This window comes from Mesoterricola sp. JemC181, assembly GCF_055384585.1.
Genome location: NZ_AP045076.1, coordinates 1732079 through 1789102, shown reverse-complemented (window position 1 = coordinate 1789102; position 57024 = coordinate 1732079). Strand labels below are relative to the sequence as shown.

At 69.4% G+C, this 57024-nt stretch carries 47 protein-coding genes and 1 pseudogene (2 of these 48 only partly in view); 20 read left to right on the top strand and 28 right to left on the bottom strand.

The features are described 5' to 3' along the window. Both ACZ5MC_RS07790 and ACZ5MC_RS07785 read left to right on the top strand, forming a co-directional pair. Positions 1–294, top strand: partial view of an APC family permease gene (locus ACZ5MC_RS07790; protein WP_464517441.1) — the 3' end only. It extends 1053 nt beyond the left edge of the window; 294 of the gene's 1347 nt are visible here — the last part of the coding sequence; the start codon falls outside the window, past its left edge; the stop codon is at positions 292–294. Between the two features lie 92 nt (positions 295–386). Next, complete coding sequence (locus ACZ5MC_RS07785; RefSeq protein WP_464517440.1) at positions 387–1532, top strand: PDDEXK-like family protein; 1146 nt, start codon at positions 387–389, stop codon at positions 1530–1532. Here the strand turns inward: ACZ5MC_RS07785 and recD are convergent. The 4 genes from recD to ACZ5MC_RS07765 all read right to left on the bottom strand — a co-directional run bounded on the left by recD (position 1529) and on the right by ACZ5MC_RS07765 (position 10738). Further along, positions 1529–3421, bottom strand: coding sequence for an exodeoxyribonuclease V subunit alpha (recD, locus tag ACZ5MC_RS07780; protein WP_464517439.1), 1893 nt, complete (start codon positions 3419–3421; stop codon positions 1529–1531). The two genes, ACZ5MC_RS07785 and recD, sit on opposite strands and share 4 nt — an antisense overlap. After that, positions 3411–6761 carry a UvrD-helicase domain-containing protein gene (locus ACZ5MC_RS07775; protein ID WP_464517438.1) on the bottom strand — a complete coding sequence of 1117 codons (3351 nt, stop codon included), beginning with the start codon at positions 6759–6761 and terminating at the stop codon, positions 3411–3413. The genes recD and ACZ5MC_RS07775 overlap by 11 nt, the downstream gene beginning before the upstream one ends. Then, positions 6761–10255, bottom strand: coding sequence for an exodeoxyribonuclease V subunit gamma (locus ACZ5MC_RS07770; RefSeq protein ID WP_464517437.1), 3495 nt, complete (start codon positions 10253–10255; stop codon positions 6761–6763). The genes ACZ5MC_RS07775 and ACZ5MC_RS07770 overlap by 1 nt, the downstream gene beginning before the upstream one ends. Positions 10256–10333: 78 nt before the next feature. After that, positions 10334–10738 (bottom strand): (deoxy)nucleoside triphosphate pyrophosphohydrolase, encoded by a 405-nt coding sequence (locus ACZ5MC_RS07765; protein WP_306599745.1) that lies wholly within the window; start codon positions 10736–10738, stop codon positions 10334–10336. Between the two features lie 93 nt (positions 10739–10831). Here ACZ5MC_RS07765 and ACZ5MC_RS07760 point away from each other — a divergent pair, with 93 nt between their 5' ends. Further along, positions 10832–11608, top strand: coding sequence for an SDR family oxidoreductase (locus tag ACZ5MC_RS07760; protein ID WP_306599744.1), 777 nt, complete (start codon positions 10832–10834; stop codon positions 11606–11608). Positions 11609–11783: 175 nt separating this feature from the next. Here the strand turns inward: ACZ5MC_RS07760 and ACZ5MC_RS07755 are convergent, their stop codons facing one another. Further along, positions 11784–13766, bottom strand: coding sequence for a SagB/ThcOx family dehydrogenase (locus ACZ5MC_RS07755; RefSeq protein WP_464517436.1), 1983 nt, complete (start codon positions 13764–13766; stop codon positions 11784–11786). Between the two features lie 147 nt (positions 13767–13913). Further along, entirely contained in the window at positions 13914–14339 is a 426-nt protein-coding gene (locus ACZ5MC_RS07750) for a hotdog fold thioesterase (RefSeq protein ID WP_464517435.1), read from the bottom strand. A gap of 159 nt (positions 14340–14498) precedes the next feature. Here ACZ5MC_RS07750 and ACZ5MC_RS07745 point away from each other — a divergent pair, with 159 nt between their 5' ends. Next, entirely contained in the window at positions 14499–14768 is a 270-nt protein-coding gene (locus ACZ5MC_RS07745; protein ID WP_464517434.1) for a hypothetical protein, read from the top strand. On the opposite strand, the gene ACZ5MC_RS07740 is transcribed toward ACZ5MC_RS07745, so the two are convergent. Together ACZ5MC_RS07740 and ACZ5MC_RS07735 are read right to left on the bottom strand one after the other, a co-directional pair. Next, positions 14749–16854, bottom strand: coding sequence for an alpha-amylase family protein (locus ACZ5MC_RS07740; RefSeq protein ID WP_306599740.1), 2106 nt, complete (start codon positions 16852–16854; stop codon positions 14749–14751). The genes ACZ5MC_RS07745 and ACZ5MC_RS07740 overlap by 20 nt on opposite strands. 46 nt (positions 16855–16900) lie before the next feature. Next, the gene (locus ACZ5MC_RS07735; protein WP_464517433.1) at positions 16901–19000 is read right to left on the bottom strand and encodes a hybrid sensor histidine kinase/response regulator; all 2100 of its coding nucleotides are present in this window, start codon (positions 18998–19000) and stop codon (positions 16901–16903) included. 92 nt (positions 19001–19092) lie between these two features. Here ACZ5MC_RS07735 and ACZ5MC_RS07730 point away from each other — a divergent pair, with 92 nt between their 5' ends. Then, positions 19093–19671, top strand: a complete 579-nt coding sequence (locus ACZ5MC_RS07730; RefSeq protein WP_464517432.1) for a hypothetical protein — start codon at positions 19093–19095, stop codon at positions 19669–19671. A gap of 105 nt (positions 19672–19776) precedes the next feature. Here ACZ5MC_RS07730 and ACZ5MC_RS07725 read toward each other — a convergent pair whose 3' ends face one another. From ACZ5MC_RS07725 to ACZ5MC_RS07710, 4 genes are read right to left on the bottom strand one after another with little or no spacing between them, the layout of a single operon-like run. Beyond that, the gene (locus ACZ5MC_RS07725) at positions 19777–20493 is read right to left on the bottom strand and encodes an ABC transporter ATP-binding protein (protein ID WP_373432591.1); all 717 of its coding nucleotides are present in this window, start codon (positions 20491–20493) and stop codon (positions 19777–19779) included. An 8-nt stretch (positions 20494–20501) separates the two neighbouring features. Then, on the bottom strand, positions 20502–22430 hold the full coding sequence (locus ACZ5MC_RS07720; RefSeq protein WP_306599736.1) for a branched-chain amino acid ABC transporter ATP-binding protein/permease: 1929 nt from the start codon (positions 22428–22430) through the stop codon (positions 20502–20504). Then, positions 22430–23284 carry a branched-chain amino acid ABC transporter permease gene (locus ACZ5MC_RS07715; RefSeq protein ID WP_373432590.1) on the bottom strand — a complete coding sequence of 285 codons (855 nt, stop codon included), beginning with the start codon at positions 23282–23284 and terminating at the stop codon, positions 22430–22432. The genes ACZ5MC_RS07720 and ACZ5MC_RS07715 overlap by 1 nt, the downstream gene beginning before the upstream one ends. A gap of 37 nt (positions 23285–23321) precedes the next feature. Beyond that, a complete protein-coding gene (locus tag ACZ5MC_RS07710; protein WP_464517431.1) occupies positions 23322–24614 on the bottom strand; it encodes an ABC transporter substrate-binding protein in 1293 nt (430 codons plus the stop codon). A 685-nt stretch (positions 24615–25299) separates the two neighbouring features. Here ACZ5MC_RS07710 and ACZ5MC_RS07705 point away from each other — a divergent pair. Continuing rightward, entirely contained in the window at positions 25300–27672 is a 2373-nt protein-coding gene (locus ACZ5MC_RS07705; protein WP_464517430.1) for a PKD domain-containing protein, read from the top strand. Positions 27673–27738: 66 nt separating this feature from the next. On the opposite strand, the gene ACZ5MC_RS07700 is transcribed toward ACZ5MC_RS07705, so the two are convergent. The 10 genes from ACZ5MC_RS07700 to ACZ5MC_RS07655 all read right to left on the bottom strand — a co-directional run bounded on the left by ACZ5MC_RS07700 (position 27739) and on the right by ACZ5MC_RS07655 (position 39269). Then, a complete protein-coding gene (locus tag ACZ5MC_RS07700) occupies positions 27739–28296 on the bottom strand; it encodes a DUF4136 domain-containing protein (RefSeq protein WP_464517429.1) in 558 nt (185 codons plus the stop codon). Positions 28297–28335: 39 nt separating this feature from the next. Continuing rightward, a complete protein-coding gene (locus ACZ5MC_RS07695) occupies positions 28336–28626 on the bottom strand; it encodes a DUF2164 domain-containing protein (RefSeq protein WP_306599732.1) in 291 nt (96 codons plus the stop codon). A gap of 11 nt (positions 28627–28637) precedes the next feature. Beyond that, the gene (locus ACZ5MC_RS07690) at positions 28638–29354 is read right to left on the bottom strand and encodes an aminotransferase class IV (RefSeq protein ID WP_464517428.1); all 717 of its coding nucleotides are present in this window, start codon (positions 29352–29354) and stop codon (positions 28638–28640) included. After that, positions 29339–30595 (bottom strand): chorismate-binding protein, encoded by a 1257-nt coding sequence (locus ACZ5MC_RS07685; protein WP_464517427.1) that lies wholly within the window; start codon positions 30593–30595, stop codon positions 29339–29341. The genes ACZ5MC_RS07690 and ACZ5MC_RS07685 overlap by 16 nt, the downstream gene beginning before the upstream one ends. Next, the gene (locus ACZ5MC_RS07680; RefSeq protein ID WP_464517426.1) at positions 30573–31136 is read right to left on the bottom strand and encodes an anthranilate synthase component II; all 564 of its coding nucleotides are present in this window, start codon (positions 31134–31136) and stop codon (positions 30573–30575) included. Before ACZ5MC_RS07680 ends, ACZ5MC_RS07685 begins: the two co-directional genes overlap by 23 nt. A gap of 9 nt (positions 31137–31145) precedes the next feature. Beyond that, positions 31146–34835 (bottom strand): ATP-binding protein, encoded by a 3690-nt coding sequence (locus tag ACZ5MC_RS07675; protein WP_464517425.1) that lies wholly within the window; start codon positions 34833–34835, stop codon positions 31146–31148. A gap of 126 nt (positions 34836–34961) precedes the next feature. Next, positions 34962–36194, bottom strand: a complete 1233-nt coding sequence (locus ACZ5MC_RS07670) for an SEL1-like repeat protein (protein WP_306599727.1) — start codon at positions 36192–36194, stop codon at positions 34962–34964. A gap of 48 nt (positions 36195–36242) precedes the next feature. Beyond that, complete coding sequence (locus ACZ5MC_RS07665; RefSeq protein ID WP_464517424.1) at positions 36243–37958, bottom strand: DUF885 domain-containing protein; 1716 nt, start codon at positions 37956–37958, stop codon at positions 36243–36245. A gap of 184 nt (positions 37959–38142) precedes the next feature. Next, a complete protein-coding gene (locus tag ACZ5MC_RS07660; protein ID WP_464517423.1) occupies positions 38143–38772 on the bottom strand; it encodes a class I SAM-dependent methyltransferase in 630 nt (209 codons plus the stop codon). Between the two features lie 35 nt (positions 38773–38807). Continuing rightward, complete coding sequence (locus ACZ5MC_RS07655) at positions 38808–39269, bottom strand: Rrf2 family transcriptional regulator (RefSeq protein WP_464517422.1); 462 nt, start codon at positions 39267–39269, stop codon at positions 38808–38810. 400 nt (positions 39270–39669) lie between these two features. On the opposite strand from ACZ5MC_RS07655, the gene ACZ5MC_RS07650 reads away from it, so the two are divergent. The 4 genes and pseudogenes from ACZ5MC_RS07650 (at position 39670) to ACZ5MC_RS07635 (ending at position 43056) form a co-directional block, all read left to right on the top strand. Then, positions 39670–41214, top strand: coding sequence for an aldehyde dehydrogenase family protein (locus tag ACZ5MC_RS07650; RefSeq protein ID WP_306599723.1), 1545 nt, complete (start codon positions 39670–39672; stop codon positions 41212–41214). A gap of 18 nt (positions 41215–41232) precedes the next feature. Continuing rightward, a pseudogene (locus ACZ5MC_RS07645) lies at positions 41233–41400 on the top strand (PDZ domain-containing protein); the annotation flags it as partial. Between the two features lie 57 nt (positions 41401–41457). Further along, entirely contained in the window at positions 41458–42726 is a 1269-nt protein-coding gene (locus tag ACZ5MC_RS07640) for a DUF512 domain-containing protein (RefSeq protein WP_373432589.1), read from the top strand. Between the two features lie 114 nt (positions 42727–42840). Next, positions 42841–43056, top strand: coding sequence for a hypothetical protein (locus ACZ5MC_RS07635; RefSeq protein ID WP_306599722.1), 216 nt, complete (start codon positions 42841–42843; stop codon positions 43054–43056). A 48-nt stretch (positions 43057–43104) separates the two neighbouring features. Here ACZ5MC_RS07635 and ACZ5MC_RS07630 read toward each other — a convergent pair whose 3' ends face one another. The 4 genes from ACZ5MC_RS07630 to ACZ5MC_RS07615 form a co-directional block, all read right to left on the bottom strand. Continuing rightward, positions 43105–43599 carry an ExbD/TolR family protein gene (locus tag ACZ5MC_RS07630; RefSeq protein WP_306599721.1) on the bottom strand — a complete coding sequence of 165 codons (495 nt, stop codon included), beginning with the start codon at positions 43597–43599 and terminating at the stop codon, positions 43105–43107. Continuing rightward, entirely contained in the window at positions 43599–44030 is a 432-nt protein-coding gene (locus ACZ5MC_RS07625; RefSeq protein ID WP_373432538.1) for an ExbD/TolR family protein, read from the bottom strand. Before ACZ5MC_RS07625 ends, ACZ5MC_RS07630 begins: the two co-directional genes overlap by 1 nt. Before the next feature lie 137 nt (positions 44031–44167). After that, positions 44168–44899, bottom strand: coding sequence for a MotA/TolQ/ExbB proton channel family protein (locus ACZ5MC_RS07620; RefSeq protein ID WP_306599719.1), 732 nt, complete (start codon positions 44897–44899; stop codon positions 44168–44170). A 237-nt stretch (positions 44900–45136) separates the two neighbouring features. Beyond that, positions 45137–45946, bottom strand: coding sequence for an energy transducer TonB (locus tag ACZ5MC_RS07615; RefSeq protein ID WP_306599718.1), 810 nt, complete (start codon positions 45944–45946; stop codon positions 45137–45139). A gap of 268 nt (positions 45947–46214) precedes the next feature. Here ACZ5MC_RS07615 and tgt point away from each other — a divergent pair, with 268 nt between their 5' ends. The 4 genes from tgt to secF all read left to right on the top strand — a co-directional run bounded on the left by tgt (position 46215) and on the right by secF (position 50572). Next, the gene (gene tgt, locus ACZ5MC_RS07610; protein WP_306599717.1) at positions 46215–47348 is read left to right on the top strand and encodes a tRNA guanosine(34) transglycosylase Tgt; all 1134 of its coding nucleotides are present in this window, start codon (positions 46215–46217) and stop codon (positions 47346–47348) included. Further along, on the top strand, positions 47349–47657 hold the full coding sequence (gene yajC / locus ACZ5MC_RS07605; protein ID WP_306599716.1) for a preprotein translocase subunit YajC: 309 nt from the start codon (positions 47349–47351) through the stop codon (positions 47655–47657). It begins immediately after the preceding gene. Between the two features lie 67 nt (positions 47658–47724). Further along, positions 47725–49356 carry a protein translocase subunit SecD gene (gene secD, locus ACZ5MC_RS07600; protein ID WP_306599715.1) on the top strand — a complete coding sequence of 544 codons (1632 nt, stop codon included), beginning with the start codon at positions 47725–47727 and terminating at the stop codon, positions 49354–49356. A 49-nt stretch (positions 49357–49405) separates the two neighbouring features. Next, the gene (gene secF, locus ACZ5MC_RS07595; RefSeq protein WP_306599714.1) at positions 49406–50572 is read left to right on the top strand and encodes a protein translocase subunit SecF; all 1167 of its coding nucleotides are present in this window, start codon (positions 49406–49408) and stop codon (positions 50570–50572) included. An 80-nt stretch (positions 50573–50652) separates the two neighbouring features. On the opposite strand, the gene ACZ5MC_RS07590 is transcribed toward secF, so the two are convergent. Together ACZ5MC_RS07590 and ACZ5MC_RS07585 are read right to left on the bottom strand one after the other, a co-directional pair. Continuing rightward, complete coding sequence (locus tag ACZ5MC_RS07590) at positions 50653–51147, bottom strand: DUF421 domain-containing protein (protein ID WP_464517421.1); 495 nt, start codon at positions 51145–51147, stop codon at positions 50653–50655. A 3-nt stretch (positions 51148–51150) separates the two neighbouring features. Beyond that, positions 51151–51606 (bottom strand): hypothetical protein, encoded by a 456-nt coding sequence (locus ACZ5MC_RS07585; protein ID WP_306599712.1) that lies wholly within the window; start codon positions 51604–51606, stop codon positions 51151–51153. Between the two features lie 214 nt (positions 51607–51820). On the opposite strand from ACZ5MC_RS07585, the gene ACZ5MC_RS07580 reads away from it, so the two are divergent. From ACZ5MC_RS07580 to ACZ5MC_RS07555, 6 genes are all read left to right on the top strand, one after another. Continuing rightward, positions 51821–52330, top strand: coding sequence for a Fur family transcriptional regulator (locus ACZ5MC_RS07580; protein ID WP_306599711.1), 510 nt, complete (start codon positions 51821–51823; stop codon positions 52328–52330). A gap of 63 nt (positions 52331–52393) precedes the next feature. Next, a complete protein-coding gene (locus tag ACZ5MC_RS07575; protein ID WP_306599710.1) occupies positions 52394–53629 on the top strand; it encodes a methyl-accepting chemotaxis protein in 1236 nt (411 codons plus the stop codon). Further along, the gene (locus ACZ5MC_RS07570) at positions 53629–55317 is read left to right on the top strand and encodes a response regulator (protein ID WP_306599709.1); all 1689 of its coding nucleotides are present in this window, start codon (positions 53629–53631) and stop codon (positions 55315–55317) included. The genes ACZ5MC_RS07575 and ACZ5MC_RS07570 overlap by 1 nt, the downstream gene beginning before the upstream one ends. Before the next feature lie 4 nt (positions 55318–55321). Then, the gene (locus tag ACZ5MC_RS07565; protein WP_306599708.1) at positions 55322–55618 is read left to right on the top strand and encodes a hypothetical protein; all 297 of its coding nucleotides are present in this window, start codon (positions 55322–55324) and stop codon (positions 55616–55618) included. A 31-nt stretch (positions 55619–55649) separates the two neighbouring features. After that, positions 55650–56717, top strand: a complete 1068-nt coding sequence (gene add / locus ACZ5MC_RS07560) for an adenosine deaminase (protein WP_306599707.1) — start codon at positions 55650–55652, stop codon at positions 56715–56717. A gap of 31 nt (positions 56718–56748) precedes the next feature. Then, positions 56749–57024, top strand: partial view of a DHH family phosphoesterase gene (locus ACZ5MC_RS07555; RefSeq protein WP_306599706.1) — the 5' portion only. The gene runs 720 nt beyond the window's last position; only the first 276 of its 996 coding nucleotides appear in the window; it begins with the start codon at positions 56749–56751; its stop codon lies off the right edge, out of view.

Here is a 57024-nt window from a genome sequence, read left to right as displayed (position 1 = left end):
AGCCTGCTGTTCACCCTGAGCCAGGTGATCAACGCGATCCTGGCCATGCGGATCCTGGTGCAGTTCATCGGGGGCGCGGTCGGGGTGATGCTGCTCCGGAACCGCCTGGGCAAGGCCCACCTGCCCTTCCGCATGTGGCTCTACCCCATGCCCGCGCTGGTGGCCATCGTGCTCTGGGCCTCGATCCTGGCTTCCACGGGCTGGCGGTTCGCCCTGGCGGGCCTGGGGATGACCCTGCTGGGCGTGGCCGTGTTCGGGGTGGTCTACGGCTTCCCCCGGCGCACGGGCCCGTAGGTGCCGGAAGTGCGGGTGCGAACGAGGCCGGACCGCGCGCCCCGTTTCACGGCTATGCTTGGGGTTCATCTTTCCAACGTGTGGAGCCCCCCGTGGACGACCTGGATTCTGCGCTATTCGACCCCCTGGTGGGCCACCCGGACTTCCTCCAGCTTCAGCGGGAACGCCCGGCCGTGAATCCCATGAAGATCCTGGGCCTCCACGACGACGAAGCCAGCCATTCCAGGCTCCTGGCCCGGATCCTGTCGCACGGGGGTCCCTTGGCGTTCGGCCAGGCGATCTGGCCTGCCCTCCTGCCCTCCCTCCCGGCCGGCCCCCTCGGCGCCGACCTGCACGAAGCCCGGTTCAAGGGGCGCGCGGAGTACCGGGACATCGACGTCCTGCTCCTGGACGAGGAGCGCAAGCTCCTCATCGCCATCCAGACCAACATCTGGGCCCGGGAACGGCCCGGCCAGATCTCCGACGACCAGAAGGTCCTCGAGGAACGCTTTCCCCAGTGGCGCGGTCTGTTCATCTTCCTCACCCCGGGCGGCCGCCTGCCCAGGACGCACAACCCCGAGTCCCGGTTCCCCTGCCTTCCGTTGGCCTGGGCCGCGATCCGCGAAGCCGTCGCACCCCTGCGGGAACAGGACGAATCGGGAATCCTGAGACTGCTGGCCGCAAACATCAAGGAGAATTTCATGAACGGTGAAGAGCAGAACGCCCGGGCGCGGGCCCTGTGGGCCAACCCTGACGTCGCCAGGGCCCTGGACGTGCTCATGAAGAACCGCCCCAACCTGGGCGAGATCGGGGCCCGCCTCGTGGAGGGCGTCAACCGGTTCACCGGGAAGAACCTGACGCATACGGTCTACCCGTCCCGGGGCGAGATCGTGGAGATCAAGATCTTCGACACCGCGTGGGAGGAGCTGGGCCTGCCGGTCACGTACCTGTTCCACCACTACAAGGGCTCCATGCCCGCCGCCCGGATCTTCATCGAGGCCGAGTCCCGCAAGGAATTCAAGTCGCAGCTGGCGACCATCGCCCTGCTGGGGAAGGGGGTCATCGATCCGGACTACACGCCCATCGGGGACTGGAAGCAGTGGTGCCGGGTCTTCGACGAGGAGGAATACCCCGAGCGGCACGGCATCACCGAGCTGGCCTTCGACGAGAGCACGGTTCAGGCGCTGCTGAAGAAGTTCCAGGTCCAGTACATCAAGCTGGACAACATCATGGGCAAGTACAAGTCCCTGCTCCGCTAGAGCCTCTCCGCCAGCCCCGACTCCCGCACCGACGGATTCCCCGCCGCGAACGGCACCCGCTCCTTCTCGGCCAGCAGCACGACCCCCTTGCTCGCCCGCGTCAGCCCGGTGTACAGCAGCTCCCGCGTCAGCGCCCGGTGGTTGGTCTTCGGCAGCACGATGGCGATGCGCTTGTACTCCGATCCCTGCGATTTGTGCACCGTCATGGCGAACGCGTGCTCCAGCTGGTGCCTGAGCGGGTCCAGCGGGAAGGGCACGAAGCCGCCGGGCCTCGGGAAGACGGCGGCCTGGCGCAGGACGCCGTCGAACAGGACCTTCAGCACCAGCCCCTGGTCGCCGTTGTAGATGCCGCGCCGGTAGTCGTTGGCGGTCATCATCACGGGCTCGCCGGCGCAGAAGGGCACGGGATTGCGCAGGCCTTCGCCCGTCAGGGCCAGCATGCGTTTGTGGAAGTGCCTGTTGAGGTCCTGGACGCCGCGCAGGCCGGGGGCCTCCCGCAGGGCGCAGAGGATGCGGAACTGGTTGAAGTGGTGGAAGAGGGCGGCCAGGGGAACGAGGTCGGCCGCGGACCAGGCGCCGCCGGTGAAGGTGTAGGTGCGGGTGACCTTGGGGAGGAAGCCTTCGAGGCTGGTCACTTCCTTGTGGAGCCAGCGTTCCAGGAAGGCCTCCATGACGCCGGGGGCGGGGTCCAGGAGCTCGACCTGCCGGAAGGTGAGGTCGTCCACGGTGGCGCGGACGTGGATGGGTTCCGCGGCTTCCCACAGGTCGGTCTGGGTGCGGATGGCGGCGGCCACGGACAGGATGTTGCGGCCTTCGGGGTCGCCGGCGTCCATGCGGTAGCTGGTGCGCAGGGTCACGCACTGGGGCGCCAGGCTCTTGACCATGTCGCTGAAGGCGCAGCCTTCCTCGACGCTGGGGAGCTGGTCGGCGTCGCCCAGGAGGACGAGACGGGCGCCGGGGGCCAGGGCGCCCAGGAGGCGGCACAGGTGCTCCTGGCTGATCATGGAGGCTTCGTCGGCGATGACGATGCGGGCGGAGAGGGGGTTGCCGGGGCCGTGGCGGAAGCGCTCCTCGGCGGGGTGCCAGGCCAGGAGGCGATGGAGGGTGGCGGGGTCCAGGGCGGCCTTCTGGAGCTCGCGGTCGATGGCCTCGGGGTTCTCCAGCTGGGCCAGGGATTCCATGATGGATTCCCCCATGCGCTGCGCGGCCTTGCCGGTGGGGGCGGCCAGGGCGATGTCCTCCAGCCGGATGCCGGGCTGGCGCAGGAGGGCGCGGAGGATGGTGACGACGATGGAGGTCTTGCCGGTGCCGGGGCCGCCGGTGATGAGGGTGAGGCCGCCCCGCAGGGCCATGGCCACGGCCTGGCGCTGCTCGGGGTTCAGGGCGCGGCCGGAGCGCAGGTGGAAGATGGCTTCGGGGGGGTCCACGACGGGGGCGGCGGTCACCGTCTTCAGGGCGCCGGCCAGCGCGGCCAGGTCCAGCTCGTGGCCCAGGAGGCGCTGGGAGTAGAGCCAGCCGTGCTCCAGGATCAGGGGTTTGGCCTCCCCGGGGTCCCCGGCCAGGGACGGGGCCGACCTGCGCAGGAAGGCTTCCAGGTCGAAGGACTCCAGGTTGAAGGCCTGGAACAGGAGGTCGGTGGGGCCGCCGGGCTCGGGGACCAGGGGCATGCGGGTGTGGCCCTGGGCCTGGGCGGACAGGAGGGCCAGGACTATGGCGAACAGGCGCTTGCGCCGGTCGGCGTCCAGGCCGGGGGCGAGGCCGCTCAGCTCCCACGCGAAGATGAGCGCGGAGGGTTCCTGGTTCAGGGTCTTCAGGTGCTCGACCACGCGCCGGGGGAAGGACGCCCGGTCCCGGTGGAGGTCGAGGGTCTGCAGGAAGTCATCGGTCACGGGGCTCGCCTCCGGCGTGGGGGGGGACCATCTGGTCGACGGGGAGGGCCTTGAGCTCGGCCTCCCAGGCCTGGAGTTCGGCCCAGGACGGACGGCAGGTCCAGAGGCCGCCCTCGGGGAGGCCGCGCAGGAACACGTACACCACGCCGCCGAAGGCGTCGTATTGCGCCTCGTCCGTGATGCCCAGGAAGCGGCAGGCGGTGCTGGCGTAGATCTGCACCTGCAGCCAGTAGTGGTCCCGGACGGTCTGGTCCAGGGACGCGGGGTCGTAGCCGGGCAGGCGGTTGGTCTTCCAGTCCAGCACATAGGCCTTTCCCCCGGTCCGGAAGAGCACGTCCATGGAGCCGTGCAGGAAATCCGGACGATCGGCGTAGGGCGTGAGGAAGTCCAGCTCCCGGAGCAGCTCGTCGGCCTCGTGGAGCACGGCGGTGCCGCCGTCGGGCAGCGGACAGGGCATCGTCATGGCGTGGTGGATCCAGCGCAGGGCCTCCCTGCGGCCCTCCTCGGGGAGCCACGCGGCGGCCAGGGCCTTGGTGGACGGCAGCGCGAGCCACGTGTCCGGGTCCACGCCGGCGAAGGAGGCCAGGTCCACGTGCTCCAGCGCGGCGTGGACCTTCGTGCCGAGCTTCTTGCCGCCGCGGGGGCCGTCGGCGGGCGTGAACTCCTTCACCTCCTCCAGGTGGGCCCCTTCCCCCCAGCCGGGCTTGAGGCCCTTCTGGAGGCTGGAATAGCTGAACATCCACAGGGGGCGCCCGAGTTTGCGCAGGGACGGGAAGGCGGGCAAGTCCAGGGGTGCGGGGAGCTCCAGGGTCCAGGGGCCGGGGTTGGGGGTCCGGGTGGGCGGGACCGCCACGCTGGCCGGAAGGCGCTCGAAGTCCTCGCGGGGCGCCGGGCCCAGCAGGGTCTTCAGGCGGCGGTTCACGTTGCGGTAGAGGCCCTTCTTCGGGTCGCCGGCGGGGTCGAAGCTGCCGCCGGGGGCGGGAGGCTCGTCTCCCGGCACGTAGCAGGGGAGGATGAGCTGGGCCTCGGCCCGGGTGAGGGCCACGTAGGCCAGGCGCTCGCCCTCCTCGGACTCCTCCGTCTCGATGAGGGCCTGGACGGCGGCGGTGGCGGCCTTGGTGGAGCCCACCCAGGCGTGGCGCTCCCCGTGGAGGTGGTAGCGGTGGAGGTTGGCCTTGGTGCTGCCCTGGGACAGGCCGCCGAACAGGACCACCACGGGGGCCTGGAGGCCCTTGGCCTTGTGCATGGTGAGCACCTGCACGGCGCCGCCGTCGCGCTCCAGGCGCTGGGTCTCCCCCTCCTCGACCGCCGGGCGGTCCTCGCCGTCGATCCAGCGCTGCACCTGCACGGCCAGGCCCGCCAGGGTGCAGTGGCCGCCCAGGGCCTGCTGCTGGAGGAGCTCCAGGATGTGCAGGAGGTTGGTGAGGGCGCGCTGGCTCTCGTCCAGGAAGAGGAGCCGCTGGCTCAGGCCGCTTTCGGACACCACGCGGTTGAACATTTCGCCATAACGGCCGCGGGCGGCCAGCTCCCGCCAGGCGAAGAGCCGGGTGAGGATGGGGTGGCCTTCCGGCAGGTTGCGGGCCTTCTCCGCCTCCGCGAAGTTCAGCCCGAAGAAGGGCCCCAGCAGGACCTTGGCGCGGCGGCACTCGTCGAAGGGCGCTTCGATGGCCAGCATCAGGTCGCGGCAGGCTTCGGCCTCGGGACCGTCGAAGAGCCCGTCCTGGCGGTAGAGCGCGGCGGGGATGCCCCGGGCGCGCAGGGCGTCGGCCATGATCCGGCCCTCGCCGAGGGTGCGGGTCAGCACGTAGACATCCCCCGGCCCCAGCGGCTCGCCGTTGAACCGGCCCTCCCCGAGGGTCGCCTCCAGGGCCCGGGCCAGGGCCGCCGCGGCCTGGAGCTTGGTGGTGCGGGCGTCGGCCACCTTCACGTCCACCACCTTGATGGACGGGGCCCCGGTCAGGGCCAGCGCGGGCTTGCCGCAGTCCACGGGGTGCTCGTAGTGGCCCTCGTTGCCGCCGGTGAAGAAGGGGACGCCCCCGGTATTCCGGAAGATGGCGTTGTAGCCGCCGATGACGCCCCCGGTGGAGCGGTAGTTGGTGGCCAGGTGCAGGACCTGGGCGCCCTTTCGCCCGAGCTCGGCCAGGGCCTCCACGTAGGTGGGCAGGTCCCCGCCCCGGAAGCCGTAGATGGCCTGCTTGGGATCCCCCACGAGGAAGAGGCGGTGCCCGGGCGACGCCAGGAAGACGCGGCTGAAGATCTTCCACTGCCGGGCGTCGGTGTCCTGGAACTCGTCGATGAGGGCGATGTGGAAGCGCTCCCGCAGGCGGCCAGCGAGGGCCTCCCCCTGGGGGCCTTCCAGGGCGCCGGCCACCTGGCTGATCATGTCGTCGAAGTCGAACAGCCCCTCCTCGGCCTTGAAGCGGCGGAGCTCGGCGCGCAGGGGAGGCAGGAAGGCGGCGACCAGGATCGCCTTGAAGTTGGCCAGCTCGCGCACCGCCCGGGCCAGGTCGGCGGCCTCGCCGTCGAGGCCGTCCACGGAGAAGGGACCCAGCTTGTCCAGGAGCTGGACCTTGATCCAGTCTGCGTCCAGCCAGAACTCCTCGGGAGTGCCCTGCAGGAACAGCTCCAGGCGCGGGAGGATCAGGTTCAGGCGGTTCTTGATGGCGGTGGCGCCTTCGGGGAAGCCGAACGGTTTGGGGTCGGCCAGGAACGCCTGGGCCAGGGCCACTGGGAAGGCGCTCAGGAAACTGCGGGCGTCCGCGAATGCGGGCAGGTCGAGCTGGTCCTCCCTGAGGGCCTCCTTGAGCAGGTCCCGCAGGTCCGCGGGGGTGCCCAGGAACCGCAGGGCGACCCGGAGGAGGTTCGCCTGCCGGGTGGCGAAGTCCGTGCGCAGCATGGTCGTGAAGGCCCGGTCGTAGGCCTCGTCGCTGGCGATGGTCTCCTGCTGGAAGAGCTGGCCGCCTTCGAAGGCGCTGTCCTTGAGGACCTGCTGGCAGAAGCCGTGGATGGTGGAGATGGTCGCCCGGTCGAAGGCCATGAGGGCGGCAACGAGGCGGGCCTTCAGCTCCGGCGTGAGTTCGCAGGGGACTTCGCCCGGCTGGACCTGGTCCGTGTCCAGGGCCACCAGCCCGGCCAGCTTGTCGCGCACCCGGGCCTTCAGCTCCAGGGTGGCCTTCTTCGTGAAGGTCACCACCAGGATGTTCTCCAGGGCGGTGCCCTCCAGGATGAGCTGGACGATGAGGTGTTCCAGGGTGTAGGTCTTGCCGGTGCCGGCGCTGGCCTCGATGGCGCAGGAGCCTGCGATGCCTTCCAGAAGGGCGGGTTTGCCGAACGTGACCATCAGGCCCCCTCCCCTGCCACACCGCACACGAGGTCCAGGTAGTCCTTGAGCCGGAGGTCCATGATGGCCTTGGGATCGGCGGGCGGGGGGTAGCTGGCGGGATCGGGGACGGGCCCGCGCACGGTGCTGAACGGCGTCACCACAGGGCCGTTGAGGCTCTCGTCCACGAAGGCCAGGATGCTTTCCCGGCTGAGCTTCTCCGGCCACCCCTTGAGGACCGCCTCGATGGGCAGGAGCACCGCGTGGTCGCCGTCGAGGAGGTCCTCCAGCCAGGCCCGCAGGCGTTCCCGGGCCTGCTCCGGCGCCAGGGCCGGAAAGCGGAAGGTGAATTCCTGCTGGCCGCTCACCGCGGCCTCGTAGACGAACCGCGCCAGGTGCTCCCCGTGGGACGCATCGACGCAGGCCAGCAAGTGGTGGTCCACGAAGGCGGCCAGGGCCTTCTTCTGGACCTTGCCCAGGGCGGACGCGGAGGGGCGCTTGCCGGTCTCCAGGAAGAGGGAGCCCCCGAACTGCACCCGCAGGTCGCCGCCCAGCTCCACGGTGCGCTCCTCGCCGGCGACCCGCACGGTCAGGGTCAGGGGCGGCAGGGCGTGATCGATGGCCTCGGCGCCGGACCGGTTGCCGCCCAGGCGCCAAGTTTCGGGACGGCCGGGGGTGTTCCGGAGGTAGGTGACCCAGTTCCGGATGACCTGCAGGTTGGCGCCCCGCTCCGCCTCGGAGAACACCCCGAAGGGCGCGGCGCCTTCGGACTGGAGGCGCTTGAGGCAGCGGTCGTAGACCGCCTCGGCCGGCTCGAGGCCGGTCAGGGCCGCCAGGGCGACCTCGCGCTGCAGGGCCCAGGACTCCAGGAAGTCGCTCTGGAAGGGTTCGTTCTCCACCGCTGCCCGATCCGCCATGTCCCGCTTGCGCAGGCCCAGGCGCACGGCGGCGGCGCCCGTGAGGGGGCACTCCAGGAAGGTGCGGAGGTCGGAGAGGCTGAGCTTGATGACCTCCCTGGCGCCGGAGGCCTCGGGCACCCCGGGGGTGTCCAGGGCCGCGCGCAGGGTGCCGGCGGCATCCTGCCGCAGGTCGCCCACGCGCGGGGGCATGACCACGCCCTGGGCCCTGGCCTGGTTGCCCAGCCACAGGGCCCGGGCCTCCTTCTCGGCGGCTTCCGAGCAGGTGCGCAGCCGCCCGCCGCCCGGGAACCAGCCGGGGAAATAGGCCGCGTCGAAGCGCCGCAGGGGATGGGTCTCCAGGAAGGGGTCCCGCTTTTTCGCGGGCGCCCATTCCGGCGCGAGGTAGGCGGCCAGCAGCTGGCGGAACTCCTTGTGGAGGCCCGAAGGCTCGAAGGGCTCGCCGCTGAGCTCGTCCAGGGCCACGTAGCTGAGCACCAGGTGGTCCCGGGCGGACAGGAGCATCTCCAGGAACAGGTACTTCTCCTTCTCCGTCTGGCTCACGTCGCCGGGACGGCGGCCCTCGGCGCGCAGGTCGAGGGCGTTCCTCGGGTTGCGGGTGGGGAAGCTGCCCTCGCCGTTGCCCATGAGGAAGATGGCCCGGAAGGGGATGGCGCGCATGGCGGCGTACGAGGTCACCACGACCCCCCGTGCCAGGTTCGCGGGCTGCTCGTCCTTGAGGCGCTCCAGGGCCTCCAGGGCCAGGTGGCGGGCGGCGATGAAGTCCATGCGGGGCAGCGCCAGGGCCGGGGGCAGGCGTTCGAACATCCGGTCCAGGTAGCCCTTGATGCGGTCCAGGGCCTTGAGCACCGCCTCGGCCTCGTCGCCCTCGTCCACGGAGAGCCACTTCTCCAGGTAGTCGAACAGGCGGCGGGGCCAGGCCCCGGGCTCGGCGGCCAGGCCGGCCAGGTCCCGGGCGTCCCCGCAGAGGCCGCGGACCTCGGCGATGAAGACCGTGGCCGGGCCCTCGTCCCGCGCCCCGTTCACGCGATAGGTGTCGTCCCCCGACCGGAAGTCCGCGCCTTCGGTCATGAAGGCGCCCAGCACCAGGCGCTTGAGGCCCTGGTCCCAGTTCAGGGCGTCCTCGGCCAGGTACGTGCCCGCCCAGTCCGCGCGGTCGGCGCCCCGGACGATGCCGAACTCCTCGCTCCACCGCTCCCAGGCGCCGGTGTCCAGGTCGCCGGAGCGGCGGCGCAGGGCGGGGTGCAGGAGGACGCGCAGGACGGCGGCACGGGTGAGGCCGGAGGTGGGCAGGGCCAGCAGCAGCTCCACGGCCTCCAGGGTCTCCCGCAGGATGGGGAAGGCGCCGGTGCCCTGCACCATGGGGATCTGGCGGGCGTCGTGGAAGGCGGCCTGGAGGTGGGCGTAATAGGTCTCCTGGTCGCCGGGCGGCACCACCACGGCGATCTCGGAGAAATGCAGCGGGCGGTCCGTCTGGGCGTGCAGCTCCAGCAGGCGCCAGATTTCCGAGGCCACGACCTCGGCTTCGCGCCTGGGGCTGGGGCAGGCGAGGCAGCGCACGCTGTCGTCCGGCCCCGACCCCTCGGCGGCGTCGGGCTCCTTGTAGAGCAGGATGTCCCGCTGGAGCCGGCCCAGGAGGGTCGAAGCGCCGGGCAGCTCGAAGGCGGAGGTGAAGTCGCAGTCGCTCACCTCGTTGAGCAGGCGGATCTTCTCGCGGCCCGGGCGGCCCCACAGGCGCAGGGCGAGCGGGCCGTCGACGGCAAGGCGGTAGGGATCCTCGGTGGTCGCGTCCCAGGCGCCGGCCCGGGCCGCCTCCCGCTTGGGATGGCCCGTCCACAGCCGGTTCCGGCCCGTGTCCAGGTCCTCCCAGAACTCCCCGCAGGGGTTGAGGGCGTAGAGGTGGAGGGTCGTGTCCGGCAGCGACGCGAAGGCCTGGAAGATCTGCTGGTAGGCCTGGGCCACGTGGGTCAGGCCGAAGGCGTGGATGGCCCGGGGGAGCTTCATGCCCTCGAAGCGCGATCCCCTGATGAGTTCGAGGAGCGTGAGATGGCGCGCCGGCTGGCCCGCGGTGTCCAGGACCCGCACGACTTCCAGCCAGAGGCGGGACTGCCAGGTCTCCAGGCCGGGGTCCGCGGTGACCTTGCGCCCCGCGCGCCAGGCGTCGATCCAGTCCGGCCGGCTCATCTGGTATTCCTCGAAGACCTTGGCCAGCTCGGTGGCCAGCTGAACGCGCTTGAGCTGCCCGGTCTCCGTGCCCAGGTAGTCCCGCACCGGCACCATGTCCGGCTGGGCCAGCAGCCCCCGGTCCCCCAGGATGCCGAGAAGCCCGGCCCGGATGAGGTCGAAGGCCAGCAACTTCCGGCCGTCGTCCACCAGGAGGTCCTTCCACAGCCCATCCAGATAGGTGAACTCGATGTTCGCCGCCACGCCCAGCTCCCGGGCCAGGGCCTGGCGGAGGTATTCCTTGAAATACGGGTTGGGGGCCACCAGGTGGATGGGCTCCCAGGGGCCCCGGCCCGCGGCCCGCTCGGCCCGCACCCGGGAGGCGAGGAGGTCGAGCAGGGCTTCGGTGCGGTTGGAGTAGGTCAGCTCGAGCATGGGTGTCCTGGGGGCATCTCACTAAAATACGCTGCCGCCGGGGGAGGACGATCCAAAAAGGCCGCGGCCTCGACGGGGTCAGGCGCCGCTGCCCGTGGAACCGGCGAGGAACTCGGCGAACCGCCGGTCCCCGGGCGCCAGGTCCAGGCGGAGCAGCTCGGGGACGGACACCCAGGCCAGGGCCGCGTGCTCCAGGCAGGCGGGCTCACCGTCGAAGACCACCGGGTGGAACTCGATGACGAAGCGCGAGCCGGGATCGTCGATGGTGAAGAGCTGCTCCCCGCAGGCGAGCACGTCCACGCCCAGCTCCTCGGCAAGTTCCCGCCGGGCGGCGTCCTGGGCGGATTCGCCGGGCTCCAGCTTGCCGCCGGGGAATTCCCAGAGGCCGCCGTGGCGCTTGTCCGCCGGGCGCTGGCAGAGCAGGAACCGGTCGGCCCTCCGGGCCACGGCGGCCACCACGCGGATCTTTTCGTTCTTCGTCACGGGTTGACCACCAGCTTCGAGCCTACCAGAGGCCATGGGCGGGTCCCGGACGGTCCAGGATAGAATCCACCCAGGCACAAGGAGTCGTGAACCATGGACCTGGGTCTGAACGGCAGGATCATCCTCATCACCGGCGGCTCCAAGGGCATCGGCCTGGCCTGCGCCTCCGCCTTCGCCGCGGAAGGCTGCCGGGTCGCCATCTGCTCCCGCTCCCAGGCCAACGTGGACCAGGCCCTGGCGGGGCTGCCGGGGGCCGTGGGGTTCGTGGCGGACTGCTCGGACGCCGAGGCCGCGGCGGCGCTGGTGGAAGCCGTGGAGACGCGGCTGGGGCCGGTGGACGTGCTGGTGAGCAGCGCGGGAGCCGCCCGGCAATCCCCGCCCGATGACCTGACGCCCGCGGCCTGGCGGGCCGCCATGGACGGGAAGTATTTCTCCACCATCAACGTCGTGGACCCCATGGTGAAGCGCATGGCCGCCCGGGGGCGCGGCGTGATCCTCAACGTCATCGGTTCCGGAGGGCGGGTCGCCTCGCCGGTCCACCTTCCCGGAGGCGCCGCCAACGCGGCGCTCATGCTGGCCACCGCCGGCCTGGGAGCGGCCTACGCGCCCAGGGGGGTGCGGGTCGTGGGGATCAATCCCGGCATGACGGAAACCGGCCGGGTCGCCACCCGGCTCGACGCCGACGCGAAGCGGCTGGGCATCTCGGTGGAGGAGGCCCGGCAGCGGAACGTGGAGAAGATCCCCATGGGCCGCCTGGCGACGCCCAAGGAGATCGCCGAGACGCTCGTCTTCCTGGCTTCGGACCGGGCGAGCTACATCACGGGGGTCACCCTCACCATGGATGGGGCGCGGAACCCGGTCGTCCTGTGACCAGGATGGACCGGGCGACGATGGCCGGCCTGACGTTCCAGGAATTTGCAATTGGAATGCAAATTCCTGGAAACCGAATCATTCCACGAATGGGGGCCACGCAGGATCCGGGGACCATTTCCCCGTGGGGGACAGTGACGAGCTTCCGTATCGACGCGAGAGCCATGGGCGGCCCCTAACGCCGCCCAACTGCGGTCACATAGAGCGGCACTTCCCGCTGCAGATCGATCCCCAGCAGCGCCGCCACGTCGGGGTCCTGGAACGCCCCGACGCCGCAGACGCCCAGGCCCAGTGCCGTACCCTGGAGGTAGAGCCCCTCCCCCACCACGCCCGCCCGGATGTTGGCATACCGGTAGCCCCGGTCCCCGTCCGGCAGGAACAGGTCCTTCCAGGCGACGGTCTTCACGAAGACCACGTTGGCGGTGGCGCAGAAGTCCTGCCGCAGGCAGGCGGCCTCGCAGGTGCGGGAGAAGTCCCCGGCCTTCACCAGGCGGAGGGCGTGGGCGCCGGGGAGGTAGCGGTAGACGCCGGGCGGGAGGCCCTTCACGTTCCGAACGACCGGGTAGAGGCCCAGCGGGGCCGTGCCGGCCAGGAGGGGGTCGGTGGTGCCCCGGGAGCCGCTGGACGCGGCGCACAGGGCGGAGATCTCCTCCAGGGTCACGGGGCCGGGAAGGTAGTTGCGCTCGGAGCGCCGGGCCCGGGCGGCCGGGAGGAACGGGAGGCCGGCGGCGGGAGGGGGGAGGGCGAGGTCGCCGGGGGCCGGGGGCTCCGGGGGTTCGGCGCGGGGCGGCAGCGCGAGCTTGCCGCCGGCGACCCGCAGGGAGGTGCCGCCGTGGATGAGGTCCACGAAGGTGCCCTTGCCCGGCGCGGCGGTCTCGGAGCGGAACGCGGGGTCGTCCTTGCCCGCCTTCTCGCGGGTAAGGGGCATGACGAGGAGGGGGGCTTCGGTGGCGGGTTCCAGGCCCAGGACCAGTTGGAGCGCCCGGTCATCGAACCGGCCGATCATGGGGGACAGCCAGCCCTGGGAGGCGGCGGCCAGGGCCAGGTTGTAGGCGGCGTGGCCGGTGTCCATGGCCACGTAGCGGTAGGCGCGCTCCTGGTACTTGAAGGCGGTGCGGGCGAACGTGGTGGTGAGGATCAGGACGGCGGGGGCCTTGTCGAAATACCCCGCGCCGCCGCAGGCCATGGCGATCCGGTTGGACTCGGAGCGGTCCTTCACCCGGACCAGGGCGGCCCGCTTGGGGTGGTAGTAGTAGATGCCCCGGGCCAGGCCCTGGACGCCACTGGCGGCCACGTAGACGTTCACGGGGTACAGCGCCCCGGCGCTGGGGGCGGTGCGGAGGTCGTAGGTGAAGTTGGGGCGCTGGATGGTCGCGCTGATGCCCTGGGCGTGGAAGAGGATCATGCTCAGCTGCGCCAGGTCCAGGGGGCCCTGGGCGGCCAGGGGGCGGCCGGTGCGCCATGCGTCGTAGGCGGCGAGCACCCCGGGGCCGTCCACGGGCAGGGCCCCGGGGAGGGGGACCGCCTCCCCGGGGTAGGTCTTGTACAGCGGGGGGCGGGCCTCGAGGGTGAGACCGGGGAGGGCGTTGCGGGCGGGGAAGGAGCTGCCCTCGTGGTACCACTGCGCCAGGGGGAGGGACGCGCCGTCGCCCTGAACCCAGCGCACGGGCACCTGGCCCCCCTGCCCCAGGTCCGTGGCGCGGACGTCCCCTCCGGCGGTGAGCAGGGTGATGTGCCGGGAGCCCTGGCGCATGCCCAGGAGGAAGACCAGGGCCACGCAGGCGCCGCCTGCGGCCGTGTAGCCCGTCCAGCGAACTCCGGCCACGAAGCGGGTCCGCCCCGGCGCCACGAGGCCCTCCGGCGCCCGCCGGCGCAGGAAGGCGGCGACGTTGCGCCAGTGCAGCACCACGTGGGCAAGGGTCAGGAGCAGGAGGAGGTAGCCGGGCAGGTAGTGCCAGTCGAAGACCGGGAGCTCCTGCCGGGCCACCCAGAAGATGCCCGTCCCCACCACCAGGAGGAAGTAGACGAGGGTGACGATGCTGAGGCCGACGGTCACGCTTACGCGGGTGGGCAGGCGGCCCAGGGCGGTCCTCAGGACCAGCCAGAAGAGCCAAAGGATCAGGGGTGCGGGCACAAGGATCAGCTTGAGGGGCGGCAAGACGGCCTCCTGGACGGGATGGACTTGGGGGAATGTCCGGATTATAGCCGGGCCTTGCCCCGGGCCGGGGTTCAGGCCCTGCTGCGTCACCTTCGTCTGGAAGTCGTGGGAGGAATTCCCGGAGCCGTAATCCGGATTTTCAAACCACTACGGTTTGGGCGCCAGCACGGCGATGGTCAACCTCGACACGCAGGTGAGGTCCCCCGCGTCGTCCCGCATCTCGATCGACCACACCTGGGTGCTGCGGCCCAGGTGGACGGGGCGGGCCACGCCGGTCACCCACCCCTGGGAGACGCTCTTGAGGTGGTTGGCGTTGATGTCGATGCCCACGGCGGCATGGCCCGCGGGCGCCGCGAAGCCCGCGGCGCAGGAGCCCAGGGTCTCGGCCAGCACCACGCTGACGCCTCCGTGGAGGATGCCGAAGGGCTGGCGGGTGCGCTCGTCCACCGGCACCCGGCCCTTGAGGCAGTCCTCGCCGATTTCCAGGAACTCGATCCCCAGCCATTCGACGGTGGTTTTTTGACTCATGGCGGTGAGGATTTCGAGGGAGATGGGCTGCTTCCAGATGGCCATGGGGGGTCCTTTGTCATTAAAGATGGTATTCCCAGATATTAACAATTAGCGGTGACCTGGCCTCCCGGATCGGGGGGCGGGGTCCATCCATCATGACTCAACCAATAACCATCCAAGGAGCCCTATACTGGCATCGTTGGATGCGAGCGAGGAGCCGGGATGCCGAGTCGGGAAGAGACCAGCACGCTGCTTGACCGCCTGGAGACGATCCTGGGTCGCCTGGAGGCCGACATGCCGGTCTGGAACGAGGGCGCGGCCCTGCTGGTCCAGCTGGAGTCCACCCTCCACCGCCTGGACAGGGCCGATGTCCGGTCCCGCGGCGCCTCCGTGTCCCGCCTGGAGGCCGTCGCCGCCCAGGGGCGGCTCCTGGAGCGGCACCTGGCCGACGCGCTCCGGGAAGCGGACGCGATCACATCCGGAGGAGCTTGACCTCGCCGGGCTGGAAGCTCATGGAGAGGTTCCCGTGGGTGTCGAAGTCGTTCACGTCCCGGGCGGGGCCGTGGGTGGAGAAGAGCTGCGAGCCCCGGCGGGCGGCGTTGCCCGAGGCCCTGCGCAGGGCGTCCAGGTGGACCGTCAGGTACTGCGGGTTGTGGACGTCGGTGTTGGCCACCACCACGAACACGCCCCCCTCCGGGACCATGGTCCCGCGCCGGGCGTCGTCCACGAACCCGAAGGCGATGCCGGGATCCCGGGGCGAGTTGAAGCCCAGCGGGATCGAGTTCTCGAGGCGGGTGAAGGTGGCGAGGTGCTCCCGCCGGAACGCCGACACCCAGGCCAGCTGGTCGGGCAGCTCCCACCGCCCCTGGTTCAGGTAGTGGAGGGCGTACCGGTCGAAGAGGGCGAGGCGGCCGTAGTACGGGTCCTTGGGATCCAGCTGGTAGGCCTCGTTGGGGCGGCAGTCCAGGCCGGTGTTCATGGGCTGGAGCTCGAAGACCTCCTGGCCCGAGTTGATGAAGGGCACGCCGTTGGGCATGAACAGGTTCAGGATCGTGAGCATGCGCGACAGGGACCGGCCCCCTTCCCGCGCGGCCAGCCTGGGCGTGTCGTGGGTCTCGCCGCAGGCGTAGACCGGGCACGGGAGGTTGCGGGCCTCGTACATGTAGTGGTGGGTCCTGAACTCCAGGACGCGGGGTTCCTGGAGGAAGCCGTCGCCCAGGATCATGTTGTAGCCCAGCTCCTTGGCGGTGGCGGCGCGCTCGATCTCCATCTCCTCGGCGATGAAGCAGAAGTGCGGATCCACGTGGCGGGCCCCGCGGATGATGCGCTCAACCAGCTCCCGGGGCAGGGCGTGGCCCATGTCGATGCGGGCTCCGTCGATGCCGAACTGCTTCTGGTAGAAGGGGATGATGCCCGCCAGGAGCTCCCAGAGGGGCTCGTTGCGCACCTTGCCCTGGTAGAGGTTGGCCTTGATGACGTCGAACAGGATGTAGGGCGCGTAGTCCTGGTCCAGGAAGGGCACGGAAGCCACGGGGTGGTCCAGGTACATGCGGAAGAAGGTGACGTCGTTCCAGGCCGGCTGGGGGTCGTTGATCTGGTCGGAGAAGGCCGGGGCGACGGTGAGGCCGAAGCGCTGCTGCACGGTCTCCATGACGCCCGCGCCCGGGTTGGCCCGGATGTGGGCCTGGAGCTCGGCCCAGCGTTCCGGGTAGGCCGAGCCGGGGTTCTCCACGAACTTCGCCAGGTGCTGGCGCACCTCGGCGCTCTGGTAGACCACGGGCAGAAACTCCGCCTTGGGCCGGATCTGCACCCCCAGCCCGGGGACGTAGGGGGGCTTGTAGCCGGCAAGGTCCGGGTGCCGGATCCAGTAGAACCAGTCCGGGTGCTCCAGGATCAGCTCCGAGTCCACGGAATTGGTCCGGGGGATCAGGTCGATCATCACGTTCATGCCCAGGATGTGGCAGGCCTCCACGAAGGCGCGGAACTCGTCCTCCACGCTGAAGCCCGGTCCCGTCATGGGGTCCTTCAGGTTGGGGTCGAGGGTGAAGAAGCTGGAGACGCCGTAGGGCGAGCCCAGCTCACCCTTCTTGTCCCGCAGCGAGAACTTCGAGATGGGCAGGAGGTACACGCAGGTCACGCCCATCTTGTGGAGCAGGCTGAGCAGCGCGATGGACTTGACGAACGTGCCGGTCTCCCGGAGGCCGTAGAGGTCCACGTCCTCGAGCGCCCCTGAGCGGTCGTGGTCCCAGGCGGTGGAGGTGCGCACCATCATGGAGTAGACGGTGGCCCTGCGGATCCAGTCCCCGCCCTCCAGGCCGGCCTCCACGTCCTGGTGGCGGCTGAGCGGCTTGCCCCAGGTGCGCACCCGCCCCATGCGGGGCTCCACGAACTGCCGGATGGCGTCCCGGTAGAAGGAGTAGGGGTTCACCACCAGCTCGCCCCAGGGCGTCTTGCGCAGCTCCTCGCCCTGGTAGTCGAAGCAGTTCCACAGGTCGGGAACGGTGTAGTTGAACACCTGCCCTTTCGTGCCGGCGACCCGATCGTCCAGGATCCGAAGAAGTTCTAGCAGTTTGCTCATTCCGGGGCTCCCGGCGGACGGAAATCAAGTTGGCTGGATTTTCATACTAGCGCAACTCCTGCACGGCCCGGAGCTTCTGCCGGAGGGCCGGCAGCGCGTAGGGCTTGTTGAGCAGCCAGACACCGGGAAGGCTCCGGACCAGGTCCTCCACGCCGGATTCCAGGAAACCGGTGGACAGGATCACCGGCAGCGTCCCGCGCAGCTCCTTGAGCCGGACCAGGGTCTCGGCGCCGCTGAGGCCGGGCATGTTGTGATCCAGGACCACCAGGTCCACGTCGAGGCCCGCCCCGATCCGGTCCAGGGCCTCCTGGCCCCGGGCGGCGGTGAGGACGGTGTGGCCCAGGAAGCCCAGGACGGTGGGAAGGGTCTCCAGGATGATCGGGTCGTCGTCCACCAGGAGGATCCTCAGGGGCGGCCCCTCGCGCTCCTGGGGCGCCCCCGCCGGGCCGGAACCGCTTCCCGCCACCGGCGCCAGGGCCGGGAAGCCCAGGATGACCCGCGTGCCCTGCCCCACGCGGCTCTCGATCTCCAGGGTGCCGCCGTGGGCCTTCACCGTGCCGTAGACCCCCGCCAGCCCCAGTCCGGTGCCCTTGCCCACGGGCTTGGTGGTGAAGAACGGCTCCATGGCCCGGGCCGCCACCTCCGGGGGCATCCCTTCCCCGGTGTCCTCCACCGCCAGCACCACCCGCCCCTGGGCGTCCACCCCGGTGCAGAACGCGAGCCCGCCGCCCTGGGGCATGGCGTCCATGGCGTTGACGCAGAGGTTCATCAGGGCGTTGCCCAGCGAGGAGGGCTCGCCCAGCACCGCCGGGAGGTCCGGATCCAGCTGCGTGGAGATCTCGATGCGCGCCAGCGTGGTGCCGCGCAGCAGCTCGATCTGGAGGCGCACCAGCTCGTTGAGGTCCACGGGCCGGGGGTCGTCCAGGCCCTTGCGGGCGAAGTCCGTCAGGCCCCGCACCAGCCTGCGGCCCCGCTCCCCCGCGCCCAGGATGGTCTCCAGGGCCCGGGCCAGGGGGGCGTCGTGGGCGTACTTCTCCTGGAGGGCCGACCCCAGGCCGATGATGGCGGCCAGGATGTTGTTCATGTCGTGGGCCACGCCCCCGGCCAGGCTTCCCAGGCTCTCGAGCTTCTGGGCGTGCTGCAGCTCGGCCTCCAGCCGGCGCCGCTCGGCCTCGGCGGCCCGGGTCGCGGTGAGGTCCTGGCTCAGGGTCAGGAGGCAGGCCTCGCCCTCCAGGTCCAGCACCTTGGCCGACAGGAGCACCGGCAGCACAGCGCCGTCCTTGCGGCGGAGCTCCATGGCGCGGGGCGCGATCCCGCCCGTGGCCTCCAGCTCCGCCCGGAGCCGCTGGCGGTCCTCCCCCGCGTTCCAGATGCCCAGATCCGTCGAGGTCCTGCCCAGCACCTCCTCCCGGGTCCAGCCGTAGACCCGGCACCAGGATTCGTTCACGTCCAGGAACCGGTTGTCGGAGCGCCGGCTGATGGCGATGGGTTCGTGGGAGAGCTGGAAGGCCTTGGTGAAGCGCTCCTCCTCCCGGGACAGGGCCCGGTGGGTGTGCTCCAGGCCCCGGAGGAGGAGCGCGGTGGGCAGCGCGATGAAGGCGCTGAGGAACAGGGCGTTCACCGAGACCACCACCCAGGTGGCGAAGGCGTCGGCGGGACCTCCCCCCATGGGTCCGGTGACCATGGCCCCCGCGCGAACCGCCAGGGCGCACCCGGCCAGGGTGGCCAGGGCCAGCCCCCAGCAGACGGCCGCGGCCCGCGGGTTCAGGAGGATGGCGGCCAGCACCGGCAGGGCCCCGATCCAGAGCATGCCCGCGCCCGCCGAGCCCAGGCGCGTGAGGAGCACCAGCGAAAGGAGGTAGATCAGGGCCAGGATGCCCCAGGCCCGGGACCGGTAGCTCCACTTCGGCGACAGGGCCGCGGCCAGGATCCAGGCGTAGGCCGCCACGTCCGCGGCCGCGACGCTCCAGAAGCGCACCTTCAGGGCCAGGAGGAAGCTGGGCACCAGGACCAGGGGGCCCAGCGCGGCTCCGGCCCCCAGCATCAGCTCCAGGATCCTCAGGCGCCAGAAGGCCACATCGCCCTCACCGGAGGCGGGGGCCCGCAGGGTGCGGTGGAAGAGGGCGCTGAGGGCGCGAAGGAGCATGTGGGCGGATTCCTGGCCTTGGGAGCTGATTCGGCAATTGTGAGGCCATTGGCCCGGCTGTCCACCGGAACCTGGGGCGGGCCCGCAAGGGCGTGGATCCCCATTGCAAGCTCATCAACCACACCGGCGAACCCGGGCGGATGGACGTCACAACTCCCCGGACGGACTGGCCGGGCCCCCCGTTCCCCGGCGACACTGGAACCGAGGAGCCCGCCATGTCCTGCTGTTCCGACCCCAAGGGTTCCTGCTGCGGCCAGCCCCAGGCCCTGCCCTGGTTCTCCGCCCTCTGCGACCCGGTCTTCCGGCGGCGGTTCCTGGTGCGGTACTGGCGGGAGCTGCTCGCGGGCGCCCTGGCCGGCGGCCTCGCGGGCTACGCGGCCCTGGCCCACGGCGACGGGATCGGCGCCCTGGGCCCCCTCCTGGGCGGCCCCTGGTTCCGCCTCCACGCCGTGGCGGTCCTGCCTGCCACCCTGGCGGGGGGCCTGGTCCTGGCCCTGGCTCCCAGGCCCTGGCTGGCCGCGTCCCTGCGGGTGCTGGTCTGCCTGGCCCTGGGCGGAGGGCTGAACGCGTATCTTGAGGGCAGCTGGGCGTCCCTTCCGGCCTTCGGGGTCCTGGGGCTGCCCGTGCTTTGGCTGGCCTGGTTGGTTCTGTCCCGGTTGATGACCGACTGATAGCGTCGTCATTCAACCCGATTGGATTTATCATTCAGAATTTTGATGAATTAAATATAGCAGTTCAAGGCCTTCATGCGAATCGGACCGCCCCGCGGGTCGACGCTAGCCCAGGTACGCCTCCACCACCCGCTCGTTCCGCCCCAGGTCCTCCCGCGTCCCCTCCACGGTGATCCGGCCGCGCTCCATGACGTAGGCGTAGTCGGCCACCTCCATGGCGGTCACGGCGAACTGCTCCACCAGGAGCAGCGTCGTGCCCTCGGCCTTGAGGCGGCGGATGGCTTCGTAGACCTCCCGGATGATGACCGGGGCCAGGCCCATGCTGGGCTCGTCCAGGAGCAGGACCTTGGGGCGGGCCATGAGGGCCCGGGCGATGGCCAGCATCTGCTGCTCGCCCCCGGAGAGGGTGCCGGCCTGCTGGCGGCGGCGCTCCTTGAGGCGGGGGAAGCGCTCGTAGGCCTCCTCAAGGTCCCGCGCGGCCTGGCGCCGGAAGCCCAGGAAGCGCGGCAGGCGCGTGTAGGCGCCCAGGAGGAGGTTGTCCTCGGTGGAGAGCGGGCCGAAGACCTTGCGGCCCTCGGGGGAGTGGGCCAGGCCCAGGCGGGCGATGCGCGAGGCGTCCAGGCCCTCCACCTGCTTCCCGTCCAGGACGATGGTGCCCCGGGTCGGACGCAGGAGGCCCGAGATCAGGCGCATGGCCGTGGTCTTGCCGGCGCCGTTGGCGCCGATGAGGGCGACCACGGAGCCCTGGGCCACTTCCAGCGACACGCCCTGGAGCACGTCCACGCTGCCGTAGCCGCCGTGCAGGTTCTCGATCCTCAGCATGGGCGCGGTCATGACGCGGCCTCCCGGGGCACGCCCAGGTAGGCTTCCAGCACCCTGGGATCGCGCTTGACCTCGGAGGCGCTGCCTTCGGCCAGCATGCGGCCCCCGTCCATCACGGTCACGTAGTGGCAGAGCTCGCTCACCACGTCCATGTGGTGCTCGATGAGCAGGACGGCGATGCCCCGCTCGTGGATCTTCCGGATGACCTCCATCAGGCGCAGCACGTCGGGGTGGGCCAGGCCCGCGGCGGGCTCGTCCAGGATGAGCAGCGCGGGCCTGCGGGCCAGGGCCCGGGCCACCTCCAGGAAGCGCTGGGCGCCGTAGGTGAGGTCCCGGGCGCGCACCCGGGCCTCGCTCTCCAGGCCCACCAGGGCCAGGAGGGCGAGGGCGTCGGCCTGGGCCCGGCGCTCCTCGGCCCGCCCCAGGCCCGCGATCAGGAGCGGCAGGGGCATGCGGAAGGCGCCGTGAAGCGCCACGAGCACGTTGTCGAGGGCGCTGAGCTCCCCGAAGAGCTGGAGGTTCTGGAAGGTGCGGGCCACCCCCGCCCGGGCCATGGGCACCATGCCCAGGCGCGTGATGAGGGAGCCCCGCAGGCGGATCTCGCCGCCGGTGGGCGGGTAGAGGCCGGACACGACGTTCACCAGGGTGCTCTTGCCCGAGCCGTTGGGGCCGATGAGGCCGTGGATGGTGCCGGTCTCCACCGCGAAGGTGATGCCGTCCACCGCCTTGACGCCCCCGAAGTAGCGCCTGAGGTCCTTCACCTCCAGCACCGGCCCCGGCCGGTCCTGCTGCTGGGGCAGCACCTCGTCCAGCCCGGCCCGGGGCGGCAGGGACGCGGGGGGAACCCGGAAGATCCCCGTCAGGAAGCGGGAGGCGAAGCCCATGAGACCCTCGGGCAGGCCCACCACGACCGCGAACAGCAGGAGCGCGAAGATGGCCTTGCGCCAGTCCTCGGTGTTCTTCACCAGGAGTCCGCCCACGGCCAGGAGCCCCGTGGCGGCCACGGGCGCGAGGGCCTGGAAGGCGCCGGTGCGCCGCCGGACCAGGTTCCGGACCCCCGCGGCCAGCGCCGCCAGGAGACCCAGGAAGGCCAGGGCCAGGAAGAGCCGGCGGTCCGAAAGGAGGTTGGGCAGGAGCACCACCACGCAGGCCCCGACGAAGGCGCCCCACAGGCTCTTGCGGCCGCCCAGCACCACGCCCAGGAGCAGGATGACCATGAGGTCGTACGTGAAGATCTGGGGCTGGAGGTACTGGAAGTTGAAGGCGTAGAGCCCCCCGGCCAGGCCCCCCAGCCCCGAGCCCAGGGCGAAGGCGGCCACCTTGTGGCGGTAGGTGCCCACCCCCATGGCGTCCGTGGCGATGGGGCTGTCCCTCAGGGCCTCGAAGGCGCGTCCCCAGTGGGAGCCCAGGAGGTTGCGCATGGTGATCCACACGAGGGCCAGGGCCGCCAGGCAGAGCCAGTAGAAGCCCCGGGACTCCAGGGGCAGCCCCAGGAGGCGCGGCCGGACCAGGCTGAGGCCCTGGGCTCCGCCCGTGAGCCCCTCCAGTTCGTTGAGGGCGGTGACGGTGAGGGCCGAGAAGCTCAGGGTCGCCAGGGCGAACTGCGGCCCATCCAGGCGCAGGGCGGGCAGGGCCAGGATCCCGCCCAGCACGAGGCCCACGAGCGAGGCCGCCAGGAGGGCCGGGACCAGGCCCGCGCCGAACCGGGTGACCGCGATGCCCGCGGCGTAGGCGCCCAGGCCCAGGAAGGCCACCTGCCCCAGGTTGATCTGGCCCAGGTAGCCCACCGACACGTCCAGGCCGATGAGGAGGACGCCGTAGATGGCCAGCAGGGTCAGGAGTCCCAGGGCGTACGGGTTGGTCACGGCCAGCGGCACCGCCGCCAGCACGGCCATGATCAGCACCTCGGCGCCGCGGAGGAGGAGGAAGCGCCGCATCACACCTTCCGGATGGCGGCCCTGCCGAAAAGCCCGTAGGGGCGCGCGGCCAGGGTGAGGATGAGGAGGACGAGACCCGGCGCCTCGCGCCAGCCGCTGCCCAGGTAGAAGCTGGCCAGGCTCTCGATCGCGCCCAGGGCCATGCCCACCAGGACCACCCCGAAGCCCGAGTCCAGGCCCGCCACCACGGCCACGGAGAAGGCCTTGAGCACCAGCACGGCCCCCATGGTGGGCCCCACGGTGGTGATGGGCGAGACCAGGATGCCCGCCAGCGCCGCGACGGCCCCCGACAGCCCGTAGCTGAGCATGACGATGCGCCGCGAGGAGATGCCCATGAGCTCGGCGGCCTCGGGGTCCGCGCTGACCGCCTCGAAGGCCTTGCCCTGCAGGGTGGTGCGCTTGAAGACCTCGATCAGCCCCATGACCGCCAGCGCCCCCGCGGCCACGGACAGTTCCAGGGGCGTGACCTCGATGCCCAGGATGCGCACGGCCTCGGAGGGGATCGGCGTGGGAAAGGGGCGGTCGTCCCGGCCCCAGATGTTCTCCGAGGCCGAGAGCATGAACAGGCCCAGGATGATGGTGAGCATGATCCAGCCCTCGGACTTCTGCTGCAGGGCCAGGCGCACGGCGGCCCGCTCCACCGCGAGCCCGGCCAGCGCCCCGAACGCCAGGGCGCAGGGGACCATGAGTCCGTAGGGCAGGCCGAGGTTGGTGAACGTGAGGGCCACGAAGGCCGACACCATCACCAGTTCCCCCTGGCCGAAGTTGAGGCTCCTGCTGGTGGCGTACGTGAGCTGGAACCCGTAGGCGATGAGCGCGTACACGAGGCCCATGAGGGCCCCGCTCACGGCCATCTGTCCGATGATGCGGGCGTCCACGGGCCGGCCCGGGTCAGGGCTTCTTCTTGCCCTTGAAGGGCGCCGAGGGCGGCACGGGCTTGTCGGCCCGGGCCAGGCGCTCCCTGTCGGCGGGGTTGCCGAAGACCACCTTGCCGTCCATCACCATGCCCATGACGGTCTGCTCCTTCCGGAAGGCCTCGTGGGTCTCCTCCCGGGCGGGATCCCACTTGGCGTAGGGCCGCACCCAGGTGGCGATGACGCCCTTCACCGGCTCCTTCAGGTCCTCCAGGGCCTCCTTGATCCGGTGGGTGTCGGTGCTCTGGGCCTGCTTGACGGCCGCCGCGAAGATCAGCACCGCGTCGTAGCCCTGGGCCGCCGACACCGGCGAGGCCATGCGGGTGACGTTGTAGGCCTTGTGGAAGCTCTCGATGAAGCCCTTCACGCGGGGGTTGATGGGCTCCTCGATGAAGGTCTGGGGCATGAGGGTGCCGTTGCCGTTCTTGCCGGCATTGTCGATGAAATTGGACATGGAGAGCGTCCAGCCCCCGATCAGCGGCACCTTCAGCCCCAGCTTGGCCATGCCGTTGGCCACCGCGGCCAGTTCGGGGCCGATGCCCCAGATGAGCACGGCCTGGGCGCCGCCGCTCTTGGCCTTCAGGAGCTGGGCGGTCATGTCCTTGTCGCCGATGTTGAACTTCTCGGAGGCGATGATCTTGAGCTTGCCGCCCTGGGCGGCGATCTCGCGCACCAGGTCGTCCCGGCCCGACACGCCGTAGTTGGTGGAATCGTAGAGCAGGGCCACCTTCTCGAAGCCGCGGCGCTGCGCCTCGGCCACCACCATGGAGGACTGGATGCCGTCGTGGGCCGCGAACCGGAAGATCGAGAGGTCCTTCACCCCCGCCTGGGACCACTGGGTCATGGACAGCGAACCCGCGGCCGGCGTGATGATCTTGGTGATGCCCTTCTCCTGGTAGTGCTTGTCCCCCGCCATGACGACGCCGGTGTTCACCGAGCCCAGGACCCCGGCGAGGCCGGGCATGCTGGCGAGTTCCTGGGCGATGAGGGCTCCCCGCTCGTTCTTGGCCTCGTCGTCGCGCTCGAGCGCCTCGATCTTCAGCTTCGCCCCGCCCACCTGGATCCCGCCGGCGGCGTTGATCTCGGCGATGGCCAGCTTGGCCCCGTCCCGCATGGAGGTGCCCATGGGGGCCGAGCCTCCGGAGAAGGGCCCGGTGAGGGCGATCTTCACGGTGTCCGCGCCCGCGAGGGGCAGGACCGCCAACAAGAGAGCAAGGGACGATAGGGATCGATGGGCCACAGTGCACTCCTTTGGGTTGGGAAAAGCCATGAGAGCGCCATAAGACTAGCCACTTTCGCCAAGCATTCAATGCCTTATGGTGAAAACTTTTTGCCTACCTGCATGTAGTCAATCATGGGCACGAACCCGGACGGGCCCCTGGGGGTTGGGCCCCCTGATTGCTCAAACATTGAATCGAAAACGAATTGGTTAGCGTGGACCCGGAGGCAAACCCTTCCCATCCCCAATGATGGAAAATGAAGAGTTAAATCCAATACGCGTGAAGGTTTCCTGCGTTCAGGGCCTCAACTTCGCCTTGACGGGGGAGGCCCTCCACACCATGTTGAAGAACCTTCCGGCAGCCAAGCCAGGAAGTACGCGCGAAAACCGGTGCCGGTGCCCCATGGAGAACAAAGCCGCCAGTCGCTGCGCGGCTTTTGTCTGCCTGGGCGGAATGCGCCCTCGACGAACCTCGAGGGCCGCCCCCGGCTGCTCCTTGGACACCCGGGCACTTCTTGTTCTCTCCCCATTGCCGTCCCCACGCCCTGGGACGCCGTGCTCGGCGCTTGCCGAGAGGAGATGCACGATGAAAGACCGAAATGCAGTACTGACCTTGCTTCTGGGATTGACGCTGGCATTGCCCCTCACCCGGTGCGGGAAATCCAGCCCCAGTAACCACCAATCACCGCCCGGCGCGGCCCAGCCGGCCTTCCGTTACAGCACCGTGGCCACCGGCTTGGCGAATCCCTCCGGTATCGCCTTCGGTGCGGGCAACACCCTGCTGGTCTCCCAGCAGCCCCAGGCACCCCTCGACGCCTCGATGGCTCGCATCGACCTGGAAACGGGCAGCATGACGCTGCTTGCCCCCGGCCCAGGCGTCCAGTCCGGCTTCGCCGCGAACAGCGACGGAAGGCTGTACTGGGTCGACCCCGTCACCGGTGCGCTCATGACCCAAAGCCTTTCGGGTGAGCCACCGGCCATCCTTCATGCCGGCGGCGCGCTTCCGGCCACCGCGCTTGCCGTGGATGCCCTGGATCGCGTCTATGTGGCCGGAAGAGCGGCGGCGCAGGGCAGCTCCGGCACCGCGGCCGTCCTGGTGATGGGAGACGCTCCCAAAGCCGTTTCCGACACCTCGGGACCGGAGAAGACGACCCTCGTCGCCGCCTCTTCCGGAGACCTCTACTGGACCAGCGCCAGCGCCGGAGTCATCTACCATCGCTCCCCCGACGGCCAGGGCAACGTCCTCATCTCGGGCCTCAAGGCGCCCCGGGGCCTGGCCCTCGGGCCGTTCGAGGATGTCCTGTACTTCACGGAAGTCCCGACTCCGGGCAAGGACGGCGCCTCCGGAGGCGACAACAGGGTCAGCGCGGTCGACCTGGCCACCCTGGGCAAGACCGTCATCCATCAGGGGGATCCCGAACCCGCGGGTGTCGCCGTGGCAGCCGACGGCAGGGTCTTCTGGACCAGCGCCCGGCGGGGCGAGGTGGAGGAGGCGACTCCCCTGCCCCTGCCTCCTGAAGCGGCCCAGTTCAAGGCGGCCCTCAGCGGCGGCGAGGAGGTGCCGCCAGTCACCACCAAAGCGTCGGGCCAGGCGTTCTTCACCCTGGTCAACGGGACGCGGACCGACGACGACCGGGTCTCGACCGGACCGGCCTTGCGCTATCGGGTGGACATCACGGGCATATCGAATGTCCGCCGCCTCGAGATCCGCCAGGGCGCGATGGGGAAGACGGGCCCCCTGGTCGCGGTGCTGTCCAAGGGCCGGACCCGGCATGGGGAGGAAGGGGATAGGGATGTGATCGGCCGGACTTCGTTCTCGGCCGCTGGAAGGATCCGCCTGGGCAGCCTCCAGGGTCCCTTCGCCAACGACTGGGCGGGGTTTTCCGCGGCCCTTGCCAACGACGGCCTCTATCTGAACGTGCTGACCGCCGCCAATCCGGGGGGTGAAGTCCGCGGGCAGATCCTGCCCCTTTCTGCGCCGCCCGCGAACCGTCCCCCCGCGGGAACGATTACGGCTCCAACGGGAAGCGTGACCATCCAGGCAGGCCAATCCGTGGCTTTCTCCGGCACGGCCACGGACCCTGACGGCGATGCCGTCACGGTCCTGTGGGATTTCGGTGACGGGTCCACCTCCACCCTGGCGACGCCTCCGGACCATGTCTATCCCCAGGCCGGCTCCTTCACGGTCACGTTCACCGCAACGGACGCCTTCGGGCTGGCCGACCCGAATCCTCCCACCCGTGCGATCACGGTCCAGGGGGCGGGCCCCAACCTGCCGCCCGCGGGCGCGATCACCTCACCCGCAACCGGCGTCACGATCACCGCGGGCCAGTCGGTCAACTTCGCCGGCACCGCCACGGACCCCAACGGCGATCCGGTCACGGTCCTCTGGACCTTCGGCGACGGTGGGACCTCCACGCTCCTGGCACCCGGGGCCAACGTCTACGCGGCCGCCGGAACCTATATGGCCACCCTGGTGGCGACGGACTCCCACGGGCTGGCCGATCCCAACCCGCCCACCCGCGCCATCACCGTATCCGCGGTCCCCGTCAACCAGGCCCCGAACGGGACGATCACGGCCCCCGCCGCCAATGTCACGATCGCCGTGGGCCAGTCCGTCACCTTCGCGGGAACCACCACGGACCCTGACAACGATGCCGTCACGGTGCTCTGGGCGTTCGGTGATGGCGCCACGTCCACGTCGCTGTCCCCCGGAGCCCACGTCTACGCCACGGCGGGCACGTTCACCGTGACCTTCACCGCCACGGATTCCCACGGGCTCGCAGATCCCACTCCGTCCACCCGCACCATCACCGTGACCGCGGCGGCGGCGCCCACCCTCACGCAGATCCAGACCACGATCTTCACGGCTTCCTGCGTGAGCTGCCATGACGCCGGCGGGTCCGCAGGCCTGAACCTCACGGCGGGAAACGCGTTTTCCAACCTGGTCAACGTGCCTGCCACGACCCTGCCGGGACTGCGGGTCGTTCCGGGAGACCCCGCCAACAGCGCCCTGGTGATCCAGCTGGCCAACGGCCACCGCAGCGTTTCCGCCGCGAACCAGTCGCTCATCTCGGCCTGGATTACCGCAGGCGCCCTCAACAACTGAGAGGAGACTCCCCTCCCGAAGGCCGGGCGCTGAGAGGCGCCGGGGGCATCCCGCTCCCGGCGCCTCTCAGCGCCGCGCCGGCAGCGGCTCCATGAGGGTGCGGACGTGGTCCTCCTGGGGGCCCTGGCCGGGCTTCCGGGCGGGCAGGTCGGCACGGCCGTACCAGAGGGTCCTCTGGCCGTCCCGGGACATCACCTTGACCATCACCGTGAGGTCCCCGGAGGGCATGGAGTGGCGCGCCGCGGTGAGTTCGGGGGGCGCGCCCCGGGCGCCCCGGCCCTTGCCCCTGCCCTCGCCGCCCGCATCCAGCTTCCTGGCGGGCCCTTCGTCCCGGTCCGCGCCGTCCGCGAGGACGATGACGTTCACCCATGCGTCCGCGACGCCGGCGCCGGCCTGGGTGAAGCCCTTGGCCTTGAGCTCCTGGATGGCCGCGGTGCGGAAGGTGCCGGCATCCACCTCCCGGCGCCCGTCGACGCGGAAGATCAGCTGGCGCGGGTCCAGGGCGAAGGAACGCACGGTCGCCAGCCCCGGGCCCGTGTCGTACGTGAAGCGGGGCCCCTTGCTGCCGCAGGCCAGGCCCAGGACGAGGAGCAGGTACGCGGCAGGACGGATGGAGGGCGGCATGTCACCAGGATGCCGCGGCCCGGGCCCAGGTTCCCGGGCTCAGCGCCGGTCGGGCCTGCGCGGGACGCCCCTGGCCCCGGAGCCCTTGGTCCAGTAGCCCTCCTCGTGCGCGAAGCAGACGTCCTCCAGGTCCTGGAGCTTCTCCTGCATGAAGGTCCGGGCGTCGGCGACGGCCTGGTTGTAGACGCTGGGGGCGATCTCCTCCAGGCAGTACTTGAGGAACATCGCGGCCTTGAGGTCGCCCACGTCCTCGCCGAAGTTCTCGGTGATGTAGCGCCGGATCGAGCCGGTGAGCCGTTGTTCCAGGTCCTTGGGCAGCTTGATGTCCATGTTCGCTCCGGCTACCAGGATAGGGCATCGGCGGCCTCCCGGAGGGCGCCGGGGACCGGCGCGAAGGCCAGGCCTTCCGCCTCCGCCACGGTCCGCAGGCCCCGCAGGGCGCTCACCAGGCCCAGGGCTCGGGCCCGGGCCAGATCCTCCCAGGCCAGGGACGCCTCCCGCGCCAGGCCCGCGTCCAGCAGCACCCGGCGCCCGATGCCCGGCAGGGCGCCGTCCTCCAGGGGGGGCGTCAGGAGGGCGCCGTCCACCAGGGCCAGAAGCGTGCTGCGGCCGCCGTCGCTGAGGCGCCCCGCGGGCGTCGGCGCCAGCACCTCGTCCAGGCCGCGGGCCCCCGCCTCGGCCTGGAGCAGGTGGTTCTCCAGGTAGCTGGTGGTCTTGAACCGGGTGAGGGGGCCCGGGTGCCGCAGGATCCCGCGGCTCAGGCCGATGCGCAGGTCCCGGCCGGGCGCGGGCTCCAGGGGGCCGGTCCAGGCCAGGAGGCGCCCGTCGGCGGCCAGGAGCCGCAGGACCCCCTCCCGGGGCAGGTCGAGGCGCGCCTCCAGGTCCGGCGGGGGCGCGTCCAGGCCCAGGAAGGAGCAGCCCGCGGCCAGCCGCTCCAGATGCAGCGGGAGCCACCGGGCGCGCCCCTCCTGGACGCGGACCGTCTCGAAGAGGCCCGCCCCGAAGCGCAGGGCGCTCCCGGCCAGGTCGACGCGGGTATCCGTCACGAGCGTAAGCATTGGACGAGGCTCCTTCCCTTGTGCACCGTCTCCTCGTACTCCGCGGCGGGGTCCGAGTCCCACACCACGCCGCCGCCCACGCCGAAGCGCAGCTCGGATCCCGCGGCCCAGGCCGAGCGGATGAGGATGGCGAATTCCCCCTGCCCCAGGTCGCTGCGCAGCCAGCCCAGGGTCCCGGTGTAGAGGCGGCGCGGGGCGGGCTCCAGCTCCCGGATGAGGGCCATGGCCGCCAGCTTCGGGCAGCCCGTGATGGAGCCCCCGGGGAAAAGGGCCGCCAGCAGCTCTCCGAACGTCCAGGACGGAGGCAGCGCTCCGGAGACGTCGGCCGCCAGGTGGTGCACGTTGGCGTAGCTCTCCAGCAGGGCGAAGGCGTCCACCCGCACCGGGGGCGGCGCGCAGAACCGGCCCAGGTCGTTGCGCAGCAGGTCCACGATCATGGCCAGCTCGGAGCGGTCCTTGGCCGAGGCCAGGAGGTCCCGGGCGGCGGCCAGGTCCCGGGCGGGGTCGGCGTGGCGCGGGGCGGTGCCCTTGATGGGGCGCGTGAGGAGGCGGCCCCCGCCGATGCGAAGGAAGCACTCGGGGCTCGACGAGACGAGGGTCCACAGCGGGTCGGCCACCAGGGCGGAGTACGGCGCCGGGTTGGCGGCGTGGAGCCTGCGCGCGAGCCGGTCCAGGGCGCCCTCGAAGGCCCAGGTCTCCTGGCGGGTGAGGTTCGCCTGGTACACGTTGCCGCGGGCGATCTCCTCGCGGATGCGGGCCACCTTGGCCATGTGGGAGGCCGCGTCCTCGGTGTCCCCGGTCTTCCGGGCGCGCCAGGCCCCCCGGCCCAGGGAATGCCGGGCCGGGCCGGCCGGGACGCCTTCGCGGACCGCGGTGTGGAGCACGCCCCGGGCGCGGTCGTACACCCGCATCCTCCGGTGGAGGGTCAGGCGCACGTCGGGGACGGGATCCCCGTGCGGGGGCGGGGCCGGCAGGGCGGGGTCCAGGGCGTAGCCGTGCTCGTAGGCCGCCAGGGCCACCAGGTCGGGCAGCACCTCCGGGGCCTCCCCCCGGCGGTGGAAGCGCAGCTCCCCGGGGGCCAGGTCCTCCAGCTCCAGCAGGGGGTCCTCCCCGAGGATCAGCCAGCGGCCCTCGCCGTACAGGAACGCGAAGGGGGTGGCCGGCAGGTCCTCGAAGAACGCCGCCTCGTCCAGGACGCAGGCCCGCGCCTGCCAGGTTTCAGAGATGTCCCAGGAGCGCATTGCGGAAGATCTCCGGGCCCAGGGGCGTGAGGAAGGAATCGGGATGGAACTGCACCCCGGCCAGGGGCAGGCTGCGGTGGCGCATGGCCATGACGAGGCCGTCCGGGGTGCGGGCGCTGATCTCGAAGCCGGGGGCCTCGGTCACCACGAGGCTGTGGTAGCGCCCCGCCTCCAGGGGGTCCGGGAGCCCCCGGAAGAGCCCCCGGCCGTCGTGGCGGACGGGGAAGGCCTTGCCGTGCACGGGTTCCGGGGCCCGCTCCACGCGGCCGCCGTGGGCCACGGCCAGCACCTGGTGCCCCAGGCACACCCCGAGGATGGGGATCCGGCCGGAAAAGGCCCGCACCGCCGCCAGGGCCAGCGTGGCCGCCTCCGGCGCCCCGGGGCCGGGGGAGAGCACCAGGAACTCAGGGTCCGCCTCCAGGAGGCCCGCCAGGGTCACCTGGTCCCGCCGGCGCACGTCCACCGACGCCCCGGCCTCCGCGAGGCAGCGGGCCACGTTGTGGGTGAAGGAGTCCAGGTTGTCCAGGAGCAGGACGCGCATGGTGACAATCTAGCCGATCTCGGCCAGCCTGCGCCTGAGTTCCGCGATGTCGAAGGGCTTGGCCAGGAGGGCGACGCCGGGGTGGGCCGCCACCAGGTCGAGCGCGGCCTGGTCGGCCCTGCCCGTGGCCAGCAGCACCGGCACCCCGGGGCGGAGGCCACGCAGGCGCGGCAGGGTGACCCCGCCGTCGGCGCCGGGCATGTTCATGTCCAGGATGATCACGTCGGGGCGCTCTCCGGCTTCCAGCAGGGCCAGGGCATCCTCGCCGCCCTGGGCGGTGGCGACGGCGTGGCCCAGGGCCCGCAGAAGCAGGGGGACCGAAAGCAGGATCAGCTCGTCGTCGTCGACCACCAGGACCCTCAGGGGCCTGGAAGGGGGTGCCTCCGCCGGTCCGGAAGCCGGGGGCGCCCCCGGGCCCGCCACGGCGGCCGGAAGCCGCACCAACACGCGGGTTCCTCGGCCCTGCTCGCTCTGGATCTCCAGCGTCCCCTGGTGGGTCTTGACGGTGCCGTAGACGATGGCGAGGCCCAGGCCTGTGCCCTTGCCCTGGGGTTTCGTGGTGAAGAACGGCTCCAGGGCCTTGTCCAGGACCGCCTGCGACATGCCGGCGCCGGTATCGGCCACTTCCATGAGCACGCCGCCCTCCACGCGGGCGGTGCGCAGGGTCAGGGTGCCCCCTTCCGGCATGGCGTCCACGGCGTTCACGAAGAGGTTCATGAGGCAGTGGTGGAGGGCGGACGGGTCCCCCGAGATGGCGGGCAGGTCCGGCTCGAGGTCCAGGGCGAGGCGCACCTTCTGGAGGGTGGTGCGCTCCAGGAGCTCGACCTCCTGGCGGATCACGGCGTTCAGGTCCACGTCCCGCTCCTCCGCCAGTTCCTGCCTCGCGAAGCCCAGGAGGCCCCTCACGAGGCTCCCGCCCCGCTGGCAGGCGGAGGCGACGGTGGCCATGTCCCGGGCCAGGGCCGAACCCGCCGGCGCGGCCATGCCGTGCACCGATGCCAGGGCCAGGATGGCCCCCAGCACGTTGTTCATGTCGTGGGCCACGCCCCCGGCCAGGCTGCCCAGGCTGTCCATCTTCTGGGTTTCGCGCAGGGCCTTCTCCTGCTGCTTCATGGCCTCGATGTCCGTGCAGGTGCCGAACCACCTGGAGATCGCACCGGCGGCGTCGAACTGGGGCACGCCCCGGATCAGCCACCACCGGTAGGCTCCGTCGGCGCGCCGCAGCCGGCACTCCAGGGCGTAGGACCCCCCGGTGGCCGTGGCGCGCCGCCAGGCCTCCCAGGCCCGCTGGCGATCCTCGGGATGGAAGGGCCGGTTCCAGCCGTCCCCATGGCTTTCCTCCATGGTCATGCCGGTGTAGTCCACCCATTGCCGGTTGAAGTAGTCGTTCTTGCCGGCGGCGTCGGTGGTCCAGACGATCTGGGGCATGGCCTCGGCCAGGCTGCGGAAGCGCTGCTCGCTCTCCCTGAGGACCACGTCCACCCGGTCCCGCCCGGCCCGGAGGCGCAGTTCGGCAAGGTCCACGTGGGCACGCACGCGGGCCCGCAGCTCCCGGGCGGTGAAGGGCTTGGTGAGGTAGTCGGCGGCGCCCAGGGCCAGGCCGCGGATGCGCTCCTCCTCGCCGGCCCGGGCCGAGAGGAGGATCACGGGGATGGTGCGCAGCGCTTCGTCCGCGCGCAGTTCCCGCAGCAGGCCGAAGCCGTCCAGGCGGGGCATCATGATGTCGGAGAGCACCACCACGGGCGGCTCCCGCCTCACCGCCGCGAGGGCGGCGGCGCCGTCGGGGACGGCCTCCACCTCGAAGTCGTCCGCCAGCAGCCGCAGCACGTAAGCGCGCATGTCGGCGTTGTCATCGGCCAGGAGGATCCGCGGGCGCCCGGGGGCCGCCGGCGCCGGCGTCCCGGAGGGCAGCCACTGGGAGGCCTCCTCGAGGTAGAGGCGCGCGGCCTGCGAATCCGGCTGCCGGTACGGGACCGGGGCGGCCGCGGCCTCCGCGGCGCCCGAGGGGATGCGCACCGTGAACGCGCTGCCCCGGCCGGGCGTGCTTTCGACCTGGATGGTTCCGCCGTGGAGGGCCACCAGCTCCCGGGTCAGGGCGAGCCCGATGCCGGCGCCTTCGTGGGTGCGGCCGGGGGTGTTGCGGACGCGGTGGAACCGCTCGAAGACGCGGGGCACCTCCTCCGAGGGGATGCCCGCGCCGGTGTCCCGGACCACCAGCTCGGCCCAGCCCGCCCCTTCCTTCAGCTCCACCCCGATGCCCCCCTCCAGGGTGAACGTGAAGGCGTTGGAGAGCAGGTTCAGGACGATCTTCTCCCACATGTCCCGGTCCACGTTCACGGCCCTGTCCAGGGGCGGGCAGTCCACGGTGAGGGCCAGGCCCGCCTGGGCGCAGGCGGAGCGGAAGTTGCCGGCCAGGTCGGAGGTGAGGGCGGCGAGGTCCGTGGGGGAGAACTCGGCCTGGAGCCGGCCCGCCTCGATGCGGGCGAAATCCAGGAGGGTGTTGACGAGCTTCAGGAGGCGCAGGGCGTTGCGGTGGGCGATGCGAAGGCGTTCCCGGCCGGCCGGGGCCAGCTCCGAAGCCGGGTCGGCCAGTTCGTCCTCCAGGGGGCCCAGCAGCAGGGTGAGGGGCGTGCGGAACTCGTGGCTGACGTTGCTGAAGAACACGGTCTTGGCGCGGTCGATCTCGGCCAGGGCGTCGGCGCGGCGGCGTTCCTCCTCGAAGGCGGTGGCGTTGGCCGCCAGGGAGGTGACGGCCGAGGCCAGGAGCTCGAAGAACGAGCGGTAGGCGTCGTTGAGCGGCAGCCGGGTGCTGATCCCCGCCACCAGGTAGGCGATGGGGCGCTCCTGGCCCGCCAGGCGGATGGGATGCACCATGGCCGCCTCGACCGGCTCCGGGTAGGGCCCCGCATGCAGGCCCGGAGGGCACAGGGCCGGGCTTCCGCCCGGAGCGCCGCGGCCCATGCCCCAGGCCGGGTCGGGCACCGACAGGTCCACCCGGGCCGGGCACGCCACCGGATCCGCCGGCAGGCCCGTGCGCGCCACCAGGGTGGCGGTCCCATCCCCGGCGCGGTAGAAGAGGGCGAAGGGCACGTCGTTGGCGGCCTCCCCCAGGGCCCCGGCGGCCGCCGCCAGGGCATCGTCCAGCGACAGGGCCTTGATGTCCAGGGCGGCGATATCGCGCAGGATGCGGGCCCGGCGCTCGGCGAGCATGATGCCGGTGGTCTCCGTGACCGGGTGGAACAGGCCGGCCACCGCGCCGGTCTCGTCCCGGATGGGGCTGAAGGAGAACGTGAAGAAGGTCTCTTCCAGGAAGCCCAGGCGGTCCAGGAACATGCGCTGGTCCCGCAGGAAGGCCGTGGTGCCGGCCAGGGCGCTGCGGAAGGCGTCGCCGATGGCGGGGAAGGCCGAGGCCCAGCACACGGAGAAGTCCTGGCCCATGGCCTCGGGGTGCTTGTCGCCGCAGATGGGCCAGTAGCCGTCGTTGTAGATCTGGGTGTGGTCGGGTCCCCAGGCCAGGGAGATGGGGAAGTTGGAATTGAGGACCAGGCTGACCGTCGTGCGCAGGCTCGGCGGCCAGGTCTCCAGGGGACCCAGCGGGGTGAGGGACCAGTCCTTCTCCCGGATGGCCTTCCCCATCTCGCCCCCGCCCACCAGCCAGGAAGCCTGGATTGATTCCGGATGGGATGGGGCTTTGGACATGGGACCTCGGCGGGACCGCAGGGCGTCCAGGTGACGCCAAGGGATTGTTGAAGGTCACAATATCCCGAATTCCTGCAATGTCCACGGATCAGGGCCTGGGCGGCCGTTCCACGCCTGGGAGCCGCGCTAGGAGTGCTTCCTCCAGGTCTCCGAAGCCCGCTTCTGCCCTTCCGCCACCGCCTCGGGCGAAAGGTCCCGCTCCAGGCGCTCCACCACCTGGGCCGAGGCCGCGTCCCCGCCGGCCTTGGCCAGCAGGAACCACACATAGGCCTCCTGGAGGTTCTTGGGGACCCCCTCGCCCACGAGGAAGGCCGAGCCCAGGAGGGCCTGGGCCTGGGCCAGGCCCTGGTCCGCGGCCTTGCGGTACCACTGGGTGGCCTCGGCGGCATCCTTGCGCAGGCCGGCGCCCTTGGCCAGGAGGGCCCCCAGGTGGCACTGGGCGTCGGCATTGCCCTGCTCGGCGGCCTTGCGTGTCCACTTAAGGGCCTCGGCCGGGTCCTTCCCGGCGCCCTCGCCCCGCTCCAGCATCCAGCCCAGGGCTGCCTGGGCCGCGGGGTTGCCGTGCTCGGAGGCCAGGCGGTACCACTTCACGGCCTGGGCCGGATCCTTGGCGACGCCCGTGCCCGAGGCGCACATGGCCCCCATCTGGCCTTCCGCCAAGGGGTCGCCCTTCTCGGCGGCCTTGCGGTACCAGGTGGCGGCCTGGGCCGGATCGGCGGCCACGCCCTCCCCGGCCTCGTACATCCATCCCAGGAGGGACTGGGCGCCGGCCACCCCCTGCCCCGCGGCCTTGGTGAGCAGGGCCACGGCCTGGGCCGGGTCCTTCCGGACGCCGTCGCCCCGGGCGTAGAAATAGCCCGCGAGGTACTGGGCGTTGGGATCCCCCTGGTCCGCGGCCATGCGGTAGTACTTCAGGGCATCGGCGGGGTTGCGGGCCACGCCTTCGCCCTTGTCGAGCATCACGGCCAGATTGTACTGGGCCAGGGCGCTGCCCTGGTCCGCGGCGAGGCGGTAGAACCTCGCGGCCTCGGCCGGGTCCTTCTTCACGGCCTCGCCCTGGGTGCACATCCAGGCCATCTGGACCTGGGCCTTCAGGACGCCCTGCTCGGCGGCGAGGCGGTACCACCTTGCGGCCTCGGCCATGTTCCGGGGCACGCCGTCCCCCCGGGCGAACATCTCCGCCAGCGACAGCTGGGCCTGGGCGACGCCCTTTTCCGCCAGCGGCTGCCAGAGGGCCATGGCCGCGGCGTAGTCCTGGCGCTGGAAGGCCTCCATCCCCTTCTTCAGGTCCTGCGGCTGCCGGGAGCAGGCGAGGACCAGAAGCAGGGCCGTGGGGAGGGCGGTCGGGTGGAACTTCATGGCTTCTCCGGGGGCACTTCCTATGCTGACATCCCCGGCCCGAAAATCCTACAGCCCCATCAGCCGGCGCACGAACTTGGGGGCCAGGGTCCCGAAGCCAAGTACCTGATCATGATAGAGCTTCTGATCGAAGGGCTTGCGCTCCCGCTTCGCCCGGGCCTCCGCCGCGGCGCGGAGGTCGTCCATCTCCGCCGCGCCCACGAAGTAGGTGCTGAGCTGGGTGGAGGTCAGGCAGGCCCGCTTCCACTTGCCCACGGCCTCCCCCTCCTCCTGGAAGCCCTCGTCCATCATGAGCTTCAGGGCCTGGGCCTCGGTCATGCCGGCGGTGTGGATCTTCTGGTCCAGGATGGCGTTGATGGTCACCCGCAGGCGCATCTTCAGCTGCTGGAGGCGCACCTCCGGGCCCCCGAAGCCCATCCGGGCCATGACCTGCTCCCCGTACACCGCCCAGCCCTCGGCGAACAGGCCGCTGGAGAAGACCGCGCGCACCAGGGTCGGGCCCTGGTAGAGGTTGGCGATGGCGCCCTGGAGGTAGTGCCCGGGCATGGCCTCGTGGACCGTCAGGTCCTTGAGCATGGCGTCGTTGTATTCCCGGAAGTAGGACGCGGCCCGCGCGGGGCTCCAGTCGGCGGGGGTGGGATCGATGCAGTAGAAGGTGGTGCCGTTCTTCTCGAGGGGGCCCGGGGTCTCGCAGTAGGCCCCGGCGACACCCCGGGCGTACTCGGGGGTGACCTTGACCCGCACGGGGCTGGTGGGGAGGGTCACGATGCCGCGGGCGCGCACGAAGTCGGTGGCCTCGGCCAGGTCCCGCGTGGCCTGGGCGACGATGGTCGCGTTGTCGGGGTGGCGCTCGGCGATGCGGTCCAGCACGGCCTTGACGGCGTCGCGGTCGCCGGCTCCGGCCCGGTCCGGGAACCAGGCCCGGTGGAGGGGCCGCGCCACCTCCGCCATCTCGGCGTGGATGGCCTTCAGGCTCGCCTCGGCCCGGACCAGGATGGCCTCGGGCGTGAGGCCGGAGCTCAGCGTCGTGCCAAGGCGCTTGCGGAACGCAGCCTTGCCGATGCGGAAGTCGCCGTTGGACCGCGGCAGGAGATCGGCCTTCAGCCAGGCGATGAAGTCCTCCAGCGCCCGGGCCGCCTGGGCCTGGGCCGGCGCCAGGTCCTCCTTCAGCCCGGCCTGGGCCGCGGCCTCGGTCACGCCGTCCCGCACCAGGCCCAGGGTGCCCTGGAACTGCTGGATGGCGGTCTCGGTGAAGATCCGCGGCGGATTGTCCAGGTTGGCCCGGGCCGCGGCCAGGAGGGCCGGGATCCCCTGCAGCCGCCCCTTCACGGAGGCCAGCCGCCGGCCCGGGGAGGCGAAGTCCCTGGAAAGAAGGCCGTCCAGGGCGCCGCCGGGGTTGTACATCAGCGGGTTCCGGCGCCAGACCTCCAGCTCCGCGAGGTCCTGGAGCGTGGCGCCGAGGGTGTCCAGGAGGACCTCCCGGTCCACGCGGTTGGCAGGCGAGAGCTGCTCCGGCCGGATGCCCCGGAGGAGGCCCGACATATGCCGCGCCCAGGCGAGCTGCTCGGCGACGCCCCGGGCGCTGAGGTCCTGGATACGGTCGTCCCAGCGGTGATCGCCCAACTGGGTGGCGCCCTCCGGGGAGAACCGCAGGGTGTCCTCGACGATGACCCTGGCGAGGGACTGGAAGGTGGCGTCCTTGGCCGGGGCGGCCTGGAGGGCCAGGCCGGCGACGCAGGCGGTGAGCAGGGATCCAAGGCGCATGGGGCATCTCCGGGGGATGCCGCCAAGGATACCAAAGTAAACGGGTCTTCATGGATTTCCGACAGACCCGGGAGGACTGAATTCATCTGGGGCCGACCCTTCATCCCAGCGATTCGTCAGGTTCGGGAGAAGAACCTAGCGCCGGCGCCGATTTTCGCGAAAACGTGCCGATGCCTCACGATGTTCACGTTATTTCGCCCTTCATGCAAAACACGTTGATGAACGGGAAAGAGCCACCGCCCGGCATCAGCTCATCGATCTCGGAGAGCGCGACCAACCCGTGCGGACCGAACTCCCGCTCAACCGAACCGGTGTCGTAAAAAAACATCTGCAGGCCGGGTCCTCTCTCGTACCAATCCTCGCCCAGCCTTTCTCCTTGCCCATACATCGGCGCTTTCTTCGAGATGACGGTGAAAATCATGTGCCCGCCTGGCGCGAGCTGTCGGTAGCAGTCCTGGATGAGCTTTGCACGTCCCGCTGGATCCAGGAGATGGATGAGTCCATAGCAGAAGATGCCATCGTACGGCCTGCTGTCGTACGGCATGTCCGCTACCGAGCCGTGGTGGATGGGGATCTGAAGGCCGAGATGGGAACGGGCGAGAGAGATCGCCGTGTCAGAGATCTCGATCCCAGTGACGGACATCCCGCGATCCAGGAACCCCTTGGCGTTCCTGCCGTACCCTACCCCGGGGATAAGGACATCCTTGATGCCCATTCGAGCGAAGTAATCGCTCGCGAGGTTGGCGGAGGCGGTCGGCTCGTTTCCCCATATCCGTTGCTTCTCAGTAAAAGCCGTTTCCCAGAATTCAGTCATGTCAATCCCGGCCCTTGCTTCGGTGGTGAATGGGTCTAGGCATGGCTCGTCTCCAGATGAGGTGATCCCCCACGGGCAGCAAGGCGGTTGCAAACGTCGGCGCTCAGCGCCGCGAGTGTCACCTCGCCAAGGCGCGAAAGCAGCAGCGCCTCCGCATCCTGAAATGACTTATTTAGTACGGCATTTACGGTCTGTTCGACAAGGCAGCCGGGCGCATCCGTGCGGTTGCCGATGGCGAGTAGCGAAGGGCAGCCAAGCGCATTGTACACATCGCGCAGCGTCACCTTCGATAGGCCGCAGGCCAGCGTCCAGCCACCGCCATGTCCCTTTTCCGATCGGACGTACCCCGCGTTCCGAAGGCCAGCCATGATCTGGCGGATCACCACGGGATTGGTGTTCAGTGCTTTCGCCAGGACTTCCGAAGTCAGAGGGGCACCCCGCTGCGCCATGTGGAGTAGGACGTGGAGGACTCCGGATAATCGGCCATCTCGTCTCATGTAAGTTATTGTATTACGTAATGCGCCAAGTATCAACCGCGTTGAGTGAATTCGTCGCGAATCCCCTCAGCCGGGTCTGGAACGTTGCGCACCCTTGCCGACGCAGGACAAAAGACCTTGCGACGTCATTCGATACCGAACCAGGCCCGAAAACCAGGCGCGGCCAGGATCTGCCCCCCTACTCCGAGAAGGACCAATTAGGCGAGGTTCATAGTGCCCCCGGCCCGTGGAAGGCCCCTAGTTACATCAATATGATTTTCAGATTCAGTTTGATCGCACGCCCGGAGAGATAAGGCCTGTAAATCCCAAGCCGAGTCCATGCGGCACAACCCTTGCACAAGGAAATGACGGCAACGGCCGTTTCAGGCTCACTTCATGGAATCCGGCAGGAGACTCCCTCATGGAACAGCGCACCCTCAACCCCCGCACCCGCATCGAAAGGCGGGCCGAACCCCCCACGTACCGCCAGCAGGTCACCCGGGCGGTGAACCCCGCCACCTTCGAGATGATCGGCGCGGTTCCCCAGACCCCCGAGGCCCTGGTGCCGACCTTCGTCGAGCGGGCCCGGCGCGCCGCCGACGCCTGGGGCCTCGCCGGGTGGGAGGAGCGGGCGCGCACCCTGGGCAAGCTGCGGACCCTCATCGCCGACCGTTCCGCGGAGATCGCCGGAACCATCTCCCGCAGCATGGGCAAGCCCCTGCTCGAGGCCCTCCACTTCGACGTGGGCATGGTGCTGGAGGACCTGGACGATTACATCCACCACGCCGAGAACTACCTGGCCGACGAGAAGGTGGACCTGCCCCCCCGCATGGAACGGCACAAGACGGCCCTCATCCGCTACGCCCCCCGGGGCGTCGTGTGCGTCATCTCCCCCTGGAACTTCCCCTTCGAGCTGGCCCTTTCCCCGGCCATCGCGGCCCTGGCGGCGGGCAACGCCGTGATCCTCAAGCCCACCTCCGCGGCGCCCCTGGTGGGGGACCTCATCGAGAAGCTCTTCGCCGAGGCCTTCCCGGAGTGGCCGGGGCTGGCCCAGGTGGTCCACGGGCCCGGCAAGGTGGGCACGGTGGTGGCCACGGCGCCCGGCGTGGATTTCGTGTGCTTCACGGGCTCCACGTCCGTGGGCCGGGAACTCCAGTCCCGGCTGGCGCCCCTCCTGCGGCCCTGCCTCCTGGAGCTGGGGGGCAGCGACCCGCTGATCGTCTGCGCCGACGCCAACCTGGAGCGGGCCGCCAACGCGACGGTGTACGGCCGCTTCTGCAACAACGGCCAGGTGTGCGCCGCGGTGAAGCGGGTGTACTGCCACGAGTCCATCAGCCGGTCCTTCATCGAGAAGGTCATCGCCAAGGTGAACGTCCTGAAGCTGGGCCCCTGCGACGACCCCACCTCCGACGTCGGCCCCCTGGCCAACGACCGAGCCATCAGCACCCTCCGGTCCCTTCTGCACGACGCCCTGGACAAGGGCGCCAAGCTGGTGGCGGGGGGCTTCCCGGCCATCCAGGCCGGCTGGTACTGGCAGCCCACGGTGATCACCAACGTCGATCACTCCATGCGGATCATGAAGGAGGAGACCTTCGGCCCCATCCTCCCCATCTGCACCGTGAAGGATGACGAGGAGGCGATCGAGCTGGCCAACGACAACGACTACGGCCTGGACGCCTACGTCTTCACCAACGACATGCGCCGCGCCCAGAAGATCGCCAACCGCCTCCGGGCCGGATCCGTGGACATCAACGACGTGGTCGTCAACTACGTCATCCGGGACATCCCCTTCGGCGGCGTCAAGCAGTCCGGCCACAACCGTTACCACGGGAAGATCGGCCTGCGCCTGTTCACGGAGTACAAGGGCATGGTCATCGACGACGGCGCCACGGACGCCGAACCCGATTGGTTCCCCTACACCGAAGCCAAGCTGGAGCAGGCGAAGGAGCGATGCTCCCGGCCCTGACCCCTTGGATCCCGGGTTAGACTGGGAAACCAAGGGAGTTCCATGGCGCAAAAGGGTGTCCTCGTCATTTCAGTCGAACCGGAGAGCCTGGCCTGGGAGGCCGGCCTCCGGGCCGGGGACACCCTGCTCGAGATCAACGGGGAACCGGTTCTGGATCAGCTCAGCTACCAGTTCCTCATCAGCCAGCGGGACGAGACCCGGCTCGCCTACAAGCGGCCCGACGGGAGCCGCGGCACCGCCGTCGTGGAGAACGGCGAGAACGGCATCGGCCTGGACCTGGCCCAGGACCAGGTGAAGGTGTGCAAGCAGAACTGCATCTTCTGCTTCGTGCTGCAGATGCCCAAGGGGTACCGGAAGTCCCTGTACCTGAAGGACGAGGACATCCGGCTCTCCTTTCTTTACGGCCACTTCAGCACGCTTTCCTCCAGCGACGACGCCGAGCTGGACCGCATCGTGCGCGAACGGCTCTCCCCCATCCACGTGAGCGTCCACGCCACGGATCCCGTGGTGCGGGCGAAGGTGGTGGGCAATCCCCGGGAGGGGAACATCCTGCGCAAGATCGACCGGCTCCTGGAGGGGGGCGTGGACATCCACACCCAGGCCGTGCTGGTGCCGGGCATCAACGACGGCGAGGTGTGGGAGAAGACCGTGCGGGAGCTCTGGGAGCGCCGGGCCTTCCAGACCGAGGGGCCCTGGGCCGGCAAGGGCGGGGTGCTGAGCCTCTCCTGCGTCCCCGTGGGGCTCACGTCCCACCGGGACGGCCTGCCCTCCATCCCCGACGTGGACCCGGCCTTCGCGGCCGCGTGGGCCCGGCGCTGGATTCCCGAGGTGCGCCGCCATACGGCGGCCAACCACGGCGAGCCCTGGCTGCTGCTGGCCGACGAGTGGTTCACCCGGGCGGACATCCCGGTGCCGGGCCGGGCCTTCTATTCCCAGTCCTGGGCCCAGCTGGAAAACGGGGTGGGCCTGGTCCGGAAGTTCCTGGAGCACACCCGCCGCTTCGTGCGGACCCCCAAGGCCATGGACTTCCAGGGCCGCAAGGTGCTGGTGCTCACCGGCAGCAGCTTCGCCCCGGTGCTCAACCGCACCCTGGCCCAGGTGAACCGCCAGTGCGGCAGCGAGCTGCGGGCCGTGGCGGCGCCCAACAACGCCTTCGGCTCGAGCGTCACGGTGGCCGGGCTCCTGTGCGGACGGGACCTGGCCTATGCCGCCCATGCCGACCGGGACGCCCACGGCGGCAACCTGCGCTGGGTGGACGCCGTGGTGATCCCCAGCGCCTCCCTGCGGGTCCACACCGGCCCCACCGACCAGTACGCCCTGGACGACGGCAGCGAACCCACCCCCTCCAACCAGTTCCTGGACGACATGACCCTGGCCGAGCTGGAGCGGGAGGTGGGCGTCCCGGTGGTGCCCAGCGGTGCCAACCTGTCCCAGCTCCTGGACCACCTCCACGCCAGCGACCGGTTCCACACCGAGGGCATGAACCTGCCCCAGGGAGCCTACAACCCCTGAATTCGTTCGAATCCGCTTGATCCGGGCAGGAATCGGCGAAAAAATACGCTACCGCCCCCTTGGCAGTTCGTATCCCCATGGGCCGTACCCGAACGGCCCCATGAAGGCCGATCCATGACCTCCGACGCCCTCCTCGCCCTCATCATTGTGGCCTCCCTGGCCGCCATGATCCTGGTGCTTGCCGTGGTGTTCGGCAGCAACCGCCGGCGCAGGGACCGGCGGCGCAGGCGCCTGTTCGCGCCCATCGAACGCCGCAAGAAGCCCAGGCGCCAGAAGTCCATCGGCCCCTACCTGGCCTGGCGGATCCACCTCCTCCGTTCCAAAAAATGAAAACGGGCCGGAGATTCCGGCCCGTTTCCTCCGATCCCTGGGGATCGTCTAGCTGGTGGGGGTGCGCTTCTTGACCGCAGCCACCACCTTCACGTCGCCGCCGTCCAGGCCGGTGCCGACGAACTCGGGGCGGAGGGCGGTTTCCCGCTTGGCCCGGTCGCTGGCGACCTTGATCTGGTCGAGGACGTTGACGGCATACTGGTACGCCTGCTCCTCATCCACCCGCAGGAAGACCTTCCGCATGCCCGAAGGCTGCAGCTGGACCACGGGGGAGAGCTTGTCGGCCAGCTCGGCGAGCTGGATCTTGTCGTTCTGGAGCATGAGATCGCCGTTCTGGTCGATGGTGACGACCAGAGGGGGATTCTTCGGATCGGGCGGGGTGGGCCTGTCGACCTTCACCACCTGGGGCACCACGACGGGCAGGGCCTTGGAGAGGCCGGGCACCATCACGATGAACACGATCAGAAGCACGAGAACGATGTCGATGAGGGGCGTGACGTTGATATCGCTTTTGGCTTTGCCCTTCGGGCCACCGGCGTCCATTATTTAGCCCCCCCGGTGCTCTTGTCCTCGCTGGTGACGATGGAGGCCTCGTCGGCCCCGCCCTCACGGCAGATCTGGAAGAGCTCATCTACGTTTTTGAAGGGAATGTCGGCGTCGGCCTTGATGAACACGCGCCGGTCGCTGAGGTACATCATCGACTGCTTGATGTACTGGATGAGCTGCTGCTTCTTGGCGTCATCCTTGTAGGTGAACGTCAGGGCATTGCCCTTGGCGTCCTTGGCGTCCTTGTCGTCCACCATGATCGGAGCCGGGCCATCGATGACGCCCTTGGCGTCGCGGTGGGCGGGGAGGATCAGGGTGAGGTACTTGGCACCTGCCTGGGTTTCGGGTTTGAGACTGTGCTTGGACAGCGGGAGCCGCACAGCGTTGTTCACGGCGGGCGTGATCACGATGAAGATGATCAGCAGCACCAGAACGATGTCCACAAGTGGGGTTACGTTGATATCCGCTTTAACCCCAGACTTGCCACCACCACCTGCATCCATGGTGACCTCCTAGATAGGTCCGGGGGATCCTTCTCAGGGCTCCCCCGGACCGGGGTTAATTCTTAGGCCTGCTGGCTCTCGCGGCGGATGAACTCGTCGATCATCTGGGAGGCGGCGTTGTTGATGTTGGTGACCATCTTGTCCTGCTGGGCGGTGTAGAGGTTGTAGATCCACACGGCGGGAATGGCGGCCATCAGACCGAGGGCGGTGGTGCCCAGGGCCTCACCGATGGAACCGGCCAGGGCGTTGATGTCGCCGGCGCCCTTGGTCTTCAGGTCGGAGAAGACCTTGATGATGCCGATGACGGTGCCGAGCAGGCCGATGAAGGGGGCCAGGGCGCCGATGGTGGCCAGCCCGAGCATGCCCTTCTTGAGCAGGTCGGTGACTTCGGCGGTGCCGCGGGCGATGGCGCGCTCAACGGGCTGGATCACGTCGTGGGACTCGTGGAGGGCCTTGAGCTGCTTCTCGTACTGGAAGATGTCCAGGCCGTGCTTGAGGACGAGGGCGATGTGGCTCTTGTTGTGGGTGGTGGCGGCGCGCTTGGCGGCCTCGAAGTCACCGCGGCGCAGGGTGTCCATGAAGAGCTTGAGGAACTTGCGGGAGGCGGCGTTGGACTGGGCATAGACGATGCCGCGCTCGATGGCCGTGTAGATCTGGAGGAGGATGAGGAGGATCAGGATGCCGATGATGACCTTGTTCACCGGAGAAGCGGCTTCCCAGATCTGCTTGGGACCGAAGGCGTTTTCGGCGGCTTCTGCGATGGCGAGAACGAAGGGGGAGGCAAGCAGGCTCATTTGGATTCCTTATGGGATGAGGTGGCTTGAGAGGGGGCCTCGGGAGAGGCGGAAGGGTGCGTTCTGGAGTCCTGGATCACGGGATCCAACGTGGGCGCGGGGGCCTGTGAAGATGCTGGGGCCGGGGTCGAAGCCCTGGGCTTCGAAGCGCCGCCGCCGAAGGCGACGAGCGTTGCTGCGAGGGCGATGGCGAAACCAGCACCCAACCATGCGGGACGGGACATGTTCGGCACGTCCCTACTTCAGCCTGAAGGGCATGGTCAGCTTGAACCGCGCCGTCTGCGCCACGCCGTTGAGCATGGCGGGCTCGAACTTCCAGCCCATGGCGTAGTTCTCGGCGGTCTGCCGGAGCTGGGCCGGGCCTTCCACGGCGTGGGCGGCGATGGGGATGCCATCGGGACCCACGGTGATCTCCACCACCACGGTGCCCTGGATGCGGGCGATCTTGGCGAGGGCGGGATAGGGGGGCGCGGGGGGCTGGAACTTGATCTTCATCTGGCTGAAGTCGAAGTCCACCACGTGCGACGTGCCGGCGCCGGCCACGGCCATGCCGGTGGCGGGGCCCGCGGAGCCGCTCACGCCGCCGCCGGGGACGCCGGAACCGGAGCTCTGGCTCGAGGCGTAGCGCAGGGTGAGGTCCTGCTTGGGGAGTTCCCGGGGAGCGATCTCAGGCACCTGGTCCTGATTGGGGTTGATGGGGGGCGGCGGAGGCGCCTCCTTCATCTGGATCTTGGGAGCGGGGGCCGCGGGGGCCGCGGGGGCCGGCGGAGGCGGCGGCGGCGGGGGCGGCGGCGCGTCGGCCTGCTCAGTCAGGTCCACGCCCATGGTCTTGATGACCTTCTTGCCGGCGTCCGTGTGGGTCGCCAGCAGGTATCCGCACGCGCCGAAGATGGCGTAGGACACGATGGTCATGGGGATGGTGACCAGGGGACTCGCGCCGTGCACGGCGGAGTTCCCGGTAGCCAGGCTGGACCTGTATACGAGGTCCTCCAGGGTCTCCTTGGAAGCGCCGTTGGGAGGAGGGTTGGTCTTGGGGTCTTGGCTCATGCGACTCCCGAAAAAAGCTGAAATGAGAAAAAAATGGAGCCGGATCTGCGTTTGACGACAGAAACGGCTCTAAACCAAAGGTCGAATGATCCGGGGCAGGCCCAGCGGTTAAGATTACAAGCTGCCCGATCGGCGTCAAGAGCTGAAATCCGCATTGGCAGAGGATTTAGGACGATTGCCACACTTTTTCCAACATCGTGACACGGACCCCCGTCCTGGGGCTTTTCCGTGATAATCACGTGACAGTTCATAGGGGTTTGTCACAGTCATGTCACACGCATTTTCCAGGTTCATTCAAGATTCATCGTCTGGCGTCGCCCGGTCCGGCCGCTTCGAAACCACCCGGGGCTCCGTCCTCACACCGGCCTTCATGCCCGTGGGCACGCAGGGCACCGTGAAGGGGATCACCCCCGCGCAGCTGGCCGAGATCGGCCCCCAGGTGATCCTGGGCAACACCTATCATCTGGGGCTCCGGCCCGGGGACGCGCTGGTGCGCGACCTGGGCGGGCTGCACCGTTTCATGGCCTGGCCCGGCCCCATCCTCACGGACTCCGGCGGCTTCCAGGTCTTTTCCCTGGCCTCCCTGCGCAAGATCAAGGAGGAGGGCGTGACCTTCCAGAGCCACATCGACGGCTCCACCCACTTCCTCTCGCCCGAGCGCAGCATGGAGATCCAGCGCAACCTCGGCTCGGACATCGTCATGGCCCTGGACGAGTGCCCGCCGGGGCGCCTGGACAGGCCCGGCCTGGAGCTGTCCATGGCCCGCACCACCCGCTGGCTGAAGCGCTGCCGGGACTTCCCGCTGGGCGAGCGCCAGGGCCTGTTCGCCATCAACCAGGGTGGCGTGCACCTGGACCTGCGCTCCCGCCACCTGGAGGAGCTCCTGGACATCGACGCCGCCACCCCCTTCCAGGGCTTCGCCGTGGGCGGGCTCAGCGTGGGCGAGCCCAAGGAGGAGATGAACGCGCTGCTGGCCGGCTTCGTCCGCCTCATGCCCGCCGACCGCCCCCGCTACCTCATGGGCGTGGGCACGCCCGAGGATCTCCTCTTCGGCATCGAGCACGGCGTCGACCTCTTCGACTGCGTCCTGCCCACCCGGGAGGCGCGCCACGGCACCCTCCTGACGTCGCGGGGACGTGTGAAGATCAAGAACGCCCGCCACCGCGAAAGCGACCGCCCCCTGGACCCCGATTGCAACTGCTACACATGCAGGACTTTTAGCCGCGCCTATCTGCACCACCTCTTCCGGGCCGGGGAGATGCTGGCATCCACCCTCAACAGTATCCACAACCTGAGCTACACTGTTGGGCTGACTCGAGCCGCGCGGCAGGCCCTCCAGGAGGAACGGTTCCCGGAATTCGCCAGCCGCACCAGGGAAAATTGGAACCAAGAGGAGCCTTGAATGAATTTCGCCCTTCTCCAGCAAGCCCAGCAGGGATCCCCCTTCGGTCCCATCATCCTCTTCGGGGGCATGGCCCTGCTCTTCTACTTCCTCCTCATCCGCCCCCAGAGCAAGGCCCGCAAGCAGATGGAGGAACGCCTCTCCAAGCTCAAGGCCGGCGACGAGGTCCTGCTGACCTCGGGCTTCTACGCCGTCATCGACCGCGTCGAGGACAAGAACATCTACCTCAAGCTGGGCAGCTCCATCGTCAAGGCCCGCCGCACCGCGGTGGCGTCCCTGGCGGCGGAACCTGCTCCCGAACAGAACTGATCCCTGATCTTTGTCTTGCCGAGGGCGGGGATTCGCGTTCCCGCTCTCCCTTCGTCGGAGCCCATTCGTGACCAAGCGGAGCCTCTGGCGCCTGATCTTCACCACCCTGATCTGCGGCGCCTGCGCGTACTTCTTCGTCCCCCTCTCCAAGGTCCGACTGGGCCTTGACCTGAAGGGCGGCGTGCACTTCGAACTCGAGGTCCAGGGGCACGAGGCCCTCGAGGCCGACCTGCGTGACACCCGGGACCGCCTTCTGGACCGGCTCCACGAGAAGGGCTTCCCCGAGGCCGTGGCCCACCTGGAGGGCATGACCGTCAAGGCCGAGGGCGTCCCCGCGGACCGCCAGGCCGAGGCCCAGAAGATCCTCAACGGCTTCAGCGGCTACGACGCCGCCTTCTCCGGCGACACCCTGACCCTGAGCCAGAAGGCCGGCTACCAGAAGAGCCTCAAGGACGACGCCAACAAGCGCGCCCAGCAGATCATCGAGAACCGCATCAACCAGTTCGGCGTGGCCGAGCCGGAGATCACCCCCACCGGCGCCGAGGGCAACCGCATCGTCGTCGAGCTCCCGGGCGTGGGCGACGCGGAACGCGAGCGCATCAAGGGCCTGCTCACCACCCCGGGCCGGCTCGAGCAGCGCCTGGTGGCCAAGCAGGACACCACCAACGGCATCGGCTGGCGCACCCGCGAGGAGGCCATGGGCCACTTCGCCGGCCACCTCCCCCCCGGCACCGAGCTCCTGCCCCTGCCCCTCTCCGAGCGCGAGGCCCGCCGCGAAGGCAAGGCCTTCCAGGCCCCCGCCGCCGGCCAGCCCGACCCCATCCGCTCCTGGGTCCTGGTGGAGGAGAAGGTCTACGTGGACGGCGCCGACATCACCAAGGCCGACCCCACCGTCAACTCCCAGACCGACCAGTACGAGATCAGCTACGTCCTGAACAAGAAGGGCGCCGACGACTTCTACAACCTCTCGGGCATCGCCTCGGAAGAGAACCGCCGCATCGCCGTGGTGCTGGACCGCAAGGTCGTGAGCGTGCTCTGGTGCAAGGAGAAGATCCCCGGCGGCGCCGTGCGCATCACCGGCCAGTTCTCCAAGGAGGAGGCCGACGACTTCGCCCTCAAGCTCAAGAGCGGCGCCATGCGCGCCAGCATGAAGTTCCTTGAGGAGCGGGCCATGGGCCCGAGCCTGGGCGCCGACTCCATCGCCTCGGGCGTGCGGGGCGCGCTCATCGGCTTCCTCACGGTCATCGGCTTCATGGTCTTCTACTACAGGTGGTCGGGCGTGAACGCCGTGGTGGCCCTCACGGTGAACATCATCGTGATGCTGGGCCTCATGGGCTCCTTCCACGCGGTCATCACCCTGCCCGGCATCGCCGGCTTCGCCCTCACCGTCGGCATGGCGGTGGACGCGAACATCCTGATCTTCGAGCGCATCCGCGAGGAACTGGGCAACGGCAAGTCCGTGGCGGGCGCGATCCAGACCGGCTTCGACCGGGTGTTCTGGACCATCGTGGACAGCCACGTCACCCAGCTGGTGTCGGCCATCCTCCTGTTCATCTTCGGCACGGGCCCCGTCAAGGGCTTCGCCGTGACCCTGACGGTGGGCGTCACGGCCTCCCTGTTCACCAGCATCTACATCAGCCGGTTCATCTACGACTGGATCCTGGAACGCCACCCCGGCACCAGGACCCTCTCCATCTAACAGGCCCGCCCAGATGAAAATATTCGAGCATCTCCCCCACATTCCCTTCATGAAGTATTCGAAGGTCGCCCTGATCCTCTCCTGGGGCGTGATCCTCGCGTGCCTCCTGTGGATCCACCCCTGGAAGGGCGCCGACGCCCACGTCAAGCTCGGCATGCAGTTCACCGGCGGCATCGACATGATGGTGGCCTTCAAGGGCAACGTCCACCAGGAGGACGTGCGCAACGCCCTCTATGCCGGCGGCGTCCAGCAGGCCGCCGTGGTGGCCTACCAGGACAAGCCCGGCGTGGCCATGTTCTCCATCAAGGTCAAGGCCAGGAAGGGCCAGGACGAGAAGGACTCCACCTCGCAGATCAAGCAGATCACCGACGCCCTGAAGAGCCTGGACGCCAAGGCCGCCAGCGACCACCGCCTGGACCTGAACACCGAGAGCGTCGGCGCCATCGTCGACACCTGGATGAAGGCCAACCCTCTGGGCGTCCAGGGCGACGAGACCGCGCTGCGCCTGGCCTACGAGCCCTGGGTGGACAAGGTCATCAAGGCCCGCGAGAAGGCAAGCCCCATGTCCGACTACAACCAGCTCCCCTCCGACCTTCCGGGGTCCCTGCGGGCCAGCCTGGAGAAGGACTACCGCCTGGGCAACCTGACCATCCTGAAGAACGAGAGCTTCTCGCCCTCGATCTCCGGCGAGTGGACCTGGAAGACGCTGTCGGCCGTGGGCTGGGCCCTGGTGGCCATCCTCGTCTACGTCCTCTTCCGGTTCACCCTGAGCTTCTCGGTGGGCGGCATCGTGGCCCTGATCCACGACGTCCTCATGGCCCTGGGCCTGTTCGTCCTGTTCGGGTTCGAGTTCTCGGTGCCGGTGGTGGCGAGCTTCCTGATCCTCATCGGCTACTCCATGGCCGACACGATCGTGGTCTTCGACCGCATCCGCGAGAACAGCCACAAGCCCGAGTACCGCCGCGTGGACATCGTCAAGCTGGTGGACGACTCCATCAACCAGACCCTGAGCCGCACCATCCTCACGTCCATGTCCGTGCTCTTCGTCGCGGTGTGCCTCTTCGTCTGGGGCGGCCACGCCCTGCGCGACCTGGCGTTCCCCCTGGTCGTGGGCGTGATCACGGGCACCTACTCGTCGATCTTCATCGCGTCCCCCGTAGTCGTCTTCCTGGACCACCAGTTCGGCGGCAAGGAAAAGCTCAAGCAGCACGCCTAGCCCGCCCTGACGTTGCCGGCCGGATCCGAAAGGGTCCGGCCGGTTTCTCTTTTCACGGCGAACCTCGGCCGAGAGCGGGTTCAGGTCGGCTTGGGTATCACGCTGATGTGCCCGTTGGTCTCCAGGATGGCCACGTGGACCTCCTCCAGGCTGCTCAGGCCCGTGGCGCGCAGGGCGGCCATCAGCTCGTGCTGCGTGACCTCCTCCGAATCCAGGACGGACTGGAGGATCTTCCCGTTGTGCACGAGCACCAGCGGGTTGCCTTCCACGAACCTCTGCACCTTCTTGCTGCGGTAGGTGAGCCAGCTCACCAGGGAATTGAGCCCCACCAGGGTCCCGGCCAGGATGAACCCCGCGGCCACCGTGTTGTCGCCGGCGTTCATGCTGTTCTGCACGGCGTTGGACAGGATCAGGAGCAGCACCAGGTCGAAGGGCGAGAGCTGGCCCACCTGGCGCTTGCCGGTGAGACGGAGGATCACCAGGAGGAAGCCGTAGACCAGGACGGCCCGGAGGGCGAACTCCCACCAGGGCTGGCCGAGCTTCCAGAGGCTCACGCCCACGGGCAGGGCGGTCATGGATCAGTTCCCGGCGGGCTCGTCATCGCCCCGCTTCACGAGGCGGGGGGACCCGTGGACGGGCTGGCTGGACATGCCCTTCCACACATAGCGGGTGCCCCGCTTCTGGCCCTGCTTGAGGATGACGCCCTCGTCCTCCAACTCAGAAAAAAACCGCCTGAGCGTCGCCGGTGCCCAGTCGCAGGTCTTGAGTCCCAGTTCCTCCTGGGCCTGGAAGCTGCTCAGGGCCCCCTGGAGCTGGAGGGTCTTGATGAGCTGGGCCTTGAGGGCCAGCAGCTCGCCCTTGGACCGCCTGAGCTTGTTCTTGAAATCAGGAAGGATGTCCTTCTCGAACACCATCGGCGCGGGGGGCGCGGGGGCCGGCCTGGGGGCCGGGACTTCCTGCTTCGCGCCGTTGACCTCGAATAGTAACCCTCCGTCTAGCAATATATCGGCTTCCTCGCGTCCAAAAAGCACCACGACGGAGCTCGGCGGGATGCCCTCACCGTGGAACGCCTCGATGATTCGGTCGCCGATTCTCTTTTTCTGTTCTTTTGAAAGGGGGTTGGATTTGATGTGTATCAAAGGCATACACACTCCTTTAAAACGGGGGTGATTTCAATTTAATCTGTATTATGAATGAGGGGGAATTCTTTTTGATCCCTTTAACGACTTTTCCACTCTGGGAGTATCCATGTCCCCTAACCAGACGCTGCCCACCCGAGCTCCTTCCACGGAAGCCCATCGTTTCGAGGCCTATCTCCGGAGCAAGAAGCTCAAACTGACGGGCGAGCGGATGGAGATCCTCGCGACCATCTTCCGCAAGGACAGCCACTTCGATGCCGAGGAACTCCACGCGGAACTCAAGACACTGGGACGCGATATCAGCCGCGCCACCGTGTACCGCACCTTGGATCTCCTGGTGCAATGCGGTCTCGTGCGCAAGAGCAGCCTGGGCTCGAGCCACGCCAACTACGAAGCGGCGCATGAGAATGAGCATCATGATCACCTGATCTGCCTGGCCTGCAACAAGGTCTTCGAGTTCTACCGCGCCGACCTGGAGACGCTCCAGGACGCCATCTGCCAGGAGCGGAAGTTCAAGCCCCTGCATCACAGCCTGCAGATCTTCGGCCTGTGCATCGACTGCGTGGACAAGACGGACGAGAACGCCATCCGCACGAAGGTCGCGCAGATCCATACCTAGGGAATCGTGCAGAATAATAGGGCCCGGGAAGGTCATCCGGGCCGGCCTTGGTGTGGAGGAAAGATGAACCTGCTCAAGCTCCTGAAGATCCGTACGCGCCTGCTGGTCATCATCCTCGGATGCAGCCTCGCGCTCGTGTGTCTCGGAGCGGCCGGCGTCTACTACCTCCGGGCCATGGAGGCCACCCACGGCGACGTCGCGGCGAACCGGATCGTGGCCGCCGAGGCCATGCGCGTGACCCTGGCCCTGCTGGCCTTCTTCATCGTGTGCGGCGCGGGGGTGGGCCTGATCATCAGCATGAGCATCAATTCCTCCCTCACGCTGATCACCCGGCGCATGCATGACCTGGCCGAAGGCGAGGGCGACCTCACCCAGCGCATCACCATCGCGGGCGCCGACGAACTCAGCCAGCTGGCGGGCTTCATCAACACGTTCATCCACAAGGCCCACGCCACCGTGGCCCACTCCGTGGCCACCGCCAACGAGACGGCGGCCTCCAGCAACGAGCTCTCCGCCATCTCCCGGGAGCTGGCCGGCAACGTCTCGAGCCAGTGCGAGCTCGCCGAGAACAGCTCCAACCTCATGACCGACGTGGCGCGCAACCTCGACGTCACCGAGGAGATGTCCATCACCACCACCGAGACCCTGGAATCCACCGAGAAGGTCCTGGCGGCCTTCGTGGCCACCCTCACGGAGGTGGGGGGCGTGGTCATCGCCGAAGGAGAGAAGCAGTCCCGCATGGCGACCCGGATGCGCGAGCTGAGCGAGGACGCCCAGGGCATCAACAGCGTGCTGGGCATCATCGCCGAGATCGCCAACCAGACCAACCTGCTGGCCCTGAACGCCTCCATCGAGGCGGCCCACGCGCGGGAGGCCGGCAAGGGCTTCGCGGTGGTGGCCGAGGAGATCCGCAAGCTGGCCGCGAAGACCCAGGGCTCGCTCGTGGAGATCAACATCAACGTCAAGGAGGTCGTGGACGGCATCGAGGCCATGTGCACGGAGACGGACCGGGCCTCGCTCCAGATGGTGAGCGTGTCCGACCGCACCCGCAGCCTCCTGGAGGACGCCGGCACCACCGGCACCAAGCTCAGGGACTCCGTGGCCACCTCCTCGGACCTGGTGCGCAAGACCACCTACATCGCCACCCGCACCAAGGACCTCATCGAGACCATGAACAGCCTGGTGGACCTCTCCAACCAGAACAAGGACGCCGCCCACGGGGTGGAGGCGGTCTCCACGAACCTCGCCGCGAAGTCCGAGGACCTCCGCAGTTCCCTGAGCCACTTCCGGGTGGAATAGTGGCGCTCCGGGACCACCTAAGCCCCTACTGCAGCGAGCTCACCGTCCTCTACGTGGAGGACGACGGCCCCAGCCGGATGGCGATGGCCGCGCGCATGCGGGGCCTCTTCAAGGAGGTCTTCCAGGCCAGGGACGGCCGCGAGGGCCTGGCGGCATGGCGGGCCAAGGCGCCGGACATCATCCTCACGGACCATCACATGCCCGGCATGACGGGCCTGGACATGGCCGCGGAGATCCGGAAGGGCGGTTCGAAGGTCCCCATCATCTTCATCACCGAGTCCATGAACAATGCGCTCCTGGGGCAGGTCATCGGCCTGGGCATCGCCTCCATCCTCCCCAAGCCCGTGGTGCCGGAGAACCTTGTCCAGGCCTTCTCCCTGGTGGTGGGGCTGCTCGAGCACGACCACCTCCAGCGCAGGACCATGGAGCAGGACTTGGCGCTCCTCCAGCTGCGGGAGCGCTACCATGAGAACCAGCAGGAGATGGCCTTCCGGAAGGAGCTGAGCATCCTGGAGAACGACTTCCAGGGCCGGTCCTTCACGGGCCCCCCGGGCCGCGGGGAGTGGATCGCCGAGGTCGCCTACCTGCCCAAGGACATCATGTGCGGGGACAGCTACTCCCTGCGGCGCCTTCCGGACGGGAGCATGCTGGTGTTCCTCGCCGACGCCATGGGCAAGGGCCTCTCGGCCGCCCTCACCACCTCGCTGGCCGTCTACACCTTCAACCTCCAGGTGGACCGCCTGGCGCCGGGCAGCCTGTTCAGCCTCGGGGAGTTCGTGCGGGAATTCATCACCATGATCGGGCGGCGCCTCCTGGAGGACGAGGTGCTCAGCCTCGCGCTGGTCTGGCTCCCCTGCAAGCGGGCCCTGCTGGAGCTCGCCTCCTTCGGCATGCCCCCGATGCTGTTGGAAGGCGGGGACGGCCCCCGCAAGCTGCCCTGCAACAACCCGCCCCTCTCGCCCTACACCACCGACTTCAGCACCCGGGCCCACAACCTGGGCGACACCCGCCGCATCCTTCTCTACACCGACGGCCTCAACGAGGCCGGGACGCCGGAGGGCGGGCTCTACCGGAGCCGCCTGGAGCCCGATTTCAGGGAACAGGCAGGCCGGGCGGCATTCCTGGAATCCTTCCGGAAGCTGGTGCCCAGTCCGGAGGACGACGTGACCCTGCTCTTCCTCACCCGGGTGGATTCCGAGCCCCTCTGGCAGCGCCACATGACCGTGGAGAGCCGCCTGGAACGCGTGGAGGAGGCCTGCCAGGAGCTGGAGAAGTGCCTGGAGACCCGCACGGCCCTGGCCGCGGAACCCCGGTACGAGTTCAGCGTCGCCATCCGGGAGGCCCTTCTGAACGCCTACGAACACGGCTCCCTGGGGATCCCCGGCCACCTCAAGGCCGAGCTTCTGGAAGGCGGACTCTACTTCGACCACCTTCTCGAGCGGGAGGCCTCCCCCCACCCGCCCGTCACCGTGGACCTCGCCCTGACCGGGGAGGGCGGGAACCGCCTGCTTTCGGTCACCATCCAGGACGAAGGCCCCGGCTTCGCGACGTCCCTGGCCCGGCTCGAGAAACCGGACTCCCTCCTGCTCCATGGCCGCGGCCTGAGGATGATCCGGAAGTACACCGACGCATTCCATTACAATGAACAAGGCAATACCCTGACACTGCTCAAGTTCTATCGGGAGTGACGCAATGGACATCGCAAGGACGGGCCCGGCCGAGTTGACCATAACGGGCAACATCAAGACGACCGCCGACTACCTGGAGATCCGGAGGCTGGTCACCGAGCAGGTCGCCGCCGGGGCCGCGAGCCTCACCCTCCACATCCGGGAGTCCCTGTCCATGCCCTCCTCGGTCATCGGCTTCTTCGTCAAGCTCGTCAACCGGGACAAGGTCAAGGTGACCATGCTGATCCAGGATGAACGGCTCCTTGAGCTCCTGGCGGAGCTGAGCCTCGCCGAACTCTTCGGGGCCCGCCATCAGGCATAGAAGAAAGCGGTTTGGCCCGGTAAACTGAGGGATGCGAAAACTCACTCTCGAAGACATCCAGCGCCTCCCCAAGACCGACCTGCACGTTCATCTGGACGGCAGCCTGCGTCTCACCACCATCCTCGAGCTGGCCCAGGAGCAGGGCGTGACCTTGCCGGGCGACACCCTCGAGACCCTGCGCCCCTTCGTGGAAGTGGGCGAGGAGTGCACCTCCCTGGTGGACTACCTGAAGGCCTTCGACGTCACCCTGTCGGTGATGCAGACCTATGACTCCCTGGTGCGCACGGCGTACGAACTGGCCGAGGACGCCGCGGCGGAGAACGTCCGCTACCTGGAGGTGCGCTACAGCCCCATCCTCCACCAGCAGAAGGGCCTGACGCTGCACCACATCGTGCAGGCGGTCGTGGAGGGCCTCGCCAAGGCGGAGAAGGAATTCAACATCAAGACCGGCGTCATCCTCTGCGGCATCCGGCACATCAGCCCCGAGCTGTCCAATCGCCTGGCCGACCTCACCGTCGCCTTCAAGAACAAGGGCGTCGTGGGCTTCGACCTGGCCGGCGCGGAGGAGGACTTCCCCGCCAAGAAGCACCGCGAGGCCTTCAGCCGCGTGCTGGCCAACAACATCAACTGCACCCTGCACGCCGGGGAGGCCTACGGGCCGGAGAGCATCCACCAGGCCATCCACCTCTGCGGCGCCCACCGCATCGGCCACGGCGTTCGCCTCATCGAGAACGGCGACCTGCTCAACTACGTGAACGACCACCGCATCCCCCTGGAGTGCTGCCCCTCCTCCAACGTGCAGACCCGGGCCGTGCGCACCATGGCCGAGCACCCGATCCGCCTCTTCTACGACCTCGGCCTGCGGGTGACGGTGAACACCGACAACCGCATGGTCACCCGCACCACCGTCAGCGAGGAGTACCTCCACCTGCACGAGACCATGGGCTTCACCCTGGACGAGATCAAGGAGCTCATCATCATGGGCTTCAAGAGCGCCTTCCTGCCCTACGCGGTGAAGCGGGCCCTGCTCTCGGACGTGGTGAACGAGCTGAAGTCCTTCCAGCCCCACAGCCTGGAAAGCAAGAAGGAACAGCTCTAGACCGTGCTATAGTTGATCGCAGAGGTCGGAATTGCTGAACCGCTTCAATGCCTTTCTCGAGAACCAGGACCGGATCCTGCTGACCACCCATGAGAATCCGGATGGCGACGGCATCGGCGCCATGGTGGGCCTGGCCCACTACCTGAAGGCCAGGGGAAAGGACGTACGCATCGTCGTGCACCCCCATCTCCCGGATTTCCTTGGGTTCATGGACCCCGGGGGCTGGGTGGAGGCCCTGGACCTGGAAGGCCGGCACCGGGAACTGGCCGCCTGGCCCGGCGCCTGGATCATCGTGGACGCCTCCGAG

Excerpts from the sequence above, each read along its gene's own strand:
- ACZ5MC_RS07620 (WP_306599719.1), bottom strand. The coding sequence starts at position 44,899 with ATGAGCCTGCTTGCCTCCCCCTTCGTTCTCGCCATCGCAGAAGCCGCC.
- ACZ5MC_RS07715 (WP_373432590.1), bottom strand. The coding sequence starts at position 23,284 with ATGGCCGTGAGCGGGGCCCTCATGGGCCTCGTGTACGCGCTCATCGCC.
- ACZ5MC_RS07565 (WP_306599708.1), top strand. The coding sequence starts at position 55,322 with ATGGACATCGCAAGGACGGGCCCGGCCGAGTTGACCATAACGGGCAAC.
- ACZ5MC_RS07725 (WP_373432591.1), bottom strand. The coding sequence starts at position 20,493 with ATGCTGAGGATCGAGAACCTGCACGGCGGCTACGGCAGCGTGGACGTG.
- ACZ5MC_RS07630 (WP_306599721.1), bottom strand. The coding sequence starts at position 43,599 with ATGGACGCCGGTGGCCCGAAGGGCAAAGCCAAAAGCGATATCAACGTC.
- ACZ5MC_RS07615 (WP_306599718.1), bottom strand. The coding sequence starts at position 45,946 with ATGAGCCAAGACCCCAAGACCAACCCTCCTCCCAACGGCGCTTCCAAG.
- ACZ5MC_RS07590 (WP_464517421.1), bottom strand. The coding sequence starts at position 51,147 with ATGACCGCCCTGCCCGTGGGCGTGAGCCTCTGGAAGCTCGGCCAGCCC.
- ACZ5MC_RS07655 (WP_464517422.1), bottom strand. The coding sequence starts at position 39,269 with ATGAGACGAGATGGCCGATTATCCGGAGTCCTCCACGTCCTACTCCAC.
- ACZ5MC_RS07680 (WP_464517426.1), bottom strand. The coding sequence starts at position 31,136 with ATGCGCGTCCTGCTCCTGGACAACCTGGACTCCTTCACCCACAACGTG.
- ACZ5MC_RS07580 (WP_306599711.1), top strand. The coding sequence starts at position 51,821 with ATGTCCCCTAACCAGACGCTGCCCACCCGAGCTCCTTCCACGGAAGCC.
- ACZ5MC_RS07710 (WP_464517431.1), bottom strand. The coding sequence starts at position 24,614 with ATGGCTTTTCCCAACCCAAAGGAGTGCACTGTGGCCCATCGATCCCTA.
- secF (WP_306599714.1), top strand. The coding sequence starts at position 49,406 with ATGAAGTATTCGAAGGTCGCCCTGATCCTCTCCTGGGGCGTGATCCTC.
- ACZ5MC_RS07690 (WP_464517428.1), bottom strand. The coding sequence starts at position 29,354 with ATGCTTACGCTCGTGACGGATACCCGCGTCGACCTGGCCGGGAGCGCC.
- ACZ5MC_RS07575 (WP_306599710.1), top strand. The coding sequence starts at position 52,394 with ATGAACCTGCTCAAGCTCCTGAAGATCCGTACGCGCCTGCTGGTCATC.
- ACZ5MC_RS07650 (WP_306599723.1), top strand. The coding sequence starts at position 39,670 with ATGGAACAGCGCACCCTCAACCCCCGCACCCGCATCGAAAGGCGGGCC.
- ACZ5MC_RS07750 (WP_464517435.1), bottom strand. The coding sequence starts at position 14,339 with ATGGCCATCTGGAAGCAGCCCATCTCCCTCGAAATCCTCACCGCCATG.
- ACZ5MC_RS07685 (WP_464517427.1), bottom strand. The coding sequence starts at position 30,595 with ATGCGCTCCTGGGACATCTCTGAAACCTGGCAGGCGCGGGCCTGCGTC.
- tgt (WP_306599717.1), top strand. The coding sequence starts at position 46,215 with ATGTCACACGCATTTTCCAGGTTCATTCAAGATTCATCGTCTGGCGTC.
- ACZ5MC_RS07760 (WP_306599744.1), top strand. The coding sequence starts at position 10,832 with ATGGACCTGGGTCTGAACGGCAGGATCATCCTCATCACCGGCGGCTCC.
- ACZ5MC_RS07670 (WP_306599727.1), bottom strand. The coding sequence starts at position 36,194 with ATGAAGTTCCACCCGACCGCCCTCCCCACGGCCCTGCTTCTGGTCCTC.
- ACZ5MC_RS07740 (WP_306599740.1), bottom strand. The coding sequence starts at position 16,854 with ATGAGCAAACTGCTAGAACTTCTTCGGATCCTGGACGATCGGGTCGCC.
- ACZ5MC_RS07745 (WP_464517434.1), top strand. The coding sequence starts at position 14,499 with ATGCCGAGTCGGGAAGAGACCAGCACGCTGCTTGACCGCCTGGAGACG.
- add (WP_306599707.1), top strand. The coding sequence starts at position 55,650 with ATGCGAAAACTCACTCTCGAAGACATCCAGCGCCTCCCCAAGACCGAC.
- ACZ5MC_RS07635 (WP_306599722.1), top strand. The coding sequence starts at position 42,841 with ATGACCTCCGACGCCCTCCTCGCCCTCATCATTGTGGCCTCCCTGGCC.
- ACZ5MC_RS07720 (WP_306599736.1), bottom strand. The coding sequence starts at position 22,430 with ATGCGGCGCTTCCTCCTCCTCCGCGGCGCCGAGGTGCTGATCATGGCC.
- yajC (WP_306599716.1), top strand. The coding sequence starts at position 47,349 with ATGAATTTCGCCCTTCTCCAGCAAGCCCAGCAGGGATCCCCCTTCGGT.
- ACZ5MC_RS07775 (WP_464517438.1), bottom strand. The coding sequence starts at position 6,761 with ATGGTCACGTTCGGCAAACCCGCCCTTCTGGAAGGCATCGCAGGCTCC.
- ACZ5MC_RS07700 (WP_464517429.1), bottom strand. The coding sequence starts at position 28,296 with ATGCCGCCCTCCATCCGTCCTGCCGCGTACCTGCTCCTCGTCCTGGGC.
- ACZ5MC_RS07675 (WP_464517425.1), bottom strand. The coding sequence starts at position 34,835 with ATGTCCAAAGCCCCATCCCATCCGGAATCAATCCAGGCTTCCTGGCTG.
- ACZ5MC_RS07660 (WP_464517423.1), bottom strand. The coding sequence starts at position 38,772 with ATGACTGAATTCTGGGAAACGGCTTTTACTGAGAAGCAACGGATATGG.
- ACZ5MC_RS07695 (WP_306599732.1), bottom strand. The coding sequence starts at position 28,626 with ATGGACATCAAGCTGCCCAAGGACCTGGAACAACGGCTCACCGGCTCG.
- ACZ5MC_RS07770 (WP_464517437.1), bottom strand. The coding sequence starts at position 10,255 with ATGCTCGAGCTGACCTACTCCAACCGCACCGAAGCCCTGCTCGACCTC.
- ACZ5MC_RS07735 (WP_464517433.1), bottom strand. The coding sequence starts at position 19,000 with ATGCTCCTTCGCGCCCTCAGCGCCCTCTTCCACCGCACCCTGCGGGCC.
- ACZ5MC_RS07665 (WP_464517424.1), bottom strand. The coding sequence starts at position 37,958 with ATGCGCCTTGGATCCCTGCTCACCGCCTGCGTCGCCGGCCTGGCCCTC.